Origin of the sequence: Echinicola arenosa (assembly GCF_014841125.1) — a bacterium.
Lineage (GTDB): Bacteria > Bacteroidota > Bacteroidia > Cytophagales > Cyclobacteriaceae > Echinicola > Echinicola arenosa.
In genome coordinates this window covers 634,387-692,057 of record NZ_JACYTQ010000001.1, presented here as the reverse complement: position 1 = coordinate 692,057, position 57,671 = coordinate 634,387, and the positions used below count along the sequence as shown (strand labels likewise).

General features: G+C 37.8%; 45 protein-coding genes (2 of these 45 only partly in view). 15 read left to right on the top strand and 30 right to left on the bottom strand.

Annotated features, from left to right (window positions below; all coding sequences use genetic code 11):
* From IFO69_RS02635 to IFO69_RS02620, 4 genes are all read right to left on the bottom strand, one after another.
* Positions 1-1,589, bottom strand: partial view of a non-ribosomal peptide synthetase gene (locus tag IFO69_RS02635; protein ID WP_192007880.1) — the 5' end (the start) only. It extends 2,461 nt beyond the left edge of the window; 1,589 of the gene's 4,050 nt are visible here — the first part of the coding sequence; the start codon lies at positions 1,587-1,589; its stop codon lies beyond the left edge, outside the window.
* A gap of 11 nt (positions 1,590-1,600) precedes the next feature.
* Positions 1,601-8,317, bottom strand: coding sequence for a polyketide synthase (locus IFO69_RS02630; protein ID WP_192007873.1), 6,717 nt, complete (start codon positions 8,315-8,317; stop codon positions 1,601-1,603).
* 219 nt (positions 8,318-8,536) lie between these two features.
* Positions 8,537-11,197 carry a non-ribosomal peptide synthetase family protein gene (locus tag IFO69_RS02625; protein WP_192007868.1) on the bottom strand — a complete coding sequence of 887 codons (2,661 nt, stop codon included), beginning with the start codon at positions 11,195-11,197 and terminating at the stop codon, positions 8,537-8,539.
* 209 nt (positions 11,198-11,406) lie between these two features.
* Positions 11,407-13,452: a S9 family peptidase gene (locus tag IFO69_RS02620; protein WP_192007863.1), complete on the bottom strand. Its 2,046-nt coding sequence runs from the start codon at positions 13,450-13,452 to the stop codon at positions 11,407-11,409.
* 196 nt (positions 13,453-13,648) lie between these two features.
* Here IFO69_RS02620 and mscL point away from each other — a divergent pair, with 196 nt between their 5' ends.
* Positions 13,649-14,065: a large-conductance mechanosensitive channel protein MscL gene (mscL, locus tag IFO69_RS02615; RefSeq protein ID WP_192007860.1), complete on the top strand. Its 417-nt coding sequence runs from the start codon at positions 13,649-13,651 to the stop codon at positions 14,063-14,065.
* Positions 14,066-14,094: 29 nt separating this feature from the next.
* Here mscL and IFO69_RS02610 read toward each other — a convergent pair whose 3' ends face one another.
* The 3 genes from IFO69_RS02610 to IFO69_RS02600 all read right to left on the bottom strand — a co-directional run bounded on the left by IFO69_RS02610 (position 14,095) and on the right by IFO69_RS02600 (position 18,493).
* Positions 14,095-16,179, bottom strand: coding sequence for a ComEA family DNA-binding protein (locus IFO69_RS02610; RefSeq protein ID WP_192007858.1), 2,085 nt, complete (start codon positions 16,177-16,179; stop codon positions 14,095-14,097).
* Positions 16,176-17,003: a PorV/PorQ family protein gene (locus tag IFO69_RS02605; RefSeq protein ID WP_192007856.1), complete on the bottom strand. Its 828-nt coding sequence runs from the start codon at positions 17,001-17,003 to the stop codon at positions 16,176-16,178. The genes IFO69_RS02610 and IFO69_RS02605 overlap by 4 nt, the downstream gene beginning before the upstream one ends.
* An 86-nt stretch (positions 17,004-17,089) precedes the next feature.
* Positions 17,090-18,493, bottom strand: a complete 1,404-nt coding sequence (locus IFO69_RS02600) for a BamA/TamA family outer membrane protein (RefSeq protein ID WP_192008955.1) — start codon at positions 18,491-18,493, stop codon at positions 17,090-17,092.
* Between the two features lie 134 nt (positions 18,494-18,627).
* Between IFO69_RS02600 and yidD the strand changes: the two genes are divergently transcribed.
* Positions 18,628-18,849: a membrane protein insertion efficiency factor YidD gene (gene yidD, locus IFO69_RS02595; RefSeq protein WP_192007853.1), complete on the top strand. Its 222-nt coding sequence runs from the start codon at positions 18,628-18,630 to the stop codon at positions 18,847-18,849.
* Here the strand turns inward: yidD and IFO69_RS02590 are convergent.
* The 5 genes from IFO69_RS02590 to IFO69_RS02570 all read right to left on the bottom strand — a co-directional run bounded on the left by IFO69_RS02590 (position 18,846) and on the right by IFO69_RS02570 (position 24,218).
* Positions 18,846-19,949, bottom strand: a complete 1,104-nt coding sequence (locus IFO69_RS02590) for a prolipoprotein diacylglyceryl transferase (protein WP_192007851.1) — start codon at positions 19,947-19,949, stop codon at positions 18,846-18,848. The genes yidD and IFO69_RS02590 overlap by 4 nt on opposite strands.
* A gap of 32 nt (positions 19,950-19,981) precedes the next feature.
* Positions 19,982-21,835 carry an NAD(+) synthase gene (gene nadE, locus IFO69_RS02585; protein ID WP_192007849.1) on the bottom strand — a complete coding sequence of 618 codons (1,854 nt, stop codon included), beginning with the start codon at positions 21,833-21,835 and terminating at the stop codon, positions 19,982-19,984.
* 119 nt (positions 21,836-21,954) lie between these two features.
* Complete coding sequence (gene rnc, locus IFO69_RS02580; RefSeq protein ID WP_192007843.1) at positions 21,955-22,698, bottom strand: ribonuclease III; 744 nt, start codon at positions 22,696-22,698, stop codon at positions 21,955-21,957.
* Between the two features lie 7 nt (positions 22,699-22,705).
* On the bottom strand, positions 22,706-23,959 hold the full coding sequence (gene fabF / locus IFO69_RS02575; RefSeq protein WP_192007839.1) for a beta-ketoacyl-ACP synthase II: 1,254 nt from the start codon (positions 23,957-23,959) through the stop codon (positions 22,706-22,708).
* A 22-nt stretch (positions 23,960-23,981) separates the two neighbouring features.
* Positions 23,982-24,218: an acyl carrier protein gene (locus IFO69_RS02570; protein WP_010855324.1), complete on the bottom strand. Its 237-nt coding sequence runs from the start codon at positions 24,216-24,218 to the stop codon at positions 23,982-23,984.
* A 150-nt stretch (positions 24,219-24,368) separates the two neighbouring features.
* Here IFO69_RS02570 and IFO69_RS02565 point away from each other — a divergent pair, with 150 nt between their 5' ends.
* Together IFO69_RS02565 and pyk are read left to right on the top strand one after the other, a co-directional pair.
* Positions 24,369-24,797 (top strand): IPExxxVDY family protein, encoded by a 429-nt coding sequence (locus tag IFO69_RS02565; protein WP_192007835.1) that lies wholly within the window; start codon positions 24,369-24,371, stop codon positions 24,795-24,797.
* A gap of 16 nt (positions 24,798-24,813) precedes the next feature.
* Positions 24,814-26,250, top strand: a complete 1,437-nt coding sequence (pyk, locus tag IFO69_RS02560; RefSeq protein ID WP_192007830.1) for a pyruvate kinase — start codon at positions 24,814-24,816, stop codon at positions 26,248-26,250.
* A gap of 49 nt (positions 26,251-26,299) precedes the next feature.
* Here pyk and IFO69_RS02555 read toward each other — a convergent pair whose 3' ends face one another.
* From IFO69_RS02555 to IFO69_RS02535, 5 genes are read right to left on the bottom strand one after another with little or no spacing between them, the layout of a single operon-like run.
* On the bottom strand, positions 26,300-27,859 hold the full coding sequence (locus tag IFO69_RS02555; RefSeq protein WP_192007821.1) for an NFACT RNA binding domain-containing protein: 1,560 nt from the start codon (positions 27,857-27,859) through the stop codon (positions 26,300-26,302).
* Positions 27,850-28,623, bottom strand: coding sequence for an MBL fold metallo-hydrolase (locus tag IFO69_RS02550; RefSeq protein WP_192007817.1), 774 nt, complete (start codon positions 28,621-28,623; stop codon positions 27,850-27,852). Before IFO69_RS02550 ends, IFO69_RS02555 begins: the two co-directional genes overlap by 10 nt.
* Complete coding sequence (locus IFO69_RS02545) at positions 28,620-28,898, bottom strand: hypothetical protein (RefSeq protein ID WP_192007813.1); 279 nt, start codon at positions 28,896-28,898, stop codon at positions 28,620-28,622. The genes IFO69_RS02550 and IFO69_RS02545 overlap by 4 nt, the downstream gene beginning before the upstream one ends.
* Positions 28,899-28,918: 20 nt before the next feature.
* The gene (locus tag IFO69_RS02540) at positions 28,919-29,299 is read right to left on the bottom strand and encodes a response regulator (protein ID WP_192007809.1); all 381 of its coding nucleotides are present in this window, start codon (positions 29,297-29,299) and stop codon (positions 28,919-28,921) included.
* Positions 29,292-30,047 (bottom strand): response regulator, encoded by a 756-nt coding sequence (locus IFO69_RS02535; RefSeq protein WP_192007806.1) that lies wholly within the window; start codon positions 30,045-30,047, stop codon positions 29,292-29,294. The genes IFO69_RS02540 and IFO69_RS02535 overlap by 8 nt, the downstream gene beginning before the upstream one ends.
* Before the next feature lie 55 nt (positions 30,048-30,102).
* Here IFO69_RS02535 and miaA point away from each other — a divergent pair, with 55 nt between their 5' ends.
* Positions 30,103-31,017: a tRNA (adenosine(37)-N6)-dimethylallyltransferase MiaA gene (gene miaA, locus IFO69_RS02530; protein ID WP_192007798.1), complete on the top strand. Its 915-nt coding sequence runs from the start codon at positions 30,103-30,105 to the stop codon at positions 31,015-31,017.
* Here miaA and IFO69_RS02525 read toward each other — a convergent pair.
* Positions 31,002-31,325: a hypothetical protein gene (locus IFO69_RS02525; RefSeq protein WP_192007794.1), complete on the bottom strand. Its 324-nt coding sequence runs from the start codon at positions 31,323-31,325 to the stop codon at positions 31,002-31,004. The genes miaA and IFO69_RS02525 overlap by 16 nt on opposite strands.
* 3 nt (positions 31,326-31,328) lie before the next feature.
* Positions 31,329-32,303, bottom strand: a complete 975-nt coding sequence (gene pfkA, locus IFO69_RS02520) for a 6-phosphofructokinase (RefSeq protein WP_192007791.1) — start codon at positions 32,301-32,303, stop codon at positions 31,329-31,331.
* A gap of 352 nt (positions 32,304-32,655) precedes the next feature.
* On the opposite strand from pfkA, the gene IFO69_RS02515 reads away from it, so the two are divergent.
* The 6 genes from IFO69_RS02515 to IFO69_RS02490 all read left to right on the top strand — a co-directional run bounded on the left by IFO69_RS02515 (position 32,656) and on the right by IFO69_RS02490 (position 42,608).
* Positions 32,656-35,745: a T9SS type B sorting domain-containing protein gene (locus IFO69_RS02515; RefSeq protein ID WP_192007779.1), complete on the top strand. Its 3,090-nt coding sequence runs from the start codon at positions 32,656-32,658 to the stop codon at positions 35,743-35,745.
* Between the two features lie 29 nt (positions 35,746-35,774).
* Positions 35,775-36,722: a PorP/SprF family type IX secretion system membrane protein gene (locus tag IFO69_RS02510; protein WP_192007774.1), complete on the top strand. Its 948-nt coding sequence runs from the start codon at positions 35,775-35,777 to the stop codon at positions 36,720-36,722.
* Between the two features lie 230 nt (positions 36,723-36,952).
* Positions 36,953-37,993, top strand: coding sequence for an NAD-dependent epimerase (locus IFO69_RS02505; protein WP_192008954.1), 1,041 nt, complete (start codon positions 36,953-36,955; stop codon positions 37,991-37,993).
* A gap of 103 nt (positions 37,994-38,096) precedes the next feature.
* Positions 38,097-39,146 (top strand): dTDP-glucose 4,6-dehydratase, encoded by a 1,050-nt coding sequence (gene rfbB / locus IFO69_RS02500; protein ID WP_192007768.1) that lies wholly within the window; start codon positions 38,097-38,099, stop codon positions 39,144-39,146.
* Positions 39,147-39,347: 201 nt separating this feature from the next.
* On the top strand, positions 39,348-40,154 hold the full coding sequence (locus IFO69_RS02495) for a polysaccharide biosynthesis/export family protein (protein ID WP_192007763.1): 807 nt from the start codon (positions 39,348-39,350) through the stop codon (positions 40,152-40,154).
* A gap of 3 nt (positions 40,155-40,157) precedes the next feature.
* Complete coding sequence (locus IFO69_RS02490) at positions 40,158-42,608, top strand: GumC family protein (RefSeq protein ID WP_192007758.1); 2,451 nt, start codon at positions 40,158-40,160, stop codon at positions 42,606-42,608.
* 4 nt (positions 42,609-42,612) lie between these two features.
* On the opposite strand, the gene IFO69_RS02485 is transcribed toward IFO69_RS02490, so the two are convergent.
* Together IFO69_RS02485 and IFO69_RS02480 are read right to left on the bottom strand one after the other, a co-directional pair.
* Entirely contained in the window at positions 42,613-43,863 is a 1,251-nt protein-coding gene (locus IFO69_RS02485; RefSeq protein WP_192007747.1) for an anthranilate synthase component I family protein, read from the bottom strand.
* A 79-nt stretch (positions 43,864-43,942) separates the two neighbouring features.
* Positions 43,943-44,665 carry a YceI family protein gene (locus tag IFO69_RS02480; protein ID WP_192007741.1) on the bottom strand — a complete coding sequence of 241 codons (723 nt, stop codon included), beginning with the start codon at positions 44,663-44,665 and terminating at the stop codon, positions 43,943-43,945.
* Positions 44,666-44,811: 146 nt separating this feature from the next.
* Here IFO69_RS02480 and IFO69_RS02475 point away from each other — a divergent pair, with 146 nt between their 5' ends.
* On the top strand, positions 44,812-45,321 hold the full coding sequence (locus IFO69_RS02475; RefSeq protein WP_192007735.1) for a gamma carbonic anhydrase family protein: 510 nt from the start codon (positions 44,812-44,814) through the stop codon (positions 45,319-45,321).
* 116 nt (positions 45,322-45,437) lie between these two features.
* Here IFO69_RS02475 and IFO69_RS02470 read toward each other — a convergent pair whose 3' ends face one another.
* The 3 genes from IFO69_RS02470 to IFO69_RS02460 form a co-directional block, all read right to left on the bottom strand.
* Positions 45,438-46,460 carry a cytochrome d ubiquinol oxidase subunit II gene (locus IFO69_RS02470; RefSeq protein ID WP_192007732.1) on the bottom strand — a complete coding sequence of 341 codons (1,023 nt, stop codon included), beginning with the start codon at positions 46,458-46,460 and terminating at the stop codon, positions 45,438-45,440.
* A 3-nt stretch (positions 46,461-46,463) separates the two neighbouring features.
* Positions 46,464-47,789: a cytochrome ubiquinol oxidase subunit I gene (locus IFO69_RS02465; protein ID WP_192007729.1), complete on the bottom strand. Its 1,326-nt coding sequence runs from the start codon at positions 47,787-47,789 to the stop codon at positions 46,464-46,466.
* Between the two features lie 132 nt (positions 47,790-47,921).
* A complete protein-coding gene (locus IFO69_RS02460) occupies positions 47,922-48,992 on the bottom strand; it encodes an AMP-binding protein (RefSeq protein ID WP_192007726.1) in 1,071 nt (356 codons plus the stop codon).
* 166 nt (positions 48,993-49,158) lie between these two features.
* Between IFO69_RS02460 and IFO69_RS02455 the strand changes: the two genes are divergently transcribed.
* Both IFO69_RS02455 and IFO69_RS02450 read left to right on the top strand, forming a co-directional pair.
* Entirely contained in the window at positions 49,159-49,992 is an 834-nt protein-coding gene (locus IFO69_RS02455) for a 1,4-dihydroxy-2-naphthoyl-CoA synthase (RefSeq protein WP_192007723.1), read from the top strand.
* 81 nt (positions 49,993-50,073) lie between these two features.
* Positions 50,074-51,366, top strand: coding sequence for a serine hydrolase domain-containing protein (locus IFO69_RS02450; RefSeq protein ID WP_192007719.1), 1,293 nt, complete (start codon positions 50,074-50,076; stop codon positions 51,364-51,366).
* Between the two features lie 91 nt (positions 51,367-51,457).
* Here IFO69_RS02450 and IFO69_RS02445 read toward each other — a convergent pair whose 3' ends face one another.
* The 4 genes from IFO69_RS02445 to IFO69_RS02430 form a co-directional block, all read right to left on the bottom strand.
* On the bottom strand, positions 51,458-52,438 hold the full coding sequence (locus tag IFO69_RS02445) for a hypothetical protein (RefSeq protein ID WP_394354454.1): 981 nt from the start codon (positions 52,436-52,438) through the stop codon (positions 51,458-51,460).
* 628 nt (positions 52,439-53,066) lie between these two features.
* Positions 53,067-54,752 (bottom strand): 2-succinyl-5-enolpyruvyl-6-hydroxy-3-cyclohexene-1-carboxylic-acid synthase, encoded by a 1,686-nt coding sequence (menD, locus tag IFO69_RS02440; RefSeq protein ID WP_192007713.1) that lies wholly within the window; start codon positions 54,750-54,752, stop codon positions 53,067-53,069.
* A gap of 7 nt (positions 54,753-54,759) precedes the next feature.
* Positions 54,760-55,962 carry a chorismate-binding protein gene (locus tag IFO69_RS02435; RefSeq protein ID WP_192007710.1) on the bottom strand — a complete coding sequence of 401 codons (1,203 nt, stop codon included), beginning with the start codon at positions 55,960-55,962 and terminating at the stop codon, positions 54,760-54,762.
* Positions 55,959-56,387 (bottom strand): hotdog fold thioesterase, encoded by a 429-nt coding sequence (locus IFO69_RS02430; RefSeq protein ID WP_192007707.1) that lies wholly within the window; start codon positions 56,385-56,387, stop codon positions 55,959-55,961. Before IFO69_RS02430 ends, IFO69_RS02435 begins: the two co-directional genes overlap by 4 nt.
* 55 nt (positions 56,388-56,442) lie before the next feature.
* On the opposite strand from IFO69_RS02430, the gene IFO69_RS02425 reads away from it, so the two are divergent.
* Positions 56,443-57,075, top strand: coding sequence for a histidine phosphatase family protein (locus IFO69_RS02425; protein ID WP_192007703.1), 633 nt, complete (start codon positions 56,443-56,445; stop codon positions 57,073-57,075).
* Here the strand turns inward: IFO69_RS02425 and IFO69_RS02420 are convergent.
* Both IFO69_RS02420 and IFO69_RS02415 read right to left on the bottom strand, forming a co-directional pair.
* The gene (locus IFO69_RS02420) at positions 57,056-57,466 is read right to left on the bottom strand and encodes a hypothetical protein (protein WP_192007701.1); all 411 of its coding nucleotides are present in this window, start codon (positions 57,464-57,466) and stop codon (positions 57,056-57,058) included. The two genes, IFO69_RS02425 and IFO69_RS02420, sit on opposite strands and share 20 nt — an antisense overlap.
* A 133-nt stretch (positions 57,467-57,599) precedes the next feature.
* On the bottom strand, positions 57,600-57,671 hold the 3' end of the coding sequence (locus IFO69_RS02415; RefSeq protein ID WP_192007698.1) for a zinc ribbon domain-containing protein. 711 nt of this gene lie beyond the right edge of the window; 72 of the gene's 783 nt are visible here — the last part of the coding sequence; its start codon lies off the right edge, out of view; the stop codon is at positions 57,600-57,602.

The following is a 57,671-nucleotide window of genomic DNA, read 5'->3' as shown; positions in this document are numbered from 1 at the left end:
TTTCTTATGTTTGATTCAGTTAAATAGTGGGCAAGTTTGTTTGACTGTTCTTCTAATTCTTTATAGGAAATTTTTTGACTTTGAAATTCAACAGCCGTTTTGTCAGCATGCTTTAAAGCCATTTCACTAAAGAAACTTAAAAAAGAGCGATCTTTTGGGTAATCAGTGGAGGTGTTATTCCATACTTGGAGCTGATCTAAAATTTGAGTATAATCGAAAATAGTATAATCACTAATTTTTTGGGAAGGATTTTGAATGATGCCATCCAGAAGCCTATTGAATTCATCCATCATATTTTGGATGGACTCTTCTTTAAATAAGGAAGTGTTATAGGTCCATTCAAACTGAAAGGAATCTTTGCTATTAGTTAAATTTAAAGCAAGCTCAAAATTGTCATATTCCCTGGGGTTACTGATTAGGGAGTAGTCAATGTCATAGAATTTCACATTTGCATCCATTCCCACATCCAGGTTGAAAATCACTGGGACCAAAGGCGTTTTGGAAAGGTCCCTTTTTATGTTCAATTTGGCCAGCAGTTTACTGAAAGTGAAAAGCTGATGGTCATAGCAGTCAAGTATTTCCCCGTTCCTGTTTTTCAAATAGTCCAAAAAGGGTAGGTCTTTTTGAACAGTTGATTTTAATGGAAGTAGGTTGACGCAATGTCCCACAAGGTTGAAAAAGCCAGTGGCCGATTGCCCAGCAGCAGGGACTCCCAAGATAATATCTTGTTGCTTGGTTTTTTTTGCTAAAAATACCTCAAAAGCTGCAATCAATGTGTTGACTAGAGAGGTGTTAGTCGATTGACCAATTGATTTGAGCTGTTCAATTTTTGTTTTGCTGACTTGAAAGTCCAGCCTTTTACTTTTATAGATTTTGTTTTCAGGTCTTTGGAAATCTGTAGGTAAAGTGAACTCATTTTTCTGTTCCCCAAAAAGTTCTAGCCAAAAGTTCTCAGTTTTTTTGAAATCTGGTTGGTTTTCTATCGTCTCTATTTCTCTGGAATATTCACTAAACAGATCAGCGGATAATAAGTTTGGCGTACCATTTAATACCTTTGCTGAATAGATCTTACTAAGGTCTTCTAAAATAACTCCTAAAGACCATCCATCACCAATGATATGATGAATGGTTAGTGTGAAATGATATATTTCATTAGACAGCTTAAAAAGAGCAGTCCTTAAAAGAGGTCCGTTTTCAAGATCAAAGGGAGTAGAGGCATCTTTTTGCTTGAATTCCGAGATAAATTTCTTTTGATTATTGTCGCTTTTTTCTGTTAAATCTATGTCAATGTGATCTGGAATCAAACGCTCATGAATACACATAGTTTTGCCATCAGTGCTAAAAGTTGACCTTAGTGCTTCATGCCTATTTACAATTTCCAAAATGGATGATTTGAAAATTTTGGTATCTAAATTTCCATTGAGTACCAATGAAATAGATTCATTATAAGCCATGTTGGCAACTTCTCCCCCCAATTTGCAGGCCATCCAAATTTCTTTTTGCGGATCAATTGATGGAATAGCTTTTATAAGAGGACTGTTCTCGAAAGGATCGAAGTCAATTTCTTTAAATTCAAATGATGGGTTCATGCTTTTCTAGTTTAAACAGTTTTTAGGTCAAGTTGAAGGTACTTTCCTGGTCGGTCAGGGTCTTGGATGAACCAAGCTGGTTTTCCGTCTAATGTTTTGCCTAACCGTGCTCCTTCAACAGGTGGCTGGTTGTTTTCCATGTGGTTTACAGTAGTCTCACCTAGCCTTTTTGAAAGTTTTGGTAAAAGGTCATCCCAAAATTCAGCAGTAGCCATTTCTGTGAATCCAGCCTTTACTACCTCAATAATTTTTGAAATATCAGCATCTTGGTATGCTGCAGTGGCAAAGCAAGGGAAACCATCATAGATATGAAGTCCTTTTTCTCTAAATGTGGCAAAGAGAAGCTCTGTAAAAGGAATGTCCAGTTTAAATTTGATTTTCCATAAGGAACCGAAGTTGGCTATGTAAGCCGGGATTTCATATTTTTCAAAGAAAGCATTTAGTGAATCTGCCAGGCGTTGAATTTTATTGTCCAGTTCAATTTGTAGTTGTCCTTTGTCATTCTTAATAAACTCTAAAGAAGCTTTTGCAGTGGCTAGGGCAAGTGGATGTCTTACAAATGTTCCTGCAAAATATGTCACGCCGATTTCTGGGACAGAATTGTCTCCGTATTGCCAAAAACCTCCGTCTAATGCATCCATAAATCTGGAGCTTCCGGCAATCACTCCTATGGGAAGACCTCCCCCCACTACTTTACCGTAAGTGGCTATGTCTGCTTTGATGTCAAAAATTCCTTGGGCTCCTTTTGGGTGCATTCTGAAGCCGGTTATTACTTCATCGAATATTAAGGCAGAACCCGATGAAGCAGTTATTTTTCTTAGCTGCTTTAAAAATTCTACAGGGCGGAACTCAGGCCTTCGACTTTGAACTGGTTCTACTAAGACTGCTGCAATTTCATCTTTTCTTTCTTCAATAATCTTTAAGGTTTCGTCTGTCCCGTAGTCAAGGACAAGAATGTTCCCAACTGATTCAGGCATTATACCTGCCGCGGCTGGGAATGATTTTAGGCTTTTTGTTCCCCTAACTATCACTTCATCAAAGGTGCCATGGTAAGAGCCATTGAAGGCTACGACTAATGATCTTTGTGTAACAGTTCTTGCTACTCTGAGTGCGCCCATTACTGCTTCGGAACCTGTATTGCAAAGCGCTGATCGTTCATGTTCGGTAATTTCACAGACTAGCTTACATACCTCTCCGGAAAGTTCGTGCTGCGGTCCGATTTCATAGCCTTTATCCATTTGCTCTTTGATCGCTTGATTGATGAAATCGGGACCGTGTCCAAATAAGACAGAGCCAAATCCATTGAGAATATCCAAATATTCGTTACCGTCAATATCCCATAATCTTGAACCTTTTGACTTGTTAACAACGAGTGAGTAAACCAATTCTTTTATGGCAGGGTTAAAGCCACTTACTACTCTTGGGTCTGCCATATGAGCCCTATTCTTTTGGGTATAGGTTTTACTGGAAGCGGTTTTTAAAGTGTACTTTTGTATAAATGCAGCTATAAAAGCATTGGGTTTATCGCCAATTTTTTGACCTTTTTTCTCAATTCTTGCTGTAGCTCCAAATGGCTTTTTTAAGTTCTCTTGATCTTCTTTTGTCAGTCCGATTGTGTCAGAACCATTTTTCTTTGGAGGCAAATGAATTCCATTTGTCTGTGGGGAATTAAATGTGGCTTGAGCGATAGGTTTGATTTCGTGGTGTGGGACAGAAGGTTGTCCCTGTAATAGGGCGATTTGCTTGGAAAGTAATTCTAACTGCTGTCCTATTAGGCCAATTGCAGATTGACTGTTGCCGTTTTGATTAAATGCCGGCACAGCTCCATTTTGTTGTTGGGGTTGGATATGTTGATGATTTATTGATTCCTCAGAAGGATTTTGGGGGCTTTGGGAAGGAGTAGTATGGCCATTAGTTGCTGGTTGGTACTTATCGGCAGGGAGTTCTTGGTCCAAGTAATTGGTTAATGACTCCAAAGTATTGAACTCAGTATTAAGCTGACGGAACGAAAGTGGTATGCCAAATTCTTTCTTTAAGGTAAATGAAAGTTGAGTTAGTAAAAGGGAGTCTAATCCTAATTCTAAAAATGAACTGCTTGAAGGTTGTCCTTTAATGGGCATTCCAGAAGCATCTTCCAATACGTCTTGGAGCTTTGATAAAATAGTTTCTTTTCTCATGGCATTTAGAGGAGTGTTATTGTGATTTGAACTAGTGCTTGATGGTTTTTTAGTTGTATTTAATGGAGCTGTTTCTGCTTTTGGATCAATCCAGCATCGTCTTTTATCGAAGGCATAGGTAGGTACTTCTATTAAAGCCCTTCTTTGCCCAGAATAAAATTGCTCCCAATTGATGTTTATTCCGTTGGAAGCAAGTTGTCCCATCGAATCTAATATTTCTTTATATTCATTTTCCCCCGATTGTCTTTCTAAGCTATTGACAGTTATAGCCTCTTTGGCAGTAGGGTGCTGTTTTAGTAAGCTTGATAACCCTTTACCTGGACCGACTTCAAGAAACACACTCTGAGGATCAAAATCCAAAAGGTGCTCAATCGCAGGAGAAAACAAAACCGTATTTCTTAAGTGATCTGTCCAATATTGTGGGGAACAGGCCTCTTCTTCTTTAAGCAATTTTCCTGTTACTGTAGATATGACAGGTATATTCGGTGCAGATAGTTTTATCTGACTAACTTGTGTATGAAAAGCCTGCAAAATAGGATCCATCATGGTTGAGTGGAACGCATGGCTGGTAAAGAGTTTCTTGAAAAGGATGTTTTTGCTTTCCAACTCCTTGCTGAACTTTTCTATTTGCTTTGATTCTCCAGCGATTACACAGAGATTTGGGGAGTTTAGTGCCGCAAGTGAGAGCTCTTTGGGTAAGATTGGTTTTATCTTTTCAAAAGAGGATCGGACAGAAAGCATGTCACCACCAGGGAGGTTTGCTACCAATTGACCTCTAACTGTTACCAGTTTTAAAGCATCTTCTAAAGAAATAATACCTGCGAGGTGAGCAGCAACGAATTCACCGATACTGTGACCGCATAAATGGGTTGGAGTTACCCCCCATGACATCCATTGCTTAGCCAGAGCATATTCAATGATGAAAATGGCTGGTTGCGTATATTTTGTGTTTTTAAGCAGGGCCGAAGCATCCTCATTTTCTTCATTTGGATAGATGATATCCATAATGGGTCGATCCAAAAGCAGATCAACTATAGATGAGCAATGGTCTATGGCTTCTCGGAAAACAGTAGCGGATTCATACAGATCTCTTCCCATATTTAGGTACTGAGCACCTTGACCTGGAAAAAGAAATACCAAGGTTTCTGGTAAAGTGTTGAGAGCGGTCTTTGGTATTTTCTCTATACTTTCAGCACAAAGTTTGGCCAGCAGGTCGTCTTTATCTTTGAAAACTAGGTGACTTTTACTTTGGAAATTATGTGATTTAGTATTGATGGAGTAGGTTAAATCATCAAGGTTTAAATGCTTTTTGTTTTTAACAAAGTCCTCTAGTTTAGACCAATATAAGTCCAGACTCTTTTCGGACTTAGCTGAAATATTGATCAAATGAAATGGTGCTGTTGAACTATCTGATTCTTGGACTGGATTGCTATATTCTTCTAAAATGACATGAACATTTGTTCCCCCAATCCCAAAAGAGCTTACACCGGCTCTTAGAGGAAGGTCTGACACCCAATCGACAGTTTTATTGTGAATATAAAAGGGACTTTTGTCAATATCAATTGCTGGGTTTAATTTGGAGAATCCCAAAGACGCGGGAAGTTTTTTGTTATGGAGGGACAGTACTGTTTTAATAAGCCCCGTGATCCCCGCTGCAGCAGTAAGGTGACCTAAATTGCTTTTGATGGATCCAAGGCCGCAGAAGTTTGTTTTTTCAGTATTACCAAAAGCCTTTTTGAGTCCTTCGATTTCGATAGGGTCTCCTAGTGGAGTGGCTGTTCCGTGAGTTTCTACATAACTGATTGTATCTGGACTGATATTCCCATCTTTCAATGCTGCGACAATTACGTCTGATTGGCCTTGTGCACTTGGAGCGGAGAAACTTCCTTTTTGATTTCCATCGTTATTGATTCCAATTCCTTTAATGGTAGCGTAGATCTTATCTCCATCTTGAATTGCTTGGTCTAAGTCTTTGAGCATAATAGCACCAGCACCATCACTAAACATAGTACCACTGGCATTTTCATCAAAAGGCCTGCAATGTCCGTCTTTGCTGAAAATAGCCCCTTCTTGATACAATTGCCCACTTTTTATTGGAGAAGTGATGGTACTTCCTCCGGCTATGGCCATATGGCATTGCCCTGATCGGATACTTTGTACGGCCTGGGCTACCGCAAGCAGGGAAGTAGAACAAGCTGAATAGACACTTATAGCTGGTCCGGTAAGGTCGAATTGATAGGCGGTTCTGGTAGAGATATAGTCTTTCTCGTTTAATGTCATCAGCTGTAATGCACCGTATCTCTCTACTATTTCAGGGTTGCCGAGTAGGTTCTTTTGAAAATAAGTGTTGTTATTTGTTCCGGCAAAAACTCCTATTTTTTGACCTTTTTGATTGGCTTGTGTTCTGGTTTTTTCCAAAAGCTCCCAAGTGATTTCCAAAAATAGGCGTTGCTGAGGGTCCATTAGGGCCGCTTGATTTGGGGTAAGCCCAAAAAAGGAAGGGTCAAACATGTTTACGTCTTCTATAATGCCCCTAGATGGAATGTAGTTTGGATCTGACTTTATCTCTTCAGGGATACTATCATCTAACTCCTCTTTACTAAAGTGAGATATCGTTTCTTTTTCAGAGACCAAATTTTGCCAAAAAGTATCAATATCATTTGCACCAGGGAAACGGCCGGATAAACCAACTACAGCAATGTCTTTTGTGTTGAGGCTGCTGGCTTTATAGATGTCTAACTCAGTTTCTTTACCAGAATTAGCAAAGTCAATGATTTGTTGTATAGTTGGGGATTGATAAATTTGTGTTACTGGTACGTTCAAGTCAAGATTTATTTTGATCTCACTCGATAGTTTTTGTGCCATCAATGAGTTTCCACCAAATTCAAAAAAGTTGTCTTTCAATCCTATGCGGTCAAAGTGAAGTATTTTCTGAAAAATCTCTGCCAGTTGTTTTTCCAATTTGGTTTTGGGACGAATTAATGGAGTATTATACTGTTGGCGACTGTTAATAGGATCTGGTAAGGATTTACGATCTATTTTTCCACTTGTTGTTTTAGGAAAAGCTTGAACTTTTAGATAGACAGAAGGAATCATATATTCAGGAAGCTCCTTCGCCAGATAAGCTGTGATTTCTTGCTGAGAAATTTTATTCGAAATGGAAGAATAATAAGCCGCGAGGTACTTTTGGCCATCATCATATGTTTTTGCCAACACAGCTACTTGGTAAATGTCCTCTAGTTTACTGATGACGGTTTCTATCTCACCGAGTTCTATTCTATGTCCTCGAATTTTTACTTGATCATCTTTTCTGCCTAAAAAAACAATTTCATCATTGGGGCCTATTTGGGCAATGTCTCCGGTTTTATAAATTCGTTTGGTTCCATGTCCCTCAATATTGATCGTCGTAAACTTTTCGTCTGTAAGATCAGGTCGGTTTAGATAGCCTTTTGCTAAGCATGTGCCTGATATACAAAGTTCTCCTTCCTCTCCATTGTTTACTGGTTTTTCTTGATCGTTTAAAACAAAAAGTTCTGTATTGTCTATTGGGAAACCAATGGAGGGTAAAATTGGCCAGTTTTGGCAATCAATAGCATCAAGTCGTAATTGACTGACAACATGAGCTTCGGTAGGGCCATATTGATTAAAAAGTATACTTTCAGGTAACTTACTGAATAATGACTTTACCTGATCAGTAATTTTTAGTTGCTCCCCAGCTGTGAAAACTTCCTTTAATGAGGAAGGAAAAAGGTTATTGGCTACAGCTGCATGTGCTAAGGACTGCATACTGACAAAGGGTAAGAAAAGTCGGTTAATACGATTTTTATCAATAAAATGAAGTAAGGCAAAAGGATCCTTGACCGTTTCTTCATCTATCAAATGTAAGGTTCCTCCGGTAATTAAAGTGCTGAAAATTTCCTGAAAGGAGACATCAAAAGTAAATTTCGAAAATTGAAGTGTTTGGGTTCTTGCTCCGGCAAAAGACTCTTTTTTTTGCCATAGTAGTAAATTAACTAAAGCTGAATGTGACATGGAGACACCTTTAGGTTCTCCTGTCGAACCAGAGGTGAAAAGTATATATGCTATATCGGAAGGTTCAACAGATACACATGGAGGAATTATAGGAAATGAAGCATCTACTACTTTTGGGTTTACCAAATTGATAGGGTTTACATCAGCTGTTTCTTTGAATAATTCTTCTTGATCGGCTAATAAAAGAGGAGCATTTATACTATTAATGATATACTTTATTCTTGAGACAGGAAATTCAGGAGCTATTGGTACATAGGAGGCCCCACATTTTATGATAGCTATGATTCCAATGATCATATCGATAGAGCGATGAATGCAAATAGGCACATTATCACCTTGCTTTACGCCTTGATGGATAAGGAAATGCGCCAATTGGTTGCTTTTATCCTCAAGTGTCTGATAAGAAATGGATTTATCATTGAAGGTTATCGCGGTCTCAAGAGGATTGTTTGTTATGCTATCCTTTAACAGGTCCAATAGGCTTATTTTACAGGGTTCCGAAATCGGTGTTAAGTTCATGGTCGTAAATATTTATAAAAGTTAGATTGACCAATAGAGATAAATAATCTTTAATGATAGCTCTATTTGATACTAAAGTAAATAAAAAATAAATAAATAAAAATGTATTACAAATAATAAAAAATGGTTTTGGTTTTTTAAAAGCGAATTGACTGTTTTGATATTTTAATGTAAATTATTAGATTTATTATTTATTTGATTTTTGTTCGTTATGTTTTTCTAATTATTGATGATTTTTTGCAAAATGTTTCCTAAGGTTTTGACGTTAGGAAAATTGAACATTGTATTGTGGTCACCATCAATATCTACAGGAATTATACTTTTTACGTACGGTTTCCAGCCATACGTATTTTTGTCCTTAATAGGACTGATCTTAATTCGTGCTCTAAAGAGGTAAATGTTCAAATCCAATGGTTTTATTTTATAGGCTTTTATTGAGTTTAGATTAACAGTTTTGACTTCATCGAATATTACTTTTCTAACATTGGTTGGTTCAATTACTTTGGGTAGAAGTTTTTTGAGCTTTCTTTCCAGAACTCTTTGCTTTGTTACCTTAAAAGTTTTTGGAGATTGAAACAGGAGCTTGATGTCAACTATTCGCTTATCCAATAGATTGGAAATATACTTTTTTGTTTTTCCCCAGTTGCCCCTGTAGTTTTTTTCTTGATACAAAACGTCCGTGTCAAAAAGAATAAGGTGTGAGACTTCTTTGTTCATATTTATAAGCTGCCTGGCCATTTCGTAAGCTACATAACCTCCGAAAGAATACCCTCCTAATAGGTAAGGGCCTTTTGGGTTGTGTTCCAATATTTCATTAATATAATGAGCTGCTATATTTTCAATTCCGAATATGGGTTTTTCTGCACCATCTAGCCCCTTTGCTTGAAGGCCAAATAGTGGTTGTTCAGGGCTTACGTGATCAACCAAATTAAAGTAGTTAGTGATATTAGCGTTGATTCCATGAATAAGGTAAAGTGGGGGGAGCGAGCCAGATGGTTTGATTGGAGTTAAGGATTTCCAAAACCTGTATTCTTGTTTACTTTTTTCATTGGAGTTTAAAAGCTCACAGAATTTCTCTAATGTTGGGTTTCTGAAAATAGTAGTTAAGGGGTAATAATGCTCTGTCATTTGATCAATTTTTGCCATCAGTTCAACAGCTAAAATGGAGTTTCCCCCAAGCTTAAAAAAATCATCGTTGGCTTTGATATGCTTGATTCCAAGAACTTGAGACCAAATTTCTCGAACAGCTTTTTCTTTGTCAGATAATAAGATGCTACCATCCGTTTTATCAGCTTCCCTTTGAAATGGATTTGGTAAGGCCTTAAAGTCAGTTTTTCCATTTTGAGTTAAAGGAATTTTTTTGATTTTGATCCAAAATTGAGGAACCATGTAATCAGGAAGCAGCTTTTCGAGTTTTGACTTCCAAATAGAAAGTTGATGATCCGATATTTCTTTGTCAAAATCCATAATAATATAAGCTACTAGAACTTTGATGCCAATAGAATTCGAAGGGGCAGTTATAACAGCAGATTTAATATTATTTAATCGAATGATTTGATTTTCTATTTCTTCTAACTCAATTCTATGTCCTCTAATTTTTACCTGTGAGTCCATTCTTCCCCCAAATAAAACTTCTCCATCTTCAGTCAATGAACCAAGGTCACCCGTCTTATAAATAATTTCATTACCAATAGAGAAAGGGCTTTGTATGAATTTTTCTTTATTCAGTTCATCTTTTTTCCAGTACCCTTTGGAGACACCTGCCCCTCCAATTACGATTTCACCTTTTTGTCCTGGGGGTAGTAAGTTCAAATTTTTATCAATAATGTAGATTGATGTGTTATGTATAGGCGAACCTATGGTTAATTTCTGGAGGTTTTGTGTGATTCTTTTTATTGAAGAGAAAATCGTAGTCTCCGTTGGGCCATATTCATTCCATAACCCATCAGAAAGATCCAGAAGCTGATTGGCCAAATCATTGGATAAAGCCTCTCCTCCAGTTATCAGTTTAATTGGTAGTTTTTTCTTCCAGCCTATGTTAATGAGCATTCTGTATGTTCCGGGCGTGGAATGAAGCATGGTGATTTTCTTTTCTTCAAGAAAGGAAAGCAGTAATCTTCCATCTTTTATGGTTTCTTGGTTTGCAATGATAAGTTCACTTCCATAACATAAAGGAAGTAAGATTTCCATAATAGAAACATCAAAAGAAAAAGAAGTTATGGCTAGTAGCCGATCATTAGGGTTTATGCCCGGAGTTTGGTGAGCTGAGTGGAGTAAATTCAATAGATTTCCATGTGTCAATAAAACCCCTTTAGGGAGACCTGTTGATCCTGAAGTGTAAATCATATATGCTTCATCAGACAAGCTTATTTCCAAAGAAGTTTGGGAAATTGAAGGGCTATTTTTATAAAGGCTTTCAATAAATAAACACTTCAACTCGATTTGTAAAGATGAATATAGGTTTTCTGTAGAGATCAATATTGATGCTTCAGAATCCTCAAGGATTAATGCTGTTCGTTCTATTGGGGTATGGGCATCAATTGGGACAAAAACTCCTCCCAATTTTAAGATAGCCAAAAGGCAAATAGGATATTCAATCGATCTTTCAAGATAAATACCGATTTTTTGACCTTTTTTTGCTCCATTCTTTGATAAGTTCAGTGCAAAAATATTGGAGAGTTCTTCTAGCTCCTGATAGGTAATAGTTCTGTCATTGTAGGTCAATGCAGCTTTGTCTGGGAAATTCTGTGAAGTATTGGCAAAAAAATCATAGACATTGTAAAAAGTAATGTCTATTTGATGGAGGTTCTTAGTGTAATATTTTTTTAAAACTTCCGAATTTTTTTTATGAAACTCATCTGGTAGATCTGAATAGCTCATTTCGTTAGGATAGGGTTAAATTAATAGGTTGACGCCTTTCCGTGCTGACTGAAGAATCTACGAAACCTAGAGCCTGAGTGGATTAACGATAGTTTTTTTCTAATCTAACAAATTGCTTTTCGGATTGTTTAAAATGTGTTTTATTTATTTTGTAAAGCATAAAATGGCCTGATGAACATTAGTGCAGTTATCAGGCCATCGGAGTATTATTAAGTTAGGTTTAAGATAAAAGCATATTCCATGGCCAATTCTTTCAAGGAATGGAATCTTCCAGAAGCTCCTCCATGACCTGCATCCATATTGGTGTAAAGCAACAATAGGTTATCATCGGTTTTTTCAGCCCTGAGCTTGGCCACCCATTTGGTGGGCTCCCAATATTGTACTTGACTATCGTGCAAGCCAGAAGTGACTAAGAGGTTGGGATAGGATTTTTTTTCAATATTATCATAAGGCGAATAGGACAGCATGTAATCATAGTAAGCTTTTTCTTTAGGGTTGCCCCATTCATCAAACTCACCCGTAGTCAAAGGGATGCTTTCATCCAACATGGTGGTGACCACATCTACAAAAGGAACAGCAGCAATGACACCTTTGTACAAGTCTGGTCTTAAGTTGATGATTACGCCCATTAATAATCCTCCTGCACTTCCGCCCATCGCAAAAAGTTTATTTGCAGAAGTATATTGATTAGAGATCAAATGTTCACTACAGCTTATAAAGTCAGTAAAAGTGTTCCTCTTTTTGAGCATTTTACCATCTTCGTACCAGTGCCTCCCCATTTCCTGACCTCCCCTAATGTGCGCGATGGCATACACAAAACCCCTGTCTAAAAGGCTAAGTCTGTTCGAATTGAACAGGGCGTCTGTACTATACCCATATGATCCATAGGCATATTGGAGAAGAGGATTACTTCCGTCCTTTTTAAAAAGGGATTTTTTATAAACCAATGATATAGGAATGGGCGTCTCATCATCAGCCGTTGACCAGATCCGTTCTGCTTGATATTCACTTGGATCATATCCTCCAAGCACTTCCTGTTGCTTGAGCAGCTTTTGTTCTTTACTGATCATGTCATAGTCAAAAGTGGAAGAAGGAGTGGTGAGCGAATTATATCCATACCTTAGAAGGTTTGATTCGAAGGATGGATTGAAGCTTATCCAGGCAGAATAAGTAGGCTCTTCAAAGTTAATATAATGACTGTTATTGCCGTTCCATGGATTGACCTGTATTCTGGATAAGCCATTGAAGCGTTCTTCAAGAACAAGAAAGTCTTTGAAAACTTCAAAGCTTTCTAATAAGACATCCTTCCTGTGAGGAATGACATCTATCCAATTCTCTTTACCGGTAGTTTTTACAGGGGTTTTGACCAACTTATAATTTGAAGCCTTATTGTGGTTTGTCCAGATAAGGAAGTGGTCCTCAAAATGTTCAACGCTATATTCTAGGTCTCGCTCTCTGGACTGGACAAGATGCGGTGTGTTGGAGGGAAAATCAGCTTCAACAAATCTTACTTCTGATGATACTGTACTTTCACTATTGATAAATAAATATTTTTTTGATTTTGACTTTGAAATATGACAATTAAATGTTTCATCTTTTTCCTCATAGATCAATTCATCTTCAATTGACTGTTGGCCTAAGGAGTGCTTATAGATTTGGAATGACCTCAATGTATTAGGGTCTTGTTTCGAGTAGAATAGCGTTTTGTTGTCATTGGCCCAAGTGATATTGCCTGTGATTTCAGGGATTTCGTCTTCTAGGATTTTACCAGTTTTCAAATTTTTGAACCTAATAGTATAGATTCTCCTTCCCACATTGTCCTGTGCAAATGCCAACAGGTTTTGATTGGTTGAAATAGCGAGAGAGCTAACATTGAAATACTCATGTCCTTTGGCCAGATCATTTACATCCAGTAAGACTTCCTCAGGGTTATCTAGAGAGTCTTTTTTACGGCAAAAAATAGGATATTCTCCGCCTTGAATATATTTAGAGAAATAAAAGTACCCATCTCTAAAATACGGAACACTCTGATCATCTTCTTTTATTCTGCCTTTCATTTCTTCGTAAAGCTCATTTTGGAGACCTTCAGTGTGTTGTAAAGAGGCTTTTAGGAAATCATTTTCATCGTTTAGATATTGGATGACCTCAGGATTATTTCGATCATTCATCCAATAGTATGGATCATTTCTTTCGTGTCCGTGAAAGGTCAGTTTCTTATTTTTAATGCTTGCCTTTGGAGAAGGTTTACTATTCATACGTATGCTACTTTTGTGCTAAATATTTTGCTTGCAAATTTACTATAGACCTTGATGGAAGCCTATTTAAAGTTCAATCAAATGTTAAATCATGCAGGAAATAATGGGTGCTTTTTGTAGCTGAAATAAAGTTCTGGTTTTATGATTTTTTTAAACATATAGGTTATATTGAGTGAGGTTTTTAAAATTTAATTTTATGGGATTTATACAAGAATTTAAAAAGTTTGCGCTCAAAGGTAATGTTGTCGACTTGGCAGTTGCCGTGATCATTGGAGGAGCTTTTGGTAAAATTGTTTCATCGCTGGTGAATGATGTCATCATGCCACCAATAGGCTTGGCTTTGGGCGGTGTCAATTTCAAAGACCTTATGGTTGTACTTAAAGAGCCTTCTGTCAGTCCGGATGGAGTTGGGTTGGCGGCAGTGGCCATTAAGTATGGTAACTTTCTCCAAACAGTAATAGATTTTGTGATCATTGCTTTTGTGATTTTTATGGCTATCAAAGCGATGAATAGCATGCAGAAGAAAGAAGAAGCAAAACCAACCCCACCTCCAGCGCCTAGTAAAGAAGAGGTATTGTTAACTGAGATTCGAGATATTTTGAAGGCTAAATAAAATGTTAAAAGGCAGGTAATCCCTGCCTTTTATTTATTGAATTGATACCTAAGCTGAAAAGTTAGTTCGGTGATCCTGTGACCTTCTATTTCTTGCAGTCCCGATCCAATTACATTCCTGTCGGTATAAGTGGTTCTGCTCCATCGAGTCCAAAAAGTCAATTTTCGATTCATTTTATATTGTGCGAGGAGATAGTACCTCATGCCTTGACCATAATAGCTAGGAATGGAAAAAGCCCAAAGTACATTTTTTTCAAAAACATACTGTCTGTTTTCATAGTCATCTGTATCAAAAAGTGCCACTCTTCCACTGAAGTTCCATTGTTTTAGGCTTGCGCTAACATCTTGTACAATAGTATATCCTTTAGTAAGTTGATGATTAAATTCGAATGAGCTCATTTGAACTCTTGACCTGATAGCTAATACTTTACTTACTTGATAGTCGAGGTTAATTAGGTAATTTCTTCTTTTTCCAGTTGATAGTTGGTAAATAGGATAGTCATTATCGGTGGAAGTAATATTTCTGTCTTTTACTTCTTCTCGAACTTGAAAGTAAATGCTGATTGCTTTTTTAGGAGAATAGGTTAACCGTTGGAGCCATTCATGACCTGAAGATGGAGCATATGATCGATATCTGAGCCAAGGGAACTCAAATTGATCAAAGTAAGCGCTCCACTTCCATTGCTTATTAGGGTGGAAACTCGTTCCAAGATAGATGCCTTTTTCATTGATAGGACGGGAGCTCTCTCCAAAAGCATTACCGTAGAAGCTATGAAAATTCCTGTCATAATTTCTGATATGCAACACTAAATCCCAATGTGGACTCAGACTACTCATTAATCCCGCCACCACCGCTTTTCCTCCGCTCTTGGAAACAGCCCCTTCTCCAAATAGGAAATGGTTTTGAAAATTATAAGACCAGTAAACACTATGTGTATGGTTGTTTTGGCCTCTAAACTCAAACTGGTTATAGGCTTGGTCTTCTCTGATATAGGGGAATTGGAATTTAGTTACCAAACTATTGATGCCAAGTTGAAAATTTCGGTCCGAAGATGAGTAATTAACATTTAACCCGAAGTTTTTTTCAGCGGTATTGGCTTTTCTTTCAATCTCTGTAGCAGTTCTATGGTAACCGCTCTCAGGTAGTGAACTAATAATAGGTTCATCAAGCGAAATATTAGCATCACGCGATACATCTGAAATCATGATGGAAGCCTCTATTTTCCCTTTTTGGTAGGTGGAGGCAATTCCTCTAAAAAAACCAAACTCCATGGAAGAAGTGTAAGGGCGAATGCCTGTGGAACTTCTTCTTGTAGTAGTGATGGTTTCGGCTCCCTTACCGATTGAAAATCCAGCTCCAAATACTAGCCCCTGTCCATATTGTGCCTGATAATCTCCTAAGGTTATAATTTGAAAATTCCCTTGATTGTAAAGAGCCAAATGATAACTGAAAAAATTGAAGCCATAAGTCCTTGATTTGGGATTCCATGTGAAGGACTCACCATCATCTTTATCCAAGGTTATTCCAATACTAAAGTCCTGAGCATGCTGACTTCTTAATCTTAAATAATGCGCTCCCGGTGAGCCAATGTATCTACTTGTTAAGGAACCGTTACTCAAGGTGTCTGGTGGTGTAAATCCTTTTCTAGTTTCAAGAAATCTTCTGTAGCGATAAATAATATAAGCTGTTTCTTCCTGAGTGATTCTTTGAAAAAGGTTTTTGGATGAGGTATGTTTTTGAGCACTGATGGACACAAATGGTAGAAGTTTTTTGACAGTGACCAAATCAAATTCTGGAATGGCCTGTAATTCATAAATGGATAGGAATTTGCCAAAACTTTCCCTGTAATCCATAAAGTTATTGAGCTGAAGTGGGGAAAGGATATAGAGGGATTGCAAATCATCCAATGTACATTTATTAAGGTCAATGGGATTGAGGAAACGTTGGAGCAAGTTTTCATAAAGCTGTTCATAATCCAAATCCTCATCTTGGGTGGCGAAGAGTTCTTCGGCAAAACCTTCAACGTCAAAGTTTGATTGGATTTGGGCTTTGGATTGAGATTGAATAGCCAAAGACCAAATAGCCAAAAAAATAAATCTGAATGGTGCTTTCATGGTGTGCCAAAACTATAGTTCATGGAAAAATGATGCGTAAGTCCAAGTTGACTGTTTTGAGCGACAGCATAATCAAGACTTATATTTTTGGGATGGAAACCAATTCCGAAATGAAGATTGGAAGGATTTGTACGAATTCCACACCTGGCCCAAAATCGGTTGGTAAAATTGTATTCCAAACCAATTTTCATCAGTGGATCAAGTAGGATGTCTTTTTCAGCTTCGACGTTTACCAATAGCTTTTCAATTGGCCGATAAGATATTCCCGATTTGACGATGGTGGGAAGATAGTCCTCAGTGTTGTTACTTATTTTGGACCTTGTAAAATTGTAAATATGGGCTCCCCAAAATACTTTTGGCCCAAGTTCTACTAGTCCTCCCAGTTCAAAAACCGGACTGGCTGAACGACCATAACCTTCAATATTGGTTTGAAAATAGGATGCTTTTATCCCAAAACTGCCAATCCCAAACTTATTGGAAAAGCCAGCACCAATAATCTGTTGGTTAAACAATTGACCACCGTAATGTGATAGACTGATGCCTATATTTCCTATTGGGGTGTTTAAGACCCCTCCAGCAGCAAGTGTGGTCAGTTCGTTTAGCCCAAGTCTGTGATCATAAGAACAAAAAACAGAGGATTCCTGAAACATACCCAAAGCACCAATGTTATTAAAAACACTCCATGCATCATCGAGAGTAGAATTGGCATTGGCTAAGCCAACACTCCGTGCACCTTTGGGAGATGTTTCTGAACCATTTTGACCAAAAGCAGCTAGGCTTGTTAAAAACACAGCCCAGAAAAATGGACCAAACAATTTATTCATACCGTTAAAAAATTATTGTAAAAAATGTAAAGCATTAATTTACAATAAAATATGTACAAAGTAAAGTTCGTGCGGTATTCGGTTTGTTATAAAGGAGCTTTGAAGTTTATAAAGAAGCTGCCTACATTTTGGCTATTGATAGAGTATTCAAACCTGAATACCTGATCATAAAAAGTAACCAAGTCTATTCCTAGACCATAACCATATAAGTAGGTATTGGTTAAGGCTGCATTTTCAGGGATATGGTTTCGATCATTAACATAACCATGGTCAAAATTGGCGCTTAGATAGGCGCGAATGGGGAAAATGGAGAATTCTTCGATAGGAATAAGATTTGAAATGTCATAGGCTACATCCAGAAATTTGTACCTAAAACTGTTTTTGTTGATTAATGTCTGTTGTCCTTCGATTACATTAATTTCATATCCTCTTATAAAGTCAGGTGCGTAGCCTATTCCTCTTACCAAAGTATAAGGCTGAGTGGGCCCCAAGTAAGTTGAAGCGGAAAGCCCTGTAACGAAATGTGTGGTTTCACTGAATTTGAAATAGCGATTTGCAGTGAGGGATAGTTCGGTTTCGTTGACATCATCATTGGTGAAAAGCCCATACCGGGTAAGACCAATATTTAGCAACTCCCCGTCTGTGGCATAAGCTACATTGTCCCGCCTGTCATGCTTGAAATTATAAGAGGCATAGAAAAATTTTTGTTTAGTGCCATCATTCAAGAAATAGTTTGGGTTTTGCACTAAAACATCCTCATGGATTTTGGAGCTACTATATCCAATGTTCAAGTAATGAAAATTATAAAAGCTACCCCTGTAAGTGTATTGGAGACTGGCGCTTATTTTTTTTCTGAGTATATCTTCGTTGTCATTCGTGTAAAAAACCTGCTTATTATAGGCTGATTTAACAGCGATTGTTTTGTTAGTGTTGTAATTGAACCTGGCAGCAAGTCCATGGACTTGATCTCTGTCAATATAGGGTATGCTGTAGATAATGTCAAAAGCTTGGGTGAAGCCCAACTGCCCCAAAACCCTTAATTTTTCATTTCGGCCACCTACATTATTATGATTAAGTTTTAGGCCATAGTTGACCCTTGAAAAGTCCCTATTTTGATTGATCCACCATTCTGAAAAGTTACGGTCAGCAAGGTCAAAGATAATACTTGGCAAAATGTACCACCTTTCTTTAACAGAAATCAACAGCTCTACTTCTTCCTCTTCCACAAATAGAGGTGTGATCTCCACTGAAGTAAAGAGTTGGAGGTTGTATATTTTTTTCTGATCAGCAGAAACAATTCCTACAAAATCTTCCCAATCATAAGTCACTCCAGGAGCTACATCCATTTCCCGCATAATGATGTTTTTCTGGGTCTTTTCGTTTCCAATAATAAAAATATTGTTAATAGTTACCTTTTCAGGGAATTGATTTGGAGCAGGGATGTGGGTAATAGAATCAGATGTTTGTGCACAAACAAGGTGATTGGTCATCAGTACAGCCCATACAAAAAATAGCCAATAAGCATTCTTTGATTTTAGAGAGGACAGTATCGAAGGGTAATTTCGTTTCACTTAAGGGAACTTTGTTTTATGATTGTGTATTTTAGTGTCAAATCAGGTTTAAGTTGAAATCACTTTTAAGAAAAATAGCCATATTTCCAGTGTTGTTTTATCAATACTTAATCTCTCCACTCTTTCCAAGTGCATGTAGGTATACTCCCACATGCAGTCAATATATGAAAGAGGCCATTATGAAACATGGTGTTTTCAAAGGAGGATGGCTGGGAATTAAGCGGATAGCCCGTTGTCATCCATGGGGAGGGCATGGGCATGATCCTGTACCTTAATTTTTTGGAGTAGGAGAACCTACTTTTAATGCCCTAATCACCAAGATTATACCACCTACAACCAGAGGGATACTTAAAGTTTGTCCCATGTTTAAGGTGAGGTTATCCTCAAAGTCCACCTGATTTTCTTTGAAAAACTCCCAAACAAAGCGCATTCCAAAAACAGCAATAAGGAAAATACCTAACAGAAGCCCATCAGGCAATCTCTCTTTATAATTTCTCCATAGCGCATATAAAATCAGAAATATGATAAAGTAAGATAATGATTCATAAATCTGAGTAGGATGTTTGGCTAAGCCGAATGTTCTGACAGTGACCAAATAATGATCTCCTTCATCTTTTAGGTTATAATCCAAAGGGGTGCTTTCTGGCTCTGCCAAGTATTTATGAGAACTGGCAAACTTGGTTAAAACATATTTAACATCACTTTCCAAAGTTCTTCTTAGATCAGCCTCACTGTATTGTCCTTTGTTGATTTCAATGTCAAAGTTTAAAGGAACAGTTCCATTGCCTTGCAATTCACCACTTCGGCTGTCTGGTTTATAGGCTGAGACGCTTTCTACAGGGACATTTAGAGTCATCAGGATTTCCTCTGTTTGTCTAGCGTAAACAAAGCCATTATCAGTACCAGTAGGCTTTCCTCCGATTTCAGAGTTCATAAGGTTTCCAAATCTAATCAGCGCACCGGTCATGGCGACAACAATGACAATCCTGTCCACTACCCACAAATACCTTTGATCTGGAGTGTTTCTCACATATAGCCAAAGTGCTACCAAAATAGCAATGGCCGCACCGTGACTGGCCAAACCACCTTCCCAAACTTTTAGGATTTCTATTGGATTGCTCAGGTATTTTTCGGGCTCATAAAATAGCACATGTCCTAATCTGGCCCCAATGATAGTAGCCAAAACCATATAAATGGTTAGTTTATCTACTAGTTTTTCATCGTGACCTTCCTGTTTGAATATGTAAATGACTATCTGCTGGGAAATGATAAAGCCAAGGGCAAAGAGGAGGCTGTACCATCTGATCCTTTCAAAACCTGGAAAAACTGCTGGATTTGGACTCCAGACAACATAATCTAAAATTGTGCTGAGCATTGGTTTAGTTAGTTTCTGCTAAGATAATTTTATTATTGATCTAATTGGTCTAATTCATGTAATTCTTCTGTGAAGCCTCCAGATAATATAGGAAACCTGCACCAAGTTTTAGGGTCCACATTGAAATCATCCAAATGGAATGAAGGAGCGAGTCTTTCTCGTTTCCACTGATTTCTGGACCATAAACGGAAGAACTTGGAAATATAATTTTTTAACTGAACGTTGGGGAGGTCTAATTCTTGTTGTAAGATCAGATAGATGTCTTTAGGGTTACGTCTCTCTCTAATGGCCAGTTTTTCAATTTCAACTATAACTGGATAGGGCATAAGGTCCTCCTCATCAGTTTGATGCTGGTCTTGAGGCCTAAGTTCGGCGGTCGGTTGAAGGGAATTGACTTTTTCTAATCCTGAGTATCCTAGGTGTTTTTCTGCCCATTGAAGCCATTGTAAGATGAAATGCTTGTCCACAGCTGCAATGGGAGAGATGCTACCACTGGTGTCTCCATCCATGGTCGCGTAACCTACATCTCCTTCGCTTCTGTTGGAGGTTGCCAGTAACAAGGCATTATTTAAGTTGGCTAACATCCAAATAATAGGAGCTCTAACTCGCGCTTGGATATTTTGTAAAGTAATGTCATCTTTCGCCCAAGTAAGCTCTCTGCCTATTGCATGCTCAATCTTTTGGGTATAAGAGCTGACCTCCTCGGAAATTTTCCAATTATAGAAAGTCGCACCTAAGCTTTCAGCGAGACTTTTAGCACTATTAAGGGTTTCGCACGACGAATTATCAGATCCTTGATAGGCTGTCGTAAGCAGATGCTCAGTGATTTCTTTTGTTGGATTAGATGTTTTTATTTCCAAAGTCAAATGAGCTTGCTTTAAAAATGTTTCAATACCAAGCTCTTCAACTCCTCTTCTGACCATTTCAGCCACCAAAACAGCAATAGAAGATGAATCGGCTCCGCCACTTAGAGAAAGAACAAAGCCTTTGCTTCTGCTCTTTCTCATGTAATCAAAAAGAGCCAACGTGATAGCACTGGTAAACTCTAAGTTTTTATCATGATCACTCTTGATCTCGGGAAGTTCTCTTATTAGGCTACTGATTTCGAATGCATTTACTTGATAGGGCTTGAAGGATAAGAGCTTGTTTTTAAGCAATAATTTGCCTTGATGAGCCAATAAAGTTTCTCCATCGAAAATCATCCTTCCTGCCTCATTCCCAAGTAAGTTGACATAAAAGTAAGTCGCATTCAGTTTAATGCTACTTTCAGAGACCAACTCTTCTCTTAATTGACTTTTGCCCATGGCAAAGTGGCTGGCACTAGGATTGAAGATGAGGTCAACAGCTCTTGTTTTTAGTCTGTAGCCAGGTCTTAGATCTCCTCTCCATGCGTCTTCACAAATCTCAAAACCATAGCTAAAACCATTTTTGCTAAAGATCATGTCTCCAAAAGGCACAGCTTCTCCGAAGAAATCAAAACTAGTGATTTTACCAGCTTCCCAAGGAGTGAACCATCTGAACTCATAATGGACGCCATCAATGGCAAGAAATTGCTTGGCAACGATACCTTTGACCTTTTGGTCTTCTAATACTGCAGTGCAATTGTAGAGTGCTTCTCCTATCCTGACGGGCAAGCCGATACAAATAGAAATATCTTTAGCATATGGAAGAAGTGATTTTAATTGACTTAGCGCCTTTTCAGGATACCACCTGCTTAAAAAAAGATCCTCACTCCCATAGCCGGTAATGGCTAGTTCAGGAAAGCAGAGTAATTCTATACCCATGGATTTGGCTTTATCAATGGCATTTACAATGTTTGATGAATTGCCTTTCCAGTCGAGTGGGGTTTGATTTACTGTAGCTCCTCCAATTTTCAAAATTGACATAAATAGAATGATTTGGGTCAATGACCTCTCTAATTGCATCACCATTTATCCGGATATTGATGATGGTAATCAGCGAAAGGTTTATGAAACCAATTAACACAATTGGCAAATATAGGGTTCTAAAGGGCCAAATTAAGTTTTTCGCAGGCATTTTTTGCTGCTTCCTGCTCAGCTTTTTTCTTGGTTGGACCTTTGCCTTCCGTGTAGACTTCTTGTTCTATTTTGAGTTCGATCGTAAATTCCTTGAAGCGTTGGCTTCCTGTGACTGATTTTAGCGAAAATTCAACCTCCTTGTTTTCCTTTTGAGACCATTCTATGATTTTACTCTTAAAATTGGTTGTGGTAGAGATGATGTTTTCTATATCAAAATGCGGGATAATGATTTTGGTTAATACAAATTTTTTGCAAAAATCATATCCTCTGTCCAAATAGACCGCGCCTACAAGAGCCTCTAAAGTGTCTCCATAGATGGATTTGTGAGAGTAAAAGCCCTTTCCTGAGAGGTCAGATTCTACAATGTTTGAGAGTCCAATCTTTTGTCCCACTTGATTAAGGGATTCTCTGTTGACTATTCTGGAACGTGTCTCGGTGAGGAAACCCTCGTCTCTATAGGGGAATTTTATAAAAAGATGTTCAGCAACCACAGCTCCCAAAACGGCATCTCCCAAAAATTCCAAACGTTCGTTTGATGCTTTGATGCCGTGTTTGATTTCTTCAGCAGCAGAGGAATGCTTAGTGGCAAGTTTGTAAAGGGATAAATTTAAAGGCTTGCTGCCCACCATTATTTTAATGGCAGCAGCAAGCCTTTTATCTTTCTTATTATAAAGTAGTTCGTGTAATCTGAGTTTTCGAAATATCTTCAAGGTAGAATTACTCAGTTAGTTTTTTGAAAATAATGGAAGCATTATGTCCACCAAATCCAAAAGTATTACTCAAAGCTACATTTACTTCTCTTTTTTGAGCTTTGTTAAAGGTTAAGTTTAACTTGGCATCAAAAGCCTCATCATCAGTGAAGTGGTTGATGGTAGGAGGTACTAAGTCATGCTTGATGGCCATGATGGATGCAATGGCTTCAATAGCACCAGCTGCGCCCAATAGGTGACCAGTCATAGACTTTGTACTGCTTATATTAAGCTTGTAAGCGTGCTCACCGAAAATTCTTTCGATGGCTTTGGTTTCACTTACATCCCCTAATGGAGTGGATGTTCCATGGACATTGATGTAATCAATGTCTTCTGGCTTCATTCCGGCATCTTCCAGAGCAAATTTCATTACATTACTAGCACCCACACCTTCTGGGTGCGGAGCAGTGATGTGGTGAGCATCAGCTGACATGCCACCACCTACCATTTCTGCGTAGATTTTAGCGCCACGGGCCTTCGCATGCTCGTATTCTTCAAGGATAATAGCTCCAGCTCCTTCTCCTAACACAAAACCGTCCCTGTCCTTATCAAAAGGTCTGGATGCAGTTTCGGGGGAGTCGTTTCTTTGGGACAATGCTTTAAGGGCATTGAAACCACCAACACCTGCTTCAGTAACTGCAGCTTCAGAGCCTCCAGTAACAAACAAGTTGGCTTTACCTAAACGGATGTAGTTAAAAGCATCGATCAGAGCATTAGTGCCAGATGCACAGGCTGAAACTGTCACGAAATTAGGTCCTTGAAGACCATATTTCATAGAGATAAAGCCAGCACTGATGTCAGCAATCATTTTAGGTATAAAGAAAGGATTGAAACGTGGTGTTCCATCCCCAGTAGCGAAGGAGGCCACTTCATCCTGAAAAGTTTTGAGGCCTCCAATTCCTGACCCCCAGATAACACCGGCCCTTGACAGGTCGATCTTTTCTAGGTCAAGTCCAGAATCCTTCATCGCTTCCTCTGAAGCGATCATCGCATATTGCGTGAAGGGATCCATCTTACGGGCCTCTTTTCTATCAATAAACTGCTCGATATCGAGGTTTTTAACCTCACAAGCGAATTGCGTCTTAAATGAGGATGCGTCGAATTTAGTAATAGGAGCAGCGCCGCTTACACCATTAGATAATCCCTCCCAATATTCTGGGACGGTGTTGCCTAGTGGTGTAAGGGCACCTAAACCTGTTACTACAACTCTTTTTAAATTCATAAATGAATTTTGAGTGGTTAGATTATTTTACGTTAGCTTCCAGGTAGCTTACAGCCTGACCTACAGTACCGATTTGCTCTGCTTGGTCGTCTGGAATAGAAATGTTGAATTCTTTTTCGAATTCCATGATAAGCTCTACCGTGTCAAGAGAGTCAGCGCCAAGATCATTAGTGAAGCTTGCTTCAGGAGTAACCTCAGATTCTTCTACGCCTAATTTATCCACGATAATGGCTTTTACTTTTTGTGCAATTTCAGACATTTTGTGATTAGTTTAGTTAAAACACTCCGCAAAGAAATATATTTAAAACATTAATGTCAAAAAAAACCGTTAACTAAATTTAAGATATTCCCCTGAAACATTGAAGTTGGGAGAATATTTTTAATTTTGTTTTTTTAAAATCCTTCCTTCATGAGGAAAACAAAACTCCAGGTAGAACATCATTTCGAATTTGATCTTTTGGGTCTAGTAGCTCCTCTGAAGGACTATAAGATGGCCTGGGTGATCAATAGTTCCTTGGGGATTAGGATGACCAAAGGAAGGGACTATGAGCTGGAATTTCTTAATCAGCCTGATTTGATCATTTCACAGTTTATCCTTGAAAAAGAACATGGGTTTATTCAGTTATTAAAGAACCGTTCCTTTTCAGATTCGGGACAAACACTGTATCTTGTGCCGGAATTGAAAATTATGGATTACTTTCTGCTCTTTCAGGACTTCACCCAAGAAATCAATCTGAATGAGTTTATGGATCAATTGTCCCAGAATAAGTACATCCATAATGTAGTAAAATTAGATGTGTCAAAAATTAAATCTAAAGAGAACCTATTAACCTATTAAATAATATAAAACAAAAATGAAATTACCCGTTTTGAATAAAAAGACTAAGATTTTGGCTACAGTTGGGCCGGCTTCTAACAACGAAAAGACGCTTATAGACTTGGTGAAAGCTGGTGTAAATGTGTTCAGGTTAAATTTTTCTCATGGCAATCATGAAGGACACGCAGAAGTAATCAGGTTAATCAGAAAAATCAATAAGGATTATAATTTGAATGTGGGGATTTTGCAGGATTTGCAAGGTCCAAAAATCCGTGTTGGAGAGGTGGAGAATAACGGTGTTGAAATCAAAGAGGGCGAAGCAATTACCATTACCAATGATCCTGTTGTGGGGACTTCTAGCTTAGTAAGTACTGTGTATCAGAATCTACCACAAGACGTAAACCCAGGTGACAGGATTTTGATCGATGATGGTAATTTGGAATTATCGGTGAATAATACTGACGGTAAAAATGTAAACTGCACGGTTGTTCATGGAGGTATTCTAAAATCAAGAAAAGGTATCAACCTTCCTAATACTAAAGTAAGTGCTCCATCTTTAACTGAAAAGGATAAAGAAGACTTGATTTTTGGTTTAGAGAATGAAGTAGACTGGATAGCACTTTCTTTCGTAAGGTCGGCTGAAGATATTGTAGATCTGAAGAACAGGATTGAAGAAGCAGGTAAGGATTGTAAAATTGTTGCTAAAATCGAGAAGCCTGAAGCATTAGATAATATCGATGAGATTATAGAGGTGACCGATGGTCTAATGGTTGCTCGTGGTGATTTGGGTGTAGAAGTGCCGATGGAGATGGTACCACTTTGGCAGAAGAAATTGGTGGAGAAGTGTAAGCTAGCTTGCAAGCCTGTAATTATAGCTACCCAAATGTTGGAAAGCATGATTCAGAATCCTCGTCCAACTAGAGCTGAAACAAATGATGTGGCCAATGCGGTATTGGATGGAGCTGATGCAGTTATGCTTTCCGCGGAAACAGCATCTGGAGCTTATCCGGTACATGCAGTAAAAGCGATGACAAGTGTGATCAGATACGTTGAGGATAATTCTGATATTTACCACAACCTGTATAAGATCAGTGAAGATGAAAATACTTTCTTGAGCAATAACCTTATCCTTATGGCTTCAAGGTTATCAAGAAATGTGAAAGCAAAAGCCATAGTAGGTATTACTGCATCTGGATTTACTGCTTTTAGAATAGCTTCTCACAGGCCTTTTGCTAATAACTTTGTGTTTACTAGAAATAAGACCTTGATTACCCAATTAAGTCTTGTGTGGGGAGTAACTGCTCATTACTTTACTGGTGAGCAGATTTCTACTGATGAAACATTTACTTACATTCAAGATGTATTGAAAGATCAAGGGCAGGTTGAAGCTGGAGATATCATTATCAATACGGCTAGTATGCCACTGAAGGAAAAAGGAAGAACAAATATGTTAAAGCTTCATGTCGTGGAGTAAAATTCATTGAATTTTCCAAACTAAAAAGGCTTCCCCGAGGGAAGCCTTTTTAGTTTGGTCCTATCGGTTTAACCATGATTACATTTTCTTTATCTACCATCACAGCTCCAGGGGCTGATCCCTTTACTTTTCTTACATATTTGCAAGGGGTATACATGACAGCTGCCAATGATTCACTTTTGCTTTTTGAATAATAAGCGGCTAGTTCTGCGGCTCTTTCCACTGTTGTTTTTGAAATACTATGACCAGCTTTGTGTTTGATAAGGACATGGGATCCTGACACATCTTTGGCATGCAGCCATAAGTCTTCTTTCCATGCATACTGCCTTAATAATTGGTCATTGGCCTTAGCGGATTTTCCTACCAATATTTCAAATCCATCTATTTCAAATCTTTTGAAAGGTAAAGTTTCTTGCTTGTCCTTTGGTTTGCTAAATAGTTGGTTCGATTTTGTGAATTCCCTTAAGTCTTTGAACCCATCTATTGTGAGCAGTTCCTTCAAAAGCTCACTCAACTCCAAAAAATGGGACTCTTTCTCTTCCAGGTTTTTTTCTAATTGTTGTATTTCGATTTTCCGGTTTTTTGATTTTCTATATAGATTTTCAGCGTGTTTCTGAGGAGAAGTGCCTTTCTTAAGCTGTACGGTGATTTCCTTATTTTGATAGAAATCAAACAAGACTACTTCCTGAGCTCCCTGTGGGATTTGGTGGAGGTTGGCCATTATTATATCCGCCGTTTGACTGGGGGGAGCACTATGCTGAAGTTCTTTGAGTTTGGCAGATGTTTTTTTGATATAGGCTTCAGTTTTCTTTTTTTGCTCTTCTAAGGCTTTTGAAATAATGTTTTTTTCTTTTTCAAAGGCTTGATAGATTACCGCATATCGGAAATACTCATTGCATGCTTCGATCGGGTTGTGGGTAGAAAATAGTGCATTTTGTGCTGGAAGTAAGGTGAGTTCATACTGGTTGTTTTCAAGGATAATGCTAAATAATGGAGCGCTAAGCATGTCTAGCATTTCTTCCATAAGCTGCCATTTTTCTGCTATCGAAGCTGTAATATATCCTTTTGATTTTAACCAACTTCTGGGGATTTTTCCCAAAGTGGGCATGAAGCTAGCCGCATTTCCATCTAATAAAGCAAAGCGTTCATATGAGGTTTCCAACTCTCTTTCAAGCGAAGCAATAAGTTGATTCTTGTCTTCCTTTAATTCATTCCGAAAGATTGTATTGGGTAATGCTTCAATGGATGGGTAAAGAAGCACGTTACTTCTATTTCCATGTAATTTGAAAAGAAGCAATCTTCCGGAGTGAAAGGTTAGGGTGAATGCTCTTTCATTTGACAGTGCTTGTATAGATTTTACAGAGTCACCAATAATCTCCTGAAATATATCAGCACTGTTTTTCTTACTTCTTTTGTATTCATCTGGGAAGCTTAGGCAAGTGTTGGAGGGATTTAGATTAGCTCTAATATAAACTTCAGAAATATCATCAGTAAAACCCATTACCAACTCGTCTTTGTTTTGGGAAAAGCAAACAACCAGGTCTTTGTTGGCTAGTAATGTATCTAGTTCAGGACAAAGGAATTTTAGGAAATGGTAATTTAAATGCATTGGTCAAAGGTAATCTTAAGCCCATCATGGGCAAGGAAAACATTTTCCGGTAAATCTTTCTCAATATCTGCATGAATTCCAAGTCTATGGCTGATATGGGTTAGATAGGCCTTTTCTGGTTTTATGATCTCAATTATTTGTAATGCCTCAGCGAGGGTGAGATGCGACAGATGTTCTTTTATTTGAAGTGCATTAAGCACTAGTACTTTTGTGCCTTTGATTTTTTTCAATTCAACTTCGGAGATGTATTTGGCATCAGTGATGTAAGTAAAATCATGAATGCGATAACCAAAAACGGGAAGTTTATAATGGAGCACTTCAATAGGACAAAAAGTAGTTCCGAGTACTTCAAATGGCTCGTTTGAAATTTCGTGAGTGATTATTTGGGGAACACCGGGGTATTTCTTGGGAGAAAAAACATAAGAGAATTCCTTTCTTATTTGATCCAAGACAGGTTTAGTTCCGTAAATTGGCATGTCCTTCATTTGCATGAAATTGAAAGGACGTATGTCATCAAGCCCCGCAGTGTGGTCTTTGTGCTCGTGAGTATAAATTATGGCGTCCAATTGTTTGATGCCCTCTCTGAGCATTTGCATTCTAAAGTCCGGTCCAGTGTCAATGACATAACTTTTGTCTTTGATTTGGATGTGGATAGAGCTTCTAAGTCTCTTATCTCGGAAATCAAGAGATGTACATGTCCCGCAGTTGCAACCAATAACCGGAACTCCCTGAGAAGTTCCTGTTCCTAAAAAAGTAATTGTCAAAGCTTAAGTTCTGTTTGTTGAAGTTCGATATAGAAATCCTGGTTTTTCTTATTCTTGAACTCTTTTGGGTTAAAATTAAGTTCCTTCAGGATGTCAATAAGAGTATTTACTTTGCCTTCTAAGGTATAATACTTATTGACTATAACTACTTTGGTATCTTTCAATAAGCAATAACCGGATTTGAAATTGCCTTTTTCATATCGCAGCATATAGTCTGATTCCGCAAAAAGACTCTCGATTTTATCCAAGAAGGTTTTGGTATACTTTACAGCCATCTATACTTGATAATGAAGGATTATTTGTTCAAATGCTTTTTTACGGTAGATAGTAGTAAGTCATAATCTAGCGGTTTCTGAAGGTAATCGTTTAAGCCCGCTTGTTTGAAATCATCCAATGTATAGTTCTTATAGTTTCCGGTAATTGCTATCACAGGAATTTCGGATTTTTTAGGATCCGTAATTTTTCTGATGGCTTTTGTGCATTCGATTCCATCCATGGTGGGCATGTTGATATCCATCAAAATGAGGTCGAAGTCTTCTTTGTTTAATTTTTCAAGAACCTGTTTGCCGTTTTTTACTGATGTGATTTGATAATTCTCAAACATTAACACGTTTTTAGTCAGGTTGATAATAACAGAACTGTCCTCGGCTACCAATATTTTTTTACTTTCACTCATTTTTATGGTGGGTTATTTTATCTTTTAAATGGCTTTTAAAGATGTTTAGTTGATTCTGCAATGTTAAATAATCTTCAATAATATCTTCAAAATTTGTGTCTTTAATTTTTTGCTCAAAAATTCCAACATGCTTAAATAGTTGCTTGGCGCCTAATGTTCCGGAGTTACCTTTTAATATATGAAGTTTTTCGCCAATTTCTGAATATTTCTTAACATCAATAAGGTGTTTGATCTCATCTATCAGACATTCAGCTTCCTCGTCAAAGTCCTCATAGACCGTTTTGATATTGTCTAGTGTATTGTATTTCATCAGTTGAATCAGAACACTTTCGTCTAAAATGTCTGAAGTGAGTTGGTGGTTATCTGAGGAAGGAGCGTTGTTGTAGTTACTTAGATGTTGCTGGATACTTTCGAGTAATTTTTTAGGTTTAACAGGTTTGGCAATAAATTCATCAAAACCGGCAGAGAGGAAGTATTCATAATCAGTTTGGTCAGAATAAGCAGATATTGCAATGATCGGTGCATCCGTAAGTGCTTCTTCTTTGATGATTTTGAGCGCTGTAATTCCGTCCATCACAGGCATTTGTATATCCATTAAGATAACATGAAAGATATCTTTTTTTATTTTTCCGATTGCTTCGAGACCATTTTCTGCAGATTCAAATTCATAGTTATGACAAATGATGTTTTCGAGTACCTTCCTGTTTAGGTTATTGTCATCAACGATCAGAATCTTTTTGTTTTCCATGACCTATTATTTACTAATTTTGATCTAGCAATACATTGATAATAGTTAGCTTGCTTTGAAAGGGAGAAATAAATATTTGGTGGTAGTAGCAGGCCCTACAGCTGTAGGGAAAACTGAACTATGCATAAATCTAGCTAAAAAATTTAATACTGTGATTATATCTTCTGATAGTCGTCAGTTTTATAAGGAGACGGAATTGGGCACAGCAAAACCAAGTATGTCTGAGAGACAGGAGGTTCAGCATTTTTTTGTAGATAGCTTGTCGATTCACGATGATTATGATGTCAGAAAGTTTGAAAAAGATGCCTTGATTCTTTTGGAAGATGTTTTTCAAAAAAGTAATGTGGTCATTATGACTGGAGGTTCAGGAATGTATATTGATGCTGTTTGCAATGGATTTGATGATATTCCTGATATTAATCCAGAGATTAGGACTTCTTTGAATGAGTTGTATAAAAGTGATGGGATAGAAGCTATCAGAAATAAACTAAAAGAAGTAGATCCCGATTATTATGAACAAGTAGATATTCATAATCCCCAGCGGCTGATAAGGGGCTGTGAAGTTTCTATAGGTACAGGTAGACCTTTTAGCAGCTATAGAAATAAAAAGAGAACAGAGCGTTCGTTTCAAATAATCAAGATAGGTCTGGAAAGAGATCGTGAAGAGCTTTATGATCGCATTAATTTGAGAATGGATCTAATGGTTGAGACGGGACTCTTTGAAGAAGCTGAATCCCTTTATGTCTATAAAAACCTGAATGCACTTCAAACGGTAGGGTATACGGAAATATTTGGCTATTTGGCTGGTGAATATGATAAAGAGGAAGCGCTGAGGCTGCTCAAACGCAATTCTAGGAGATACGCTAAGCGTCAAATGACTTGGTTCAGGAGGGATGGGGATATGGTTTGGTTCCACCCTGATCAGTTCAATGAAGTTCTTGGATTTATAGAAAATCAGATAGGATTGTAACCAGAAACCTTTGCAACGAAGCTATAGGGCCTTTTTTTTATGAGTTCATTATATTGATGCCTTAAGAGTTTGGCTTTTCCAAAGGAACTTAATATCTCACTTGATTTATCTTTGTCCTTATCTATAAGCGAAGCAAGTTTTTCTAAAGTCGGAGTGTCTTCAGGTAACTTGTTGTTTTTCAGTAATAAAGAAAGGTGAACTAAGGCAGCTTTATATTGCTCTTTTTTGCTTTTTATACTGTGGTGTACCACCAAGACAAAGAGAAATATAAAGCCACCTAAAGTTAAAAATATTGGTACAAATCCCATTGATTAAATACTTAGGATTTCGATTAGTTTTAATGTGTCTTTGTTCAGAGGTTTGTCTTTGGTGATACAATCCTCAAAACTTGTGTAGACCACTTGGTCGTGAATAATACCAGCCATGCAGTTTTCTTTGCCATTGATTAACCCTTCTACAGCTGCCATGCCGCATCGGCTAGCGAGCATCCTGTCTTTTCCCGTTGGGCTTCCACCTCTTTGAATGTGGCCTAGCGTGGTTACTTTAAAGTCTTTGGTGTCATCGTTGATGGTGTCTTTGACTTTTTGCATGATCTCGGCAGCATTGCCTTCCTCGTCACCTTCAGCAACCACAATAACACTGGAAGTTTTGCTTTTTCTAGAACCTTTTAGTTTTTCTACTACCTCGTTTAAGGTTGTTTTTGTTTCAGGCACCATTACCATTTCAGCTCCTCCGCCTAAGCCGCATTCCACCGCGATATATCCACTATCACGGCCCATTACTTCTATAAAAAAGATACGGTCATGGGCCGCAGCGGTATCCCTGATTTTATCAATAGCTTCCAGCGCGGTATTAATGGCCGTATCGAAACCAATGGTGAAGTCAGTTCCATAAATATCATTATCTATGGTTCCGGGACAGCCAATAGTGGGAATACCAAATTCTTCGAAAAATATTTTTGCACCAGTAAAAGTTCCGTCCCCTCCGATTGCTACAAGTCCTTCGATCCCATGCTTTTTAAGTTGCTCATGGGCTTTTTGTCTTCCTTCTTTTGTTCTGAATTCTAAACTTCTGGCTGATTTTAAAATGGTGCCACCTCTTTGGACAATGTTACTCACAGCATGGGATTCCATTTTTGAAATTTCACCTTTGATCATTCCGTCATAGCCATACATGATTCCATAGACCTCTAAGCCATGGTAAATACCGGTTCTTACCACAGATCTAATACATGCATTCATTCCAGGAGCGTCACCTCCAGAGGTTAATACAGCGATTTTCTTCATTGGTTTATATAGGTTTTTTAGTTGGCTAAAATTAAACATTAATGAATGGAATTGTAATTAAAAAATTAATTCTTTTCGATTTTAGGTAGTGTTGATAGAGCGGGTATATATGAAATACATGAAAGTAGGTTTCTGTTAAATAAAATCAGGTATTAGGTGTTATTTTTAATAAACTGGTGATTTTTTTTGCAAATTGAAATACATTACTATATTTGCTATTCACACACATAGTAAAAATTTTATTTTGCAATAATTGAACAATAATGAATAAAGTTTTGTGTATTTTGAACCAACATTTTTGAATTTCATAATACTCTAAAAGACGTTAATTGAGACTACTTACTAATTTCACATGAGAAAAACTCTACTCTTAACAATTATTGGAGTAATGTTTATCACCTGTACCTTCTCGCTATCCACCAACTATATAGCAGGGGTATCTCCAGTAATTACTACGACACCTGGTTTCACTGAATTTGAAGCTGGAAAGGGGGCTGTGACCATAGACGGAGGGGTTACAGTTTCAGACGCAGACTCCGATAAAGCCTCTAAGGCGATAGTTAAGCTTAGCAATCACCCTGATGGTGGAAATGAATTTATCACTATTGATCCTGACGTGGTTGATTTGGCTAGGGATTATGGGTTGACCGTTAATTATGATTTTACAAATGGGGAGCTAAGCATAACAGGGGAGGCTGATTTGGAAGTCTATCAAATGATTCTTCAAAAGCTAACCTATAATAACGTATCTGTGGTGCCCAATTCCGAGGATAGAATTGTGATTTTCACTATAACTGACATTGACGGAAATGTTAGTGAAAGTAAAAGTCGAATTATTAGAATAAAAAATATACAAGCAGTAATCACCAATGTTCTCGTTTCTGAAAATGACTTGTATGGAATAGACCAGACCATTCAAGTCACTTTTATTTTTAACAAACCGGTTTTTGTAAAGGACGGCACACCTTCTTTGCCTATCAATGTAGGGGGTAAGGAGGATAAATTGTACTATGACTCTGGATCAGGGACAAATAGGCTTGTGTTTATCTACAAGGTTCAAGAGGGGGATTTAGATAGTGATGGAGTGGTGATTACACCTGAGATATTACTTGAGGGAGCTTCAATTGCAGATAATGTGGAGGAAGCAGCTGACTTAGCCATAAGTACTTTTCCTGATACTTCTGGGATTTTAGTAGATGGTATCAGACCTTATGTAACTAAGATAGTATTACCTAAAGATGGAGTGTATGCCATATGTGGAGAGAATAAATTAGTTTTTCATTTAGTGCTGAGTGAAGCTGTTAGTGTATCTGGAGGTGATTTTGTTTTGGCTATTACCTTGGACTCAGGGGATGTGCCTGCTGTATTTGATTTAGAAGCAAGCACTGAAACTGATTTGGTTTTTAGTTATGAAATTAAAGGGGGAGATTCTGAAGCAGATGGAATTGAGATCAAATCACTAATATTAAATGGAACTTCCATTTTGGATGAGGCAGGAAACGCTCTGACTGACCTTACTTTTACTAAAACCGAAGATCTTGTAGAAAATAATATCACCATTGACGCAACGGCACCAGATGTTCCAGTAGTAACAGGTGTTACACCTGATTCCGGAAGCTCGGTGGATGATGGTATTACGAACACTGCCGCCCTACAGATTTCAGGTACGGCAGAAGCCGGTATGTCTGTAAAGGTTCTTGTTAATGACGATGAAGTAGGTGAAGTGACAACAAATGCTGAAGGTAATTGGAGTTTTGATGCTACAAGTCTTGATCTTAAGGAAGGTAGCTTCGAAATAACTGCGAAATCGGTAGATGGGGCATGTAATGAGAGTGATGGAAGTGAGCCTTTTGGATTAATTATCGATATGACAGGACCTGTGTTAAAAGGTATGGATAAGGTAGTTAAGTTGGGAGAAGATGGCACAGTAACGATTACTCCTGATAGGATAATAGAATCCGTTTCAGACAATTTTTCAACTTTATCAGAGATAGGGCTTTCTTTGAATAATGATACTTTTACTTGTGATCATGTGGGGGAAAATGAAGTGGTCATCACTTCAACCGATTTAGCTGGGAATGAAACTACTACAATAGTAAATGTAATGGTTGAAAGTGATGAAGCTCCTGAATTTGTAATTCAAGATGTGAATTTGGAGCTAGGAGATGAAGGGACAGCAGAATTGAGTTATGAAGATATTGTTACAGGGTTTAGTGCAAGCTGTGTAACAATGGATCAATTTAGCTTTGCATTAAGCGAGAGTTCATTTGGCTGTAGTAACATTGGGGATAATCTAATCACATTGTCAATTTCCTATCCTGATGGAGAAGTGTTAAAACATGATGTAACGATTAATGTGTCAGATAAACTGGCTCCGACTGTGAATGGAGTAGAAGAAAATATTGATATATATGTTGGGGAAAGTGGAGAGTATGTCCTTGAGGACTATTTAGATATCCTTGAGATTTCTGATAACTGCGGTCTGGCGATGATTAACCAATCCCCTGCGAGAGGGACAGTGTTAAGTGGTTACAATGAGCCTTTTGAAATAGCCATCATGGCTATGGATGGAAGTGGGAATGTTACTGAGTTTAAGTTTACCATTACTTTAAAAAGTAATGTCATAGAATCAGTGGCTGAACCAGAGGAGATTTCAGTGAAATGGGGGACTTCGATAGAAGATGTGCCATTACCGGATCAGGTTGAAGTAGTTACAATTTCCGGAGAGAAAGTCATGGTAAATGTTAACTGGGATATTCAGGATTACAATAGCTTAGAGCCTAATGTCTATCAGAATTTCGGTGATTTAGACCTCACGGGCAGTGAATATACTAATCCATCAGAACTGCGACCAAGTGTAACCATTATTGTTTTAGAAAAGGAGCTTCCTACAGATATTCTACTTAGTGAAGATGAATTTTCAGTAGAAGATGACCCAAATGCACCACTTGGTATTTTAACTACGGTAGACCCTGATGATGATGAGCATACTTATTCATTGACCGGGGACCATGCTGATGAACAGTATTTTTACATTTTGGGCGATCGATTGTTTTTTGACCCTGCACAAATGCCGGATGATCAACACGAGTATACCATAACTATTTCTAGTACTGATAGGGTTGGAAATGTGATCACCAAAGCATTTATGATTACTAGGACCAAACCAGAATTGAATGATTTGAATATCCCTAATGTGTTTAGCCCTAATGGAGATGGTATTAATGATGAGTGGGGCATCAGGGCATTGCAGTTTTATGATGATGTAAAACTTATGGTCTTCGAAAGAAGTGGGAAAATGGTGTTTGTCACATTTGACCCTAAAGATCGATGGGACGGGCGATATGAAGGAATAGCTATGCCGGTAGGTTCCTACTATTATGTAGTAGAGCTGGGAGGTGGGCAAAAAAGAAGAGGGATGCTCACCTTAATCAGAAATTAAATAGGCTTTTGTGCTAAAAAGAAGAAGACATGAAAAAGATATTTATATTATTGATCATCATTTTACCCTTGAGTTTGGTCAGAGTATCTGCACAGAGTAGAAAATATATCAGCCACTTTAGTTCTTTTCAGAGTTATTACAACCCGAGCTTGGTGGGGTTGGAGGGAAGTAGTGCCAAAAGTGTGGTGCGGAATCAATGGAATGGGATTCAAGGCGCTCCGAAAACTGTTTTTGGAAGTGTGGAAGGTGACTTTTCTCAAATAAACGGAGTTGATAGTGTTGGAGCTATTGGTCAAAATGCCATAGGGGTAGCCATTATGTATGATAAACATGGCCCATTTACAGAAACAGAATTATTGCTTAATTATACTTCTAGAATTCAGCTTTCGGAAAAGCACCATCTTGGTTTGGGAGCGGGTATAAAGTATATGAATACTGAACTAGATGGGAATGCTTTGACACCAGAGCAATCAGATGATCCGTCTCTGGCAAAGTATATGGGAGGGTTTGCTGAAATGAAGTATTTTGATTTTAATGTAGGGATATCATTGATCCATAAAAATTATTACGTAGGATACTCCATGCAAAACGTGGCTTCAGGTAAAATTTCCAGTGGAGATGATTTCTATGCCAAAAGGCCTCCAATTTATAACCTTCAGGCAGGGTTCAGAGGAACGGTAAGCGAAAATGTAGGTTTGGTCGGAAATGTTCTATACAGGCTTCAAGAAGATTTACCTTACAATGCTGAATTTAATTTTAAGGCATTGTTTATGGATAAGGTTTGGTTAGGTGTTGGACACCGGGTTGATTACTCTACGAGTTTACAAACAGGCTTTGTAATGGACAGATTCAGTGTTGGGTATATTTATGAAGTTTCTACCAGAAGTCAAGCCAAAATGTATGGAAGTACACACGAGTTTATGGCATCCATCAGGTTATTTAACAAGACTGATAAGGGGATTTTTGGAATGTGGTAATGTTTTGGAATTGTCCCAAATGGAAAAATCGTATTCTTCGAATACGATTTTTTTTATATTCGTACAAAATTAGACAAAAATAGATTCAATCTGCAATAGATTTTATGTATTGTAAAAAGCATTTATTTTGATGTTTAATGCTTTTTTATATATTTGTTTAGTTTTGTTTACAGCTTAATCAATTTGGAATGCAAGCCTATTGGACAGGAGGCTTAAAATGTGTTTATACTATGAAATTTTTGGTGACTGGGTCAGCTGGTTTTATTGGTCATGGAATGTCAAGAAAACTTTTAACGGAGGGGCATGAGGTTGTTGGTATTGATAGTATTAATGATTATTACGATGTAGGTCTAAAGTTTGGAAGGTTAGAGGACTTAGGAGTTGCTAGCGAAGATGTTAAGGATCATGAAATAGTTATTTCCAGTACTTTTACGGGCTTTTCATTTATGAAAACCAAATTGGAAGATACGGATGTGATGATGCATCTTTTCGAAAAAGAAAAGTTCGATGTAGTTGTTAATTTAGCAGCTCAAGCAGGAGTGAGGTATTCTATTGAAAACCCAAGGGCTTATGTGGACGCTAATATTGTAGGTTTTTTGAATGTTTTGGAGGCTTGCAGACACCATAAAGTTAAACATTTGGTTTACGCTTCATCCAGCTCAGTTTACGGAGCCAATACAAAAATGCCATTTTCCACTTCAGACAACGTAGATCACCCAGTTAGTTTATATGCGGCATCCAAAAAATCCAATGAATTGATGGCGCATACTTACAGTCACCTGTATGGGATTCCCACAACTGGGTTGAGGTTTTTTACGGTATATGGCCCTTGGGGAAGGCCTGATATGGCTTTATTTCTTTTTACTGATGCTATTTTGAAAGGAAAACCTTTAAAAGTTTTTAACCACGGGAAAATGAAGCGTGATTTCACTTATGTAGAAGATATAGTTGAAGGGGTTTATAGAGCTTCTTTGCTTCCTCCAAAAAAGGAAGAAAAAGAAGAAGGTGCTACTTTTTACAAAGCGCCCTATAAAATTTATAATATAGGTAATTCTAAGTCGGAAAACTTGATGGATTTTATCCATGCGATTGAAAAGGCCACCAATAAAAAGGCTATTTTGGAAATGCTGCCCATGCAGCCTGGTGATGTTCCCGCCACCTATGCTGATGTGACTGAACTTTGTTCAGATACTGGTTATAAGCCAGATACTCCTATCCAAAAAGGAGTAGATGCATTTGTTTCCTGGTACATGGATTATTATAAGGAATAGTTTTAATATGAAAATTGTGTAGTTGTCTACTAAGGCATTAAATTTGTCTGTTAGTTTGGCTAAAAGGTAGTGGGGGTTAGATTAAAAGACAATTAAAATTTTCATGAAAAAATCAATTTTAATTACAGGTGGAGCGGGTTTCATTGGTAGTCACGTCGTGAAATTATTTGTTTCGAAATATCCTGAATACAAGGTGGTTAACCTGGATTGCCTGACTTATGCTGGAAATCTTGAAAACCTGAAAGAAGTAGAAGATTCAGATAATTATTTTTTTGAGAAAGTAGATCTTCTTGATGAGAACGGAATAGGGGAAGTTTTTACCAAGCATAGTATCACAGATGTCATTCATTTGGCAGCCGAATCTCATGTAGACAGGTCTATATCAGATCCATTGGCTTTTGTTAAAACAAATGTGATTGGAACGGTTAACCTATTGAATGTGGCCAAAGGACAATGGAAATCTGAAAAGGATCATTTGTTTTATCATGTATCTACAGATGAGGTGTATGGTTCCCTTGATGATGGTGGATTCTTTACCGAAACTACATCATATGATCCACAATCTCCTTATTCTGCTTCTAAAGCTTCTTCTGACCACTTCGTGAGGGCATATGCCAATACCTATGGATTGAGGATGGTAATCAGTAATTGTTCAAATAACTATGGTCCGAATCAGTTTCCAGAGAAGCTCATCCCGTTGTGCATTCATAATATTAAAAATAATAAACCACTTCCGGTTTATGGAAAAGGAGAAAATATACGTGATTGGTTGTATGTAGTGGATCATGCTGCGGCTATAGATGTTGTTTTTCATCAGGGTAAGCGAGGGGAAACCTATAATATTGGTGGTTGGAATGAATGGAAAAACATTGATATAGTCCAGTTGCTTTGTGAAATCATGGATCGGAAATTGGGCAGGGAAGCAGGAGAGTCTGAGAAGTTGATCACATTTGTACAAGATCGAGCAGGCCATGACCTAAGATATGCCATTGATGCGACTAAGTTGGAAAAAGAATTGGGCTGGAAACCCTCTTTACAGTTTGAGGAAGGGATAGAAAAAACGGTAGATTGGTACCTGGAAAATCAAGAATGGTTACAGCATGTAACCTCTGGAGATTATCAAGAATATTATAAAAACCATTACAAAAACTAGAAAATCTAAAAAATCGTAAAAAATCTTTTTGAATCATTAAAAGATACGAATAGCCAAAGAATCACTTTGGCTATTCTTTTTTGTTTTTTATACGCTAATTGCAGGATTTGGGTGATTGATTGCATCTTAAAGCCATTTTTAGATTTTCATAACTTATATATTTAAGTATATTTGATACTACTAAAAATCAACATAGCTTGGATGAAACACCTTTTGTCTGTTTTGGTTATAGCGCTTTTCTCCATCTCATGCGTTAGTAACAAAAGATTAAATTACCTTCAAAATTTACCGGGAAATGAGCCAATTGATTTGAATGAGTTTATCCCTTATGCTGATGTAGAATATGAATATATTTTGCAACCGTTTGATGTGGTTGATATAGACTTTGCTTCATCCGATGAAGAGCTTACCAAGGTTTTTGAATATCAAGGATCGAGAAATGCCAGAGGAGGAAACGGAGGAGCTTCAGGAGGAGGTGATATATTTTATTTTACGGGGTATTCCATCGATAAAAACGGAATGGTAAGAATCCCAAAGTTAGGATTGATTAAAATCGCAGGGTTGACAGAAGAGGAAGCTAGAAAGAAAGTGGAGTCAGAAATCAATGAATATTTTAAGGAGGAGGTCTTTGTAAGGTTGAGAACAGGGGGGATAAGGTTTACCACCTTGGGCGAGTTTTCCAATTCAGGTACCAAGACCATATTGAAAAACAGGGCCACTATTTTCGATGCATTGGCAATGGCCGGAGAGAGCAATATTTTGGCGAAGAAAAATGAATTGTACTTAATCAGGCAATATGATGGTGGGGTCAAAATTCATCAGATCAATCTTAACGATAGGGCTTTGCTAGCGTCTCCTTATTATTTTATTCAACCGAATGATATCCTTTATCTCCAACCAATGTCAATCAGACAGGTAGGGGATGCAAACAATATTACTTCTACCTTGACACTAGTGGTAGGGATACTTTCTTCTGTTCTGTTCATAGTGGCCATTACTCAAGACTAAGAGATGATAGACCAACAAGATATATCGAAGTTTGAGGAAGAGTCGAAACCCATTGATATTAAGTATTATATCATCAAATACTCAAGGTATTGGCCGATTTATATCATTAGTGTTTTGATGGCACTTACGGTGGCTTTTTTGTACCATCGTTACACTGTGGAGAGGTATGAAGTTCGAGGAAGTATTTTGATTAAAAGAAACGCTTCGCCTGAGGTTAGAATATTGGATAGATCCAATATTTTTTCTGAAATGAACAATATGGAGAACGATATTTTAATTTTTACCTCTAAAAACCTTGCCGCTGAAGCTTTGAAGAATTTACACTTCGATGTGAGTTATTTTGCTTCAACCAATATTAAGGAGGTTGAGCTGTACGACAAATCACCGATTAGGGTAAATGTAGACTGGGATCACTTGCAACTTGAAAATGGATTAATTCAGCTCACTTTGGTTGGTGAAGATGAGTTTGTCCTGAGCAGAGAGGAGAAAAGCATCGCCAATTATTTTTCCGCTAAAGCCAATGGTCCTGTAGATGAAAATATTATTGAGAAGAGGTATACATTTGGAGAAGTTATTGAGTCTTCCAATTCGAAATTTTCTATAGAGAAGGTAAAGAGCATGAGAGTTGGGGATAAGCTTTCTTTTGTGATACATAATCCATCTGCTTTGATTGATCATTATTCCGATGCAGTTTCGGTAAGGCCCCAAAATAATTATGGGTCTGTGCTTCAAGTGACTTTGGTTTCTACTGTGGTAGAGAAAGGAAGGGATTATGTGAATGCCTTAATGGATGCCTATATTCAATACGATTTGAGGGAAAAGAACTTGATATCTGAGAATACCTTGGAGTTCATTGATGAGCAGATGTTTATTGTAGAAGACTCCTTACGGTCTGCAGAAAGAAGGATGCTCAACTTCAAAGTAGAAAATAAGCTGCTCGATTTGGAATCCGAATTTGGTGGTGTTTTAGGTAGGATTCATGTTTTGGAAGGCCATATTCAAGAATTGGAGTTTGAGTTGGGTTATTATAATTCCTTGAAATCATACCTTGAAAACAGATCAGAGGATTACGGTGAAATTTTGGCTCCATCTATGATGGGTATTTCTGATGGCTTGTTGAACGGCATGACCCAAAGCCTAATTACCATTTCAATGGAAAGAAGGAGATTGCTTTCGACTGTAAATGAGAACCATCCCGACGTCGAAAAACTGAATGATCAGATTGAAAGATTGAAAGAAAATATTTTTGAGAATATCAAAAACCTTGTGGCTAATACAGAGGAAAAGAAGCGGGAAGCAGAATTGAAACTGGCTGAATTTGATAGAGAGTTTTCTAAATTGCCCCAAGCGGAATCAAGTTATACCAATATCTACAGGGAATATAAATTAAGAGAAAACTTATATAACTATTTGCTGGAGAAGCGAGCAGAGGCTGGCATTGCAAAAGCATCCAATGTACCAGATAACAGTGTGGTGGATTATGCTAGAAAAGGGAATCTGATCTTTCCGAAAAAATCACAGAATTATGGGATGGCACTGGGTTTAGGGCTTTTCATTCCATTGGGGATTTTATTGCTCTACCATTATTTAAATAATAGAATAATGGACCAGGTGCAATTGAAAACTGCTATCAGAATCCCGCTTTTGGGTACAATAGGGTATAGTGAGAGGGGAACCAACATGCTGGTGGCTGAATTTCCAAAAGCTATTGTTTCAGAATCATTTCGGTCAATTAGGTCGGCATTGTTCTACATTGCCAGTGAAAGAAAATGCAAGCGGATTTTGGTTACCTCCAGTGTTTCGGGGGAAGGGAAGACATTTGTGAGCTTAAATATCGCCTCGGCTATGTCATTGAGCGGCAAAAAGACATGTGTCATAGGAATGGATCTTAGAAAACCAAGGATAGCTCAATATGTAGGGGTAAGTAATAAAAAAGGTCTGTCCTCCTATTTAGTGGATAAGGCAACCAAAGAGGAGATTGTTCATCAAACCAAGTATGAAAATCTTTATTTTGTCCCTTCTGGACCAATACCTCCCAATCCTGCTGAGCTACTTTTGAAAAATAAACTTGAAAATTTCATCAATGAGCTTGAAAAGGAATTTGATGTGATTGTTATGGATACACCTCCTTTGGCTTTGGTGTCTGAGACGATGGACTTACTAAGGTTTTCAGACGTAAATCTTTACATTGTTCGTCAAGATTATACGCAAAAAAAATATCTTTTGATGATAAATGACTTATATGAAAATGATCAAGTTAAAGACTTTTACTGTGTATTTAATGGATTGAAAGCTGGTGGTGATGTGTATGACTTTGGTGGGTACAATTATGGCTATGGCTATAATTATTCCTATATCAGAAAAAACAAATATACTGGTAACTATTATGAGGAAGATGCCCATCCAAAATCAGAGGCTTGGTTAAGTCGTCTGATAAGTAGGCTAAGGGGGTGATGTTTTAAAGATTTGATTGTTCCAAAACTTCAATAATAGCTTTTGCCTTAAGAAGACATTCCTCGTATTCATATTCTGGATTTGCGTCATAGGTAATGGCGCTTCCCGCGGCAAAATAGAGGTGTTTTTGTTTTGTGTCAATGATGATACTTCTTATAATAACACTGAAGTCAAAATCCCCATTTTCATTTATATAACCAACCGTTCCTGAGAACCAACCACGCTTAAAATCTTCGTATTTTTCTATAAGTTCCATGCACTTTATTTTCGGAGCTCCTGTCATGCTACCCATCGGGAAAGTGGCTGCGATGATTTCTTCAAACGTAACCCCTGATTTAAGGGTAGAGGATACCGTTGAGATCATTTGAGAAACCTGTTTAAAAGGATAAATGCCAAACAGTTCGTCTACCTTAATGGAGCCAGTCGCAGACACTTTAGAGAGATCGTTTCTCATGAGATCTACAATCATCAAGTTTTCAGCTTTTTCTTTTTCGCTGTGTCTAAGAGTGTTTTGAAGTATTTTATCCTCTTCTGATGTCTTTCCTCTTTTTATGGTTCCTTTAATGGGCTGAGCAATGATTTTATCATTCTTTCTTTGAATAAATCGCTCTGGTGAAGCTCCGACTAGATAAAGTTGGTTAGCCTTAAAAAAACTGCTAAAAGGCATGGGGGATTTACTTCCAAGATCTTGAAATAAACGCACGGGGTCTAATTCCTTAAAATCGGCGTTAAAAGAGATGCAATAGTTCAGCTCGTAAATGTCTCCTTCCCTGATGTGCCTTTGGATTTTTTTTATGTTGTTGAGGTATTGCTCCTTTGAAGTCCTGATGTGGATAGGTCCTATTTGGAATGGCTTTCTATTAAGTCTATTATAAGTGATTTCGTCATGGATTTTATTGGGTGTTTCATGCTCAATGATAACATAATCGTCAAAAAATCTAATGGTAAGTTCAGAGGTGAAAAATAAACTTTCAGGACAACTGACAAGGGCTTGATTTTGGCTATGCAGTCTTTCAAACTTATTTTTCAAATCATAATTGAAAATCCCCGCTTTTGGCCCTGAAATTTTGGACAATTGATTCCAATCGATCTCATGATTTCCGGCAAAGAGAACATGATCAAACCCTCCATTAGGGTATGGGATGTCGTTTGGATTGTGATAGGAAACAAATCTGAAATGTTCGCAAACATAGGCAATTGACTTTTCAGCCCATTCAGTAGGCAGAGGGTATTTCTTGGCACTGTTATCAATCATGCCTTAAAATTAAAGGAAAGGGCATAAAAAAAGAGGAATTCGGCAGAATTCCTCTTTAAGTTTATTTGGAGGTAGTCGCTTAGTTAGCTTTGATTTCAAAACCAACGTTTACAGTATTGTAGATGAACTTATCTTTCGCCTTGTCTACAGCCGAGCTTTCATCATTGTAGGACAAACCCCAGTCAGTTCTGTCAATGTTAAAGCCTGCTTTTGCAGATATAGCTCCATCTTGTATAGAAACAGCTGCAGGGAATTTAATGTTTTTAGTGGTGCCTCTCATGGTTAGGTTTCCACTGATCCAATGAGTAGGATTCTCAACCATTTGCTCGCTTAGGGTGTTAGGTGTAAATTCTGTTTCAAACTCTTCTTTGTCTTCGATATTACTGCCTGCTACGAAAGGTTCTACAGATGTAACCTCAAAGGTGGCGCTTGGATAGTTTGCTACATCGAAAAAGTCAGCAGAGTGAAGGTGTCCATGAAGCTTGCCATAGCTGTCGCTTCCTTCTTCCATGTCTTCAATCTTAAGACCAGTAATGTCAAAGGTAAAAGTACCGCTAGTAATGGCATCTCCTTCAATGCTGATTTCACCACCAGTTACCGGGATTGTGCCAAAGTGTTTTCCAGCTGGTTTAAAACCTGTCCATGATACAGCACTTTCTGAGGTGTTGACACTAACTGTTTTGCCAGTGGCTTCTGCTACTTCTTGAGCTTCTGTGGTTTCTACTGTTTCGCTTTTTTGGCCACAAGCAACAGCCAAAAGCACAGTAGCAAGTAATAAGCCGGTTGTTTTAAATAGTTTCATAATCGATTAATTTAGAATGTACTGAATTTATGTGTATATACATTGAAATTTAAAATTAGGAAAAAAGGTTCAAAATGTCATTAAAAAATCTAGTTTTGAATATTAATTTTATTAGAAAAAATTGAAGTATAGTTTATTGCGTTATTATGGCTTTGATAAAGGAAATAAACGGAAAATATCCCCAGATGGGTAATGATTGTTGGTTGGCGGATAATGCTACGGTGTTGGGAGATGTAATTATGGGAGAGGAATGCACTGTTTGGTTTAATGCAGTAGTTCGAGGAGATGTTCATGAAATCAGAATAGGTAGCCGTACCAATATCCAAGATGGAGCCATCATCCATTGTACTTATCAAAAAGCAGGTACCTATATTGGAAACAATGTTTCTATAGCCCATAATGCTATTGTGCATGGTTGTACCATCCATGATAATGTTTTGATTGGAATGAATGCTGTAGTAATGGATAATGCGGTGGTTCATAGTGGTGCCGTGATCGCAGCAGGTGCTATAGTTTTGGCAGGTACCATTGTTGAAGAGAATAGTATTTATGCAGGCATTCCGGCAAAAAAGGTGAAAGATACGGGAGATGAAATGCTTGAAGTAATCAAAAGAACTGCAAAGAATTACCCTATGTATTCAAAATGGTATCAATAAGCAAGTACCTGCAACGTATTATTCTATTCGTTTAAGGTAAATAGGGTAGTTAAGAATTTGATTAATTTTCTTGACCTATTAATTGGAGAATTAAAGTTTATCAGGTTATTGTTTTTTTAAAATTTAGCTTTTGACACTGTTATTGGGCGTTTTTGGAAACTGTAGATCAAATAGAACAAGGCAGGTAAAATGAAAATGCTCCCAATGAGCAATGCCATGCCTAAGCTGAAAATAGTTGCCTCACCAGCTGCCATTTCTTCCAATGTCAAAGTCATTCCCTTCAAGATGATAAAGTCTGGATGTTGGCTAGCAAAAAGAGTTAATAAGATCATGGTAATCTGAAAACCAACCAAAATTCTAGGCCAATATACTTTTTGCTTTTTCAACAAATACCAAGTAATAGGAAGTGATGTAGTAGCCAATGCCAAAGCTATAAAGCCAACAGGATGTTGCGACAATTGTTTGAATAGCTGTATTCCTTCGAACTCACCAATCAAAAAGACCACAGCGCCCATTATGACTGTGAGGATGTTCATGCGAAAAGCTTTCTTTCTAAAGAGGTTTCTGTCTTCATCTGTTGTAGCTTCTCCTATCAGGTAAACAGCTGCTAGAAAACCACATATGATAACGGTGAAAATCCCAATACTTAGAGGAAATAGTCCTGTCCAAGGTAAGATATATGCGGATAGAAAGTCTGGCGCTTCCGTGTCAATTCTTCCTGAAATTACTGTACCTGCCAAGATGCCCAGAAAAAAAGGTGTCATAAAAGAAGAGTAGACAAAGATAAGATTGTACACCTTCTGGAAATGATCTTTTACTGCATCATAATGCCTGAATATAAAAGCTGTACCTCTTGCAATAATTCCAATCAGCAATAAGGATAATGGAATATGCAAGAATAGAGATACCGTCGTATAAATTTCCGGAAAGCCCACAAAAAGGATTACAATGGCAATGATCAGCCACATATGATTGGCTTCCCAGATTGGGCCTATTGCCTGATATGTAAGTAAGCGGGTTCGCTCCTTTTGTGAACCTCCTGCAAATAACTCAATAATCCCTGCACCAAAATCAGCTCCACCAAAAAGAAGGTAAAATAATAGCGATAAGTATAAGAATGCAATAACTACATAGAGCATGTTTTATTGATTTAGTGGTAACGAAAGATCCTGATTTTCTTTTAAGTTTTTGATTTGTCTGATGAGCAGTAAAGATACTATCGCGCTTAAGGATAGGTATATTACAGAATAAAGAATGAATGAATAGACGATTCCAGGCATCGGAGTTACTGCTTCTGAGGTCCTCATTATTCCATAAAGAATCCATGGTTGCCTTCCTACCTCAGTCACAAACCAACCTGCTTCTACAGCTATGAAGCCCAAAGGCGTAGCTAAGGCCACTATTGTTAAATACTTTTTAGAGAAAATGTATTTTTTTGATTTCCATAATCCAAACAGCCAAGTGAGTCCTATCAGCATTAATAATGTCCCACAGCCTACCATAATCTGAAACGCAAAGTGGGTTACTGTTACGGGGGGATGTTCTTCTTCAGTGATTTGATCTAGGCCTATTACTTCGGCTTCAAAATCACCATGGGCGAGAAAACTTAATGCTCCAGGGATTTTTATTGCATAATTGACCGTTTTATTTTCTTCATCGGGAATTCCCCCGATAATGAGGTCAGCAGATTCTTCGGTATGAAAATGGGCTTCCATGGCTGCCAATTTTGCAGGCTGTCTTTTTGCTACATCTTTGGCTGAAATATCTCCACTGATAGGTTGCAATATTGCCGCGACGGCTCCAATGGTCAAAGCAATTTTTAATGCACTTTGGTGAATGGCGCTATTTTTTCCTTTTAATAACATCCAGGCATGTATGCCCGCGACAGCAAAGCATGTGGCTACAAAGGCGGCCAAAATCATGTGCAAAGCCTGGCTGAACCAAGCGGCATTGAACATGGCCGCTATTGGATCAATGTTGATGTATTCTCCATTGACAAAATCAAAACCTGCTGGGGAATTCATCCAAGAATTGGCAGCCACTACCAGAATACCGGATGCCAGCCCGCTTGCACCAACAACTACTCCTGTGAACCAGTGGAACCATGGGTTGAATTTATCCCAGCCATAAAGAAAAAATCCCAGAGCAATTGCTTCAATAAAGAATGCGGTACCTTCAAGTGAAAATGGCATCCCAAAAATAGGTCCTGCATGTTTCATGAATTCAGGCCATAGGAGGCCCAATTCAAAAGAAAGCATGGTGCCCGAAACAGCCCCTGTAACAAAGAAAATGGCCACCCCTTTGCTCCAAGCTTTGGTGAGTGTTTTGTATTTGTCTTTTCCGGTTGTGAGGTATTTGTAATGGGAAACAGCCATCAGGAATGGCATGATCATGCCAATACAGGCAAATATGATGTGAAAGCCCAGAGAGAGTGCCATTTGGGATCTGGCGGCCATTAAATCATCCATAACGGAAAGGTTAAAAATTCATAAATCCTTGCTTCAATTTACGGTATTTGAGTCATGAAGTTGGCTAGACTAAATTAATAATTATGAGCTGAAAAAGTGGTTAAAAGATGGTTTTTTAAGAGGCCTAAACTTTTATTGGGTGAGTTGGGCGGTTTTGTGCCTGTTGATTTTACCGGATGTCGTTTCAATGAAATTTTCTATGAAATAAACTTTTTTTGGACAAGCATATTTTTCCAGAACTACTCGCAATTCTTTTTTAAAATTAGCTGCATTCCAATCTGATGGTTCCTGACTTTCGATGATCAATACCACTTGTTCTCCCCATTTACTATGCGGTCCCGATGAAATGAAATATCGGCTATTATTGAAGTGCTTAATGACTTTAGAGGAAATTAATTTTTCTATTTCTTCTGGTTGAATTTTGATTCCTCCAGAGTTGATTGTGAAATCCGATCGGCCTTTCCAAATGAACTCTTGCGGAGATATAATCTTGACGATATCATTGGTGGTTAATGGATGAAGGGCCATTGGAGCTTTGATGACCAATTGATTGTTTTCATTTGTATTGATTTCGACCCCAGGAAGAACACGGTACACAAGTGGAGCGGTTCCAGAAATTTTTGCCAAGGCAATGTGAGAGACAGTTTCAGTCATGCCGTATGTCTGAAAGCTGTTACAAGGAAGCTTAGCGATTTCTTTTTGCAATTCATTCGAAAGGGGAGCTCCACCAATAATCAGGCTATTAATGTTTTTAAGTAGTGGGGTACTTTCAATATCGCTTAAACAGTTTTCTATTTGAGCGGGGACCATTGCTACGAAATCGAACTTTTGATTTTGGGAAAAGCTTTTAAGCGGAAGTCCATTTGGTTCGATAAGATGGATTTTGCTTTTCCATTCCATTGCTCGAACGAGCATCATTTTACCGGCAATCATGGCTGTATTTAGGCAGCAAAGTAGTTTGGAATCAGGAGTTATTTTGAAAAAGTCACCAGTGGCTTTTGCGCTGTTCTCCATTTGGATTCTTTTAATAGAAATGGTTTTAGGCTTACCTGTTGACCCGGAGGTTTGGAGTTTGAATTCTTCTTTACCATTTAACCAATCTTTGCAAAACAAAAGGGACTCCTGAAAATATGGAGGGAATGGGCTCCAATCTCCTTTTTTGATGGTTTCAAAAGTCAATTGATGGTCTTCTATAATGATCATACTTCCAACTAAATTTCCTGCAAATTAAACCATTTTAGGTAGGTTTAAATTCAGAAAGTGAATTTGTGAGGAGTTAAGGCTTTACAAAAATGTCTTGATCCATGATTAATACCGTTGAGGCTATTATCTTGCATAGAAATCAAAATGAATCAAATTATCAGTTAAAATGGATTGGAAAGTAGTCAAGGAATTTGAAGACATTACTTATAAAAAATGTGGGGGAGTGGCAAGGATTGCCTTTAACCGCCCAGAAGTAAGGAATGCTTTTCGCCCCAAAACAACCAGCGAATTGTTTGAAGCTTTTTTGGATGCGAGAGAAGATACATCGATAGGTGTCGTTTTGCTTTCTGCTGAAGGTCCATCACCTAAAGATGGCGTTTATTCTTTCTGCAGCGGAGGTGATCAAAAAGCCCGTGGAGAGCAAGGGTATGTAGGTGATGATGGGATGCACCGATTAAATATACTGGAGGTACAGCGTCTGATCAGGTTTATGCCTAAAGTGGTCATTGCTGTGGTTCCAGGCTGGGCCGTTGGTGGAGGGCATAGTCTTCACGTGGTATGTGATTTGACATTGGCTAGTAAAGAGCATGCCATTTTTAAGCAAACAGATGCAGACGTCACCAGTTTTGACGGTGGATATGGTTCTGCCTATTTGGCTAAGATGGTTGGTCAAAAGCGTGCCAGGGAAATATTTTTCTTAGGTAGAAACTACTCAGCCCAAGAAGCTTATGAAATGGGAATGGTCAATGCTGTGATCCCCCATGAAGAGTTGGAAACTACTGCTTTTGAATGGGCTCAGGAAATTTTGGAAAAATCTCCAACATCCATCAAAATGCTGAAGTTTGCCTTCAATTTAACGGATGACGGCATGGTAGGACAGCAAGTGTTTGCAGGGGAAGCCACCCGCTTGACCTACATGACAGAGGAGGCGAAGGAAGGAAGAAATGCTTTCTTGGAAAAGCGAAAACCTAACTTTAAGGATATTAAGTGGATTCCTTAATATAATTGAATTTCAGACCTGCATACTACCACACGGAATAATGCAGGTCTTTTTTTATATTACCCTAATAACCTAAGTACTATGAAGAAAATTTTATTGGCGGTAGTCATATGGCTTATAGCAATCCATGCAGATGCACAAACTAAAACATCTTTAAAATCATCACCACTTTCTGATGGGACTCCTTCTAGTGTAGGCATGTCTTCAGAACGACTGAATAAAATTGGAGAAATGCTCAGCGATGAAGTAAATTCAGGAAATATACCCGGAGCGGTAGCCTTGATCGCCAAAGATGGAAAAATTGTGTTCCACCAAGCATATGGGATGGCAGATAATACTGCTGGTGTTGAAATGAAGAAAGACGCAATTTTTAGAATTGCTTCCCAAACCAAAGCCATTACTTCCACAGCAGTGATGATCCTATGGGAAGAAGGACTGTTTCAATTGGATGACCCTATTTCAAAGTATATACCTGAGTTCAAAAAACCACAAGTATTAAGCGGATTCAAATATGCAGACACTACTTATAGTACAATCCCTGCGAACAAAGAAATTACTATCAGGCATTTATTGACACATACATCTGGCTTAGGTTATGGAGTAATCGATGGTGATGAAAGGATGAGGATGATCTATACCAAGGCAGGGGTGACTGACCTTTTTACCACAGAAAATATAACGATAGGTGAGAGTGTGAAGAAACTGGCCAAACTGCCATTACATTTTAATCCAGGTGAGCAGTATAGGTATAGTGAAGGCTTGGATGTTTTAGGGTATTTAGTAGAAGTAGTTTCCGGAAAGCCTTTTGATGAGTTTTTAAGGGAAAGAATTTTCGACCCATTGGGAATGGATGATACTTGGTTCTATCTCCCTAAAAATAAGGGGAATAGGTTGGTTACTGTCCAAGAGAAGAAAGAAGGGAAATGGATGCCCTATCCCGTTACTTTTTATGATACCAATTATCCAAAGGTGGGAGCTAGAGCTTTCTTTTCAGGTGGAGCAGGTTTGAGTAGTACAGCCAAGGACTATGCAACTTTTTTACAGATGTATTTGAATGGTGGTCACCTGAACGGCGTAAGAATTTTGAGTAGAACAACTGTAGCATCTATAATGGGAAATCAAACTGGAGACTTATTTGGAGGAGATAATAAATATTATGGTTTGGCTTTTGGTGTGGTGACTGAGAAAGGAGAGGATCACGGAGGAATGGGAAGTGAAGGTACTTTTGATTGGGGAGGATATTTCAATACCCAATATTTTGCCGATCCAAAAGAGCAAGTCATTGGCATTCTGATGAAGCAGACCCAAGGTAGAGTGAATGACCAGACAGGCTGGAAATTCAGGCAGATGGTAGGGGCTGCAGTAGATGATTAAATAAATTTAAACAAATGTCCGTTGCTCATAAGTGAGAATAGGATGTTTGAAAAAAATATTTGATGGAAAAATAAATAATCGTAAATAAGAGTTAATTGATTTGTATTGAGGTGAAATTTCCAATTCCCTCATCAGGGGAATTTAGATGCCAGAAATAGAGATGGTTGTTAAATATAAAGTAGCGGCCGTCACCAAGACCATTTTTAGATGGTGCCCCAGAATAATAGCCAGTGGAAACTGGTGTTAAATTTCGATCACATTTAATGATTTTGAAAAGAGAAGAATTTGAGGCCTGTTGAATTTCTTGAAAACCATTTGGTAGCGAGTTTCCAATGGTTGGATATACCAAAGCTGTCCTATAATAGAATTCTCCATCGAATATCAAGTTCTTGTAATTCCCAGTAAATTCAGTGTTGGTCATGTTTTGAAATGGATATTGAAATATCCCTCGGTTTTCAATATTTACACCTCTAATTCTGAGATCAGCCTTTGAGATTAGATTTCCTTTCAAATCATAGCAATAAATAAAATGGGATTTGCGGAAGTTTAATATTATTTTATCATCAGTGACCAAGAAAGTATGTTTTAAGAAGTTGGAGCTACAACTGTTATTTTGGAATTCTTCAGGGAAATAAATGAAGTGGGTAAAATGTCCTTTATTTAAATTGTAAAAGCCATAAACAGGTGAGATTTGGGTGAAATTAGGAGTGCCAGAGGGAATAAATTTTCGAATTGGGAGTCCAATGATTGTGCCGTCAAAATAAACTGAGTAGGGACTTAGGTTCAAAATGTTGTATTCCCCATTTTCAAAAGAATAGTTTTTTATTCCTTTATTTTTGAGATTAATTAGTTGGAATCCAAATTGGCCAGAAGCTTTTTTAACTAGAAGGCTGTCGTTTAAATAGGTAAATGGGCCAGTAGACTTTATCCCATTTGGGCCTTCAAGATCAAAATAATTAGTGATCCAATGTTGATTGCTGAAATTGTATTGGAAAATTCCCAATGAGTCCAGGTAAAGATAGGAATATAAGAAAGTGTCATCTCCAAAACTCCATGAAGATAATTCATTCATTAACGGTAGATCATGGTAGTTTATGGAAAGACTGTCTTTTAAGGTTATTTTTTGCTCTTCAAGAAAATAGCTTTTCTCTTTAAGACAAGAACAGAGTGAGAAAATAGAGCCTAGATAAATTATTAAAGTGGTTTGTTTAAAAAGTTTTGCCATGACTTTACCAGGATAAATCTTGTGAAATAATTATCTAGCATCTGCGGCAAACAAGTCGTGATGCTAGATTATAGTGATGGTTATATTGCTCCTAGAAAAGCTTCAGCTATTACCGAAATATTAGTTCTGTGGATTGAGTTTACCATATTACAAGCACTTCCTGGGATTTCTATACAAGTTGTTACCAGATACACCACTATTCGTAACCTGCGTGGTATACTCTATTTCATACCACTGGGATTCTACTTTACATTTGGAATCAAAAAAGATTGAGAAGATTAAAATCAATGTAAGTCCTGAAATTAAAGAAATTGACTTTTTCATAATTATTAAATTTAAAAGTTACGTATTGAAAACAGTTATTTTTCTTCTTTAAAAGAGTATGGGGGGTAATACTAAAAACCAACAATTAAAAACTTTTTAATTTTAATATTTAAAATACTGAAATTCAAATATTTATAAATAGAAATGTTTTTTATTTTTTATTTAGCGTTGTTGATAAGCTACTTTTTATCCAAGTAATTACTTCTTGATTTTTTTTGCTGTCAGAAGTTATTTCCAATATCCTTGGTCTAATAGATGGGTGGTAGAAATCTAGCAAGGCTTCATCTAGATCCTCTTTATTGGAAGCAGTTGAATAGTGAAAATTAAAATCTTTGGCCAAATTTTCAGCATTTAGAGATTGTTTGGTTTCAAAGAATTCTTCCAATTCAGGTTGCCTGCTAGGACCGTCAATCAAGCGGAAAATACCTCCAGCGTGGTTGTTCAAAAGAACAACTCTTAGATTGTTGTAAGTGTAATTGTGCCAAAAAGCATTACGATCATAGAAAAATGCCAAATCACCAGTAAACAAAGTAACAAAGTCTTTGGTGGTGAAGGTACAACCTACTGCTGTACTGTTGGAACCATCTATGCCGCTTGTGCCACGGTTACATATGATTTCCTGCTTTCTTGGTCCGAGAAAGTTGACATAACGTACTGCCATGCTATTGGCCAAGTGTATTTTTGAGTGTTCAGGAACCTTGTTCAGAATAGTTTCAATTGCTTTCCATTCTCCAAATTCAGCATTCTCTAGCACTTTTGGTAAGCTATGGCCGATACTTTCATTAGCGACTTTCCATGCTTTAGAAAACTCACTTTCTTTTGCCTCTAAGCTTTCAGACAAGAACTTTAAAAATGAAGTTGACGACGAATGTATTAGCTTGGAAAGGCCTTGATAAGTATCTGGGCTATATCCTCCAGGTTGGATATGCCAGTGTTCGGCACCAGACTTTCTTAAGAATAGTTTTAGGGATTTGGAAATGATGGACTTCCCGAAGCTTATAATTAAGTCAGGGTATAGACCTCCATGACCATAGATAGGTAGAAATTGATCATGGTAATTGATCGTATGTTCAGATTGTAGATTTGAAATTGTATCAGTTACTACTATAGCTTGATGCCTCTGTGCAATTTGATCAATAAATTCCTGACTTTTTCTACAAGGAGTTTGTTGCCCCGGAACAACCAGGATCCGATTAAACCTTTCAAGTGTATTTTTGAGTTTAATTTTCGCTTCCTCTTCTAATGTTATTTCACTTTGGACCTGATCCACAATTGGGACAGGGAGAGCGTAATTAAAAGCTTCATTAGCGTCAGGATAAAATGGTTCCCTCAGGGGAATGTTGATGTGGACAGGACCAGCGGGGAAATTACTAGAATTGTTAATGGCCTCATTGACGATCCTATGGGCATGCCAAATCTTATCATCTGTAGAAAATTCATCAGGGAAAGTGTAACTCGACTTGATATGGTTTCCGTAAATTTTTTCTTGCCGAATCGTTTGTCCATCCCACTGGTCAATCCATTCCGCTGGTCTGTCGGCAGTGATGACAAGTAATGGAATTTGCTGAAAGTAGGCTTCGGCTACAGCAGGAGCATAATTAAGAGCTGCAGTTCCACTGGTACAAACCAAGACAACAGGTTTTTTTAACTGTTGGGCCATACCAAGTGCAATAAATGCAGCAGAACGCTCATCTGAAATAGTCCTACAATGTAATTCTGGATGCCTTGCAAAAGCCAAGGTAATAGGTGCACATCTTGATCCAGGAGACAAGATGATGTTTTTAATTCCTTTGCGTGCGCAAATGGCCGCCAAGTCTACGATCGGTTGGATTATCAAGGTTTTGTTATTGAATGAATTTTCCGATTATATCACACTTCATGGAAGTTTCCTCCCATTCCTTTTCAGGAATGGAGTCTTCGGTAACTCCTGCGCCAGCATATAGGATGACTTCGTTGTTTACGAATTGAGTTGTCCTCAGGTTGACATAAATAGCAGTTTGGTTTTCGATGTTGACTGGGCCGATAAATCCGGAAAAAAAAGACCGGTCGAATTTCTCATTTTCAATGATAAACTCCATGGCTTTTTCTTTTGGAGATCCACAAACTGCGGAAGTAGGGTGTAAAAGTTTTAACATGACCGATCCCAATTGAGGGAAATTGGTAGCTTCCATATCGACCCTGAAGTCTGATCTTAAGTGAAGAAGATTTCCTGCCAAGACTGTCTTTGGGCCATTTTCCTCATATTCCCTAAGTCTTATTTTTTTGAAGTTGTTGACAATATATCGACTAACTAATGCTTGTTCTTCTATTTCTTTTTGGGTCCATGCAGCATTTTTAATAGGGTTGTCTCCCGAGGCTTTTTGTGTGCCTGCCAGTGCCATGGTATAGAAATATTGCCCTTCTGTTTTGATCAATACTTCAGGAGTGGCACCAAGCCAAGTGCCTACACTGGGGATATGGAAAAAATTGACAAAGGCATTTGGATAGTTTTTACAAAGTTCCAAGAAGGTTTTGGTAAGGTCAAATCCTTCTTTTAACTGCAATTTTTTCATTCTTGCCGGGACTACTTTTGCAATTTCTCCTTCATTAATTGATTGTATTCCTTTATGGACGATTTCGATAAAGTCTTCTTTGGTAGTAGGATTACATGACTCCCCAGTTGTTTGAGTGCAGAGTTGCTTGAGGTGGTTTCTTATCTGTTTTTTAGTTTGTGTTTGATCTAACTGAACAGATTTGAACTTTTCTGTAATATCTGGTATTTCAGGCAAATCTATATTAATTTTAAAATAGTCCGAAGCTTCCAAGAAAAATGCCTTTTGATCCTCTTGATCTCCAAATGGGTGTGCAATGAAACCTTGGGGAAGTGTGTCCAGTTCAAGTTCAACGCGTTTGATTTTATCAGTCTTATCAAGGATAAGTTGGATTTCATTGTTTTTTGGTGATTTCCAAACTGCGATTTGGTGCCCGCCTATTAAGGCATGATGTAGTAGGCAATCTATAGTTTTCTCTTGGGTAGTTAGAGAAGTTTTTACGGTTGATATACTCATCTTTGTTTTTTATCGAGGACAGCAATGGTGATCCTGCTCACACACGTCAATTCTTTGGTTTCAGAGAAAATTTTAATTTCCCAAATTTGGGTTTTTCCTCCAATGTGAAGAGGTTTGGCAATACCTTCTACTAAACCTGACCGGACAGATTTGATATGGTTGGCATTGATTTCCAGTCCCACGCAATATTGCTTGTCCGTGTCAATGCAACAGGTAGCTGCCACACTTCCTAATGTTTCCGCCAAGACTAAGTTGGCTCCTCCATGTAACAAGCCTAGGGGTTGTTTTGTTCGATGATCCACTGGCATGGTTGCCGTTATATAGTCCTCACCTATTTCGGTAAAGCGGATGCCAAGATGTTCGCCCATATTACCTTTGCCCAACTTGTTCAGTAAATCAACGTGGAGGTTTTTGTTAAATATCATGAATTTTGGAATAAAAAACGTTTTCTTTGAAAATCGTTAACAAAAATACAGAATCTTGGGTACTAAAAAAATCTACATTGTTCGGCATGGGCAAACAGATTATAACTTAAAGGGAGTAGTGCAAGGCAGTGGAATTGACGCCCCAATTAATGAGACTGGAATCAAGCAAGCAGCGGCCTTTTTTGAAAGCCACAAGCATATTAAGTTCGATAGAGTATATTATACCGGTTTACAAAGAACGAAGCAATCCATAGCTTCATTTTTAAAAAATGGGACGCCACATGAAGCGGTTCCTGACTTCAATGAAATCAGTTGGGGTAAATATGAAGGAGTGCCTATGAGTAAAGATGAGCACACTTATTACCAAAGCATGTTGAGCAAATGGTCAGAAGGGGAATTGGATTATGCCATCGAAGGAGGTGAGTCTCCAAATATGGTGTATAATAGATTGAAAAAAGGGCTTGACTATGTGATGTCAAAAGGGGGGGAGACCGTGCTAATTTGTATGCATGGGAGAGCCATGCGTGTAATGTTGAGCCTGATGCTAGAGTATGACCTGCGTTTTATGGATATATTTGATCATCATAATTTGGGGTACTACGAACTGACAGTGAAGGATGATGGTAAGTTTATACTTGATCGCTACAACTATGTGAAGCATTTAAAAGCTAAAGGATTGATTGGATAGACTTGGCCTTTTTCTTGTCAATTTTTTCGTAGAAAGCACTAAGAAGCTCTTCATAGTTTTCCTTACATTCGCTCAAGTCAATTATTCTAAATGCAACTTCTTGTAGAGGTTTCCAAGTTGATCTGTTGACTTGAACCATTGTTTGGCCAAATTGGCACTTATCAATGTCACATTCAGATACCTTGATAAAGAGTACAGCATCTGAATTTCCAGTGTAAGTTTTGGTGCTAAACTTATCTTCGAAGTTCGTTTCAATATACTTTGTACTTGAATCCAGCTGTTTTAACTCATTTTTGCTAAAGATGACCACGAAGGTTTTTTCTTCCGAATTATTGCAAAAAGCGGAAGATACTATTAGGGTGAATAGCGTCAGTATTATAAATTGCTTCATATAGAAATATAAAAAAATAATAACGACTTAGCAAGAACATTTGGTTTTATCAAGGAGAAAAAACAATTCATTTAAAATGAATTCGTCATCTCAATGAAAAGAAGAAAGGCTGCCCATTTGGACAGCCTTAATATTATTTGCTTTTTGTAGCTCTAGTACTTCTTTTTTTCTTTGGAAGTGTTTCATCCTCAATTTCGTCAGCAAC

Bases quoted from the DNA above. Each gene is read 5' to 3' on its own strand.
- pyk (WP_192007830.1), top strand. From the start codon at position 24,814: ATGAAATTACCCGTTTTGAATAAAAAGACTAAGATTTTGGCTACAGTT.
- IFO69_RS02590 (WP_192007851.1), bottom strand. From the start codon at position 19,949: ATGCTCAGCACAATTTTAGATTATGTTGTCTGGAGTCCAAATCCAGCA.
- pfkA (WP_192007791.1), bottom strand. From the start codon at position 32,303: ATGAAGAAAATCGCTGTATTAACCTCTGGAGGTGACGCTCCTGGAATG.
- IFO69_RS02630 (WP_192007873.1), bottom strand. From the start codon at position 8,317: ATGAACTTAACACCGATTTCGGAACCCTGTAAAATAAGCCTATTGGAC.
- rfbB (WP_192007768.1), top strand. From the start codon at position 38,097: ATGAAAAAATCAATTTTAATTACAGGTGGAGCGGGTTTCATTGGTAGT.
- IFO69_RS02535 (WP_192007806.1), bottom strand. From the start codon at position 30,047: ATGGAAAACAAAAAGATTCTGATCGTTGATGACAATAACCTAAACAGG.
- nadE (WP_192007849.1), bottom strand. From the start codon at position 21,835: ATGTCAATTTTGAAAATTGGAGGAGCTACAGTAAATCAAACCCCACTC.
- IFO69_RS02505 (WP_192008954.1), top strand. From the start codon at position 36,953: ATGAAATTTTTGGTGACTGGGTCAGCTGGTTTTATTGGTCATGGAATG.
- IFO69_RS02495 (WP_192007763.1), top strand. From the start codon at position 39,348: ATGAAACACCTTTTGTCTGTTTTGGTTATAGCGCTTTTCTCCATCTCA.
- fabF (WP_192007839.1), bottom strand. From the start codon at position 23,959: ATGAATTTAAAAAGAGTTGTAGTAACAGGTTTAGGTGCCCTTACACCA.
- IFO69_RS02475 (WP_192007735.1), top strand. From the start codon at position 44,812: ATGGCTTTGATAAAGGAAATAAACGGAAAATATCCCCAGATGGGTAAT.
- IFO69_RS02420 (WP_192007701.1), bottom strand. From the start codon at position 57,466: ATGAAGCAATTTATAATACTGACGCTATTCACCCTAATAGTATCTTCC.
- IFO69_RS02485 (WP_192007747.1), bottom strand. From the start codon at position 43,863: ATGATTGATAACAGTGCCAAGAAATACCCTCTGCCTACTGAATGGGCT.
- IFO69_RS02460 (WP_192007726.1), bottom strand. From the start codon at position 48,992: ATGATCATTATAGAAGACCATCAATTGACTTTTGAAACCATCAAAAAA.
- IFO69_RS02555 (WP_192007821.1), bottom strand. From the start codon at position 27,859: ATGCATTTAAATTACCATTTCCTAAAATTCCTTTGTCCTGAACTAGAT.
- IFO69_RS02510 (WP_192007774.1), top strand. From the start codon at position 35,775: ATGAAAAAGATATTTATATTATTGATCATCATTTTACCCTTGAGTTTG.
- IFO69_RS02610 (WP_192007858.1), bottom strand. From the start codon at position 16,179: ATGAAAGCACCATTCAGATTTATTTTTTTGGCTATTTGGTCTTTGGCT.
- IFO69_RS02540 (WP_192007809.1), bottom strand. From the start codon at position 29,299: ATGAGTGAAAGTAAAAAAATATTGGTAGCCGAGGACAGTTCTGTTATT.
- IFO69_RS02430 (WP_192007707.1), bottom strand. From the start codon at position 56,387: ATGATATTTAACAAAAACCTCCACGTTGATTTACTGAACAAGTTGGGC.
- IFO69_RS02435 (WP_192007710.1), bottom strand. From the start codon at position 55,962: ATGAGTATATCAACCGTAAAAACTTCTCTAACTACCCAAGAGAAAACT.
- IFO69_RS02570 (WP_010855324.1), bottom strand. From the start codon at position 24,218: ATGTCTGAAATTGCACAAAAAGTAAAAGCCATTATCGTGGATAAATTA.
- IFO69_RS02470 (WP_192007732.1), bottom strand. From the start codon at position 46,460: ATGCTCTATGTAGTTATTGCATTCTTATACTTATCGCTATTATTTTAC.
- IFO69_RS02445 (WP_394354454.1), bottom strand. From the start codon at position 52,438: ATGAATGAATTATCTTCATGGAGTTTTGGAGATGACACTTTCTTATAT.
- IFO69_RS02525 (WP_192007794.1), bottom strand. From the start codon at position 31,325: ATGGGATTTGTACCAATATTTTTAACTTTAGGTGGCTTTATATTTCTC.
- IFO69_RS02455 (WP_192007723.1), top strand. From the start codon at position 49,159: ATGGATTGGAAAGTAGTCAAGGAATTTGAAGACATTACTTATAAAAAA.
- IFO69_RS02480 (WP_192007741.1), bottom strand. From the start codon at position 44,665: ATGAAACTATTTAAAACAACCGGCTTATTACTTGCTACTGTGCTTTTG.
- IFO69_RS02565 (WP_192007835.1), top strand. From the start codon at position 24,369: ATGAGGAAAACAAAACTCCAGGTAGAACATCATTTCGAATTTGATCTT.
- IFO69_RS02465 (WP_192007729.1), bottom strand. From the start codon at position 47,789: ATGGATGATTTAATGGCCGCCAGATCCCAAATGGCACTCTCTCTGGGC.
- IFO69_RS02490 (WP_192007758.1), top strand. From the start codon at position 40,158: ATGATAGACCAACAAGATATATCGAAGTTTGAGGAAGAGTCGAAACCC.
- IFO69_RS02515 (WP_192007779.1), top strand. From the start codon at position 32,656: ATGAGAAAAACTCTACTCTTAACAATTATTGGAGTAATGTTTATCACC.
- IFO69_RS02545 (WP_192007813.1), bottom strand. From the start codon at position 28,898: ATGGCTGTAAAGTATACCAAAACCTTCTTGGATAAAATCGAGAGTCTT.
- IFO69_RS02450 (WP_192007719.1), top strand. From the start codon at position 50,074: ATGAAGAAAATTTTATTGGCGGTAGTCATATGGCTTATAGCAATCCAT.
- IFO69_RS02600 (WP_192008955.1), bottom strand. From the start codon at position 18,493: ATGACCAATCACCTTGTTTGTGCACAAACATCTGATTCTATTACCCAC.
- IFO69_RS02625 (WP_192007868.1), bottom strand. From the start codon at position 11,197: ATGAGCTATTCAGATCTACCAGATGAGTTTCATAAAAAAAATTCGGAA.
- IFO69_RS02620 (WP_192007863.1), bottom strand. From the start codon at position 13,452: ATGAATAGTAAACCTTCTCCAAAGGCAAGCATTAAAAATAAGAAACTG.
- mscL (WP_192007860.1), top strand. From the start codon at position 13,649: ATGGGATTTATACAAGAATTTAAAAAGTTTGCGCTCAAAGGTAATGTT.
- IFO69_RS02605 (WP_192007856.1), bottom strand. From the start codon at position 17,003: ATGAATAAATTGTTTGGTCCATTTTTCTGGGCTGTGTTTTTAACAAGC.